This window comes from Craterilacuibacter sp. RT1T (assembly GCF_023502145.1).
In the GTDB taxonomy this organism is placed as follows: Bacteria; Pseudomonadota; Gammaproteobacteria; order Burkholderiales; family Chromobacteriaceae; genus Craterilacuibacter.
In genome coordinates, this window is the sequence record NZ_JAMFLI010000002.1 from 342992 (window position 1) to 399033 (window position 56042).

At 60.0% G+C, this 56042-nt stretch carries 55 protein-coding genes (2 of these 55 running past the window's edge); 26 read left to right on the plus strand and 29 right to left on the minus strand.

Annotation, left to right across the window (positions count from 1 at the left end):
• Nucleotides 1-662: the 5' portion of a 23S rRNA pseudouridine(1911/1915/1917) synthase RluD gene (gene rluD / locus M3P88_RS05440; protein WP_249615026.1), read on the minus strand. 430 nt of this gene lie to the left of the window's left edge; only the first 662 of its 1092 coding nucleotides appear in the window; the start codon lies at nucleotides 660-662; its stop codon lies off the left edge, out of view.
• On the opposite strand from rluD, the gene M3P88_RS05445 reads away from it, so the two are divergent.
• Nucleotides 661-1452, plus strand: a complete 792-nt coding sequence (locus M3P88_RS05445) for an outer membrane protein assembly factor BamD (RefSeq protein ID WP_249615027.1) — start codon at nucleotides 661-663, stop codon at nucleotides 1450-1452. The genes rluD and M3P88_RS05445 overlap by 2 nt on opposite strands.
• Before the next feature lie 85 nt (nucleotides 1453-1537).
• Nucleotides 1538-2530 (plus strand): zinc-dependent alcohol dehydrogenase family protein, encoded by a 993-nt coding sequence (locus M3P88_RS05450; protein WP_249615028.1) that lies wholly within the window; start codon nucleotides 1538-1540, stop codon nucleotides 2528-2530.
• 68 nt (nucleotides 2531-2598) lie between these two features.
• On the opposite strand, the gene M3P88_RS05455 is transcribed toward M3P88_RS05450, so the two are convergent.
• Nucleotides 2599-2937: a P-II family nitrogen regulator gene (locus tag M3P88_RS05455; protein WP_249615029.1), complete on the minus strand. Its 339-nt coding sequence runs from the start codon at nucleotides 2935-2937 to the stop codon at nucleotides 2599-2601.
• Between the two features lie 145 nt (nucleotides 2938-3082).
• On the opposite strand from M3P88_RS05455, the gene purL reads away from it, so the two are divergent.
• The 5 genes from purL (at nucleotide 3083) to aqpZ (ending at nucleotide 14363) form a co-directional block, all read left to right on the plus strand.
• Nucleotides 3083-7039: a phosphoribosylformylglycinamidine synthase gene (purL, locus tag M3P88_RS05460; protein ID WP_249615030.1), complete on the plus strand. Its 3957-nt coding sequence runs from the start codon at nucleotides 3083-3085 to the stop codon at nucleotides 7037-7039.
• 218 nt (nucleotides 7040-7257) lie between these two features.
• The gene (locus tag M3P88_RS05465; protein ID WP_249615208.1) at nucleotides 7258-9525 is read left to right on the plus strand and encodes an EAL domain-containing protein; all 2268 of its coding nucleotides are present in this window, start codon (nucleotides 7258-7260) and stop codon (nucleotides 9523-9525) included.
• A gap of 153 nt (nucleotides 9526-9678) precedes the next feature.
• Nucleotides 9679-11145, plus strand: coding sequence for an SLC13 family permease (locus M3P88_RS05470; protein ID WP_249615031.1), 1467 nt, complete (start codon nucleotides 9679-9681; stop codon nucleotides 11143-11145).
• Between the two features lie 119 nt (nucleotides 11146-11264).
• Nucleotides 11265-13616 carry a phosphoketolase family protein gene (locus M3P88_RS05475; protein WP_249615032.1) on the plus strand — a complete coding sequence of 784 codons (2352 nt, stop codon included), beginning with the start codon at nucleotides 11265-11267 and terminating at the stop codon, nucleotides 13614-13616.
• Between the two features lie 54 nt (nucleotides 13617-13670).
• Entirely contained in the window at nucleotides 13671-14363 is a 693-nt protein-coding gene (aqpZ, locus tag M3P88_RS05480; RefSeq protein WP_249615033.1) for an aquaporin Z, read from the plus strand.
• A gap of 93 nt (nucleotides 14364-14456) precedes the next feature.
• Here the strand turns inward: aqpZ and M3P88_RS05485 are convergent, their stop codons facing one another.
• Complete coding sequence (locus tag M3P88_RS05485; protein WP_249615034.1) at nucleotides 14457-14963, minus strand: YgjV family protein; 507 nt, start codon at nucleotides 14961-14963, stop codon at nucleotides 14457-14459.
• A gap of 316 nt (nucleotides 14964-15279) precedes the next feature.
• Here M3P88_RS05485 and M3P88_RS05490 point away from each other — a divergent pair, with 316 nt between their 5' ends.
• On the plus strand, nucleotides 15280-16059 hold the full coding sequence (locus M3P88_RS05490; protein ID WP_249615035.1) for a basic amino acid ABC transporter substrate-binding protein: 780 nt from the start codon (nucleotides 15280-15282) through the stop codon (nucleotides 16057-16059).
• Nucleotides 16060-16121: 62 nt separating this feature from the next.
• On the opposite strand, the gene M3P88_RS05495 is transcribed toward M3P88_RS05490, so the two are convergent.
• From M3P88_RS05495 to M3P88_RS05515, 5 genes are read right to left on the minus strand one after another with little or no spacing between them, the layout of a single operon-like run.
• Nucleotides 16122-16994: a peptidoglycan-binding protein gene (locus tag M3P88_RS05495; protein ID WP_249615036.1), complete on the minus strand. Its 873-nt coding sequence runs from the start codon at nucleotides 16992-16994 to the stop codon at nucleotides 16122-16124.
• Nucleotides 16995-17035: 41 nt separating this feature from the next.
• Complete coding sequence (locus tag M3P88_RS05500; RefSeq protein WP_249615037.1) at nucleotides 17036-17782, minus strand: lysozyme inhibitor LprI family protein; 747 nt, start codon at nucleotides 17780-17782, stop codon at nucleotides 17036-17038.
• A complete protein-coding gene (locus M3P88_RS05505) occupies nucleotides 17776-18279 on the minus strand; it encodes a TPM domain-containing protein (protein ID WP_249615038.1) in 504 nt (167 codons plus the stop codon). Before M3P88_RS05505 ends, M3P88_RS05500 begins: the two co-directional genes overlap by 7 nt.
• Nucleotides 18279-19136, minus strand: a complete 858-nt coding sequence (locus M3P88_RS05510; RefSeq protein ID WP_249615039.1) for a TPM domain-containing protein — start codon at nucleotides 19134-19136, stop codon at nucleotides 18279-18281. The genes M3P88_RS05505 and M3P88_RS05510 overlap by 1 nt, the downstream gene beginning before the upstream one ends.
• On the minus strand, nucleotides 19133-19756 hold the full coding sequence (locus M3P88_RS05515) for a LemA family protein (protein WP_249615040.1): 624 nt from the start codon (nucleotides 19754-19756) through the stop codon (nucleotides 19133-19135). The genes M3P88_RS05510 and M3P88_RS05515 overlap by 4 nt, the downstream gene beginning before the upstream one ends.
• Nucleotides 19757-19980: 224 nt before the next feature.
• On the opposite strand from M3P88_RS05515, the gene M3P88_RS05520 reads away from it, so the two are divergent.
• From M3P88_RS05520 to M3P88_RS05530, 3 genes are all read left to right on the plus strand, one after another.
• Entirely contained in the window at nucleotides 19981-20229 is a 249-nt protein-coding gene (locus tag M3P88_RS05520; RefSeq protein ID WP_249615041.1) for a hypothetical protein, read from the plus strand.
• 64 nt (nucleotides 20230-20293) lie between these two features.
• Entirely contained in the window at nucleotides 20294-21205 is a 912-nt protein-coding gene (locus tag M3P88_RS05525) for a transglutaminase domain-containing protein (RefSeq protein WP_249615042.1), read from the plus strand.
• The gene (locus M3P88_RS05530; RefSeq protein ID WP_249615043.1) at nucleotides 21198-22328 is read left to right on the plus strand and encodes a M23 family metallopeptidase; all 1131 of its coding nucleotides are present in this window, start codon (nucleotides 21198-21200) and stop codon (nucleotides 22326-22328) included. Before M3P88_RS05525 ends, M3P88_RS05530 begins: the two co-directional genes overlap by 8 nt.
• A 1094-nt stretch (nucleotides 22329-23422) precedes the next feature.
• Here M3P88_RS05530 and M3P88_RS05535 read toward each other — a convergent pair.
• The 6 genes from M3P88_RS05535 to M3P88_RS05560 all read right to left on the minus strand — a co-directional run bounded on the left by M3P88_RS05535 (nucleotide 23423) and on the right by M3P88_RS05560 (nucleotide 28488).
• Complete coding sequence (locus tag M3P88_RS05535) at nucleotides 23423-24229, minus strand: hypothetical protein (RefSeq protein WP_249615044.1); 807 nt, start codon at nucleotides 24227-24229, stop codon at nucleotides 23423-23425.
• Between the two features lie 48 nt (nucleotides 24230-24277).
• Nucleotides 24278-25741, minus strand: a complete 1464-nt coding sequence (trpE, locus tag M3P88_RS05540) for an anthranilate synthase component I (RefSeq protein WP_249615045.1) — start codon at nucleotides 25739-25741, stop codon at nucleotides 24278-24280.
• A gap of 131 nt (nucleotides 25742-25872) precedes the next feature.
• Nucleotides 25873-26541, minus strand: a complete 669-nt coding sequence (locus tag M3P88_RS05545) for a phosphoglycolate phosphatase (RefSeq protein ID WP_249615046.1) — start codon at nucleotides 26539-26541, stop codon at nucleotides 25873-25875.
• Nucleotides 26542-26558: 17 nt separating this feature from the next.
• On the minus strand, nucleotides 26559-27305 hold the full coding sequence (locus M3P88_RS05550; RefSeq protein ID WP_249615047.1) for an SDR family NAD(P)-dependent oxidoreductase: 747 nt from the start codon (nucleotides 27303-27305) through the stop codon (nucleotides 26559-26561).
• On the minus strand, nucleotides 27305-27988 hold the full coding sequence (gene rpe, locus M3P88_RS05555) for a ribulose-phosphate 3-epimerase (RefSeq protein ID WP_249615209.1): 684 nt from the start codon (nucleotides 27986-27988) through the stop codon (nucleotides 27305-27307). The genes M3P88_RS05550 and rpe overlap by 1 nt, the downstream gene beginning before the upstream one ends.
• Nucleotides 27989-28056: 68 nt before the next feature.
• The gene (locus M3P88_RS05560) at nucleotides 28057-28488 is read right to left on the minus strand and encodes a hypothetical protein (RefSeq protein WP_249615048.1); all 432 of its coding nucleotides are present in this window, start codon (nucleotides 28486-28488) and stop codon (nucleotides 28057-28059) included.
• Nucleotides 28489-28610: 122 nt separating this feature from the next.
• On the opposite strand from M3P88_RS05560, the gene apaG reads away from it, so the two are divergent.
• A complete protein-coding gene (gene apaG, locus M3P88_RS05565; protein ID WP_249615049.1) occupies nucleotides 28611-28988 on the plus strand; it encodes a Co2+/Mg2+ efflux facilitator ApaG/CorD in 378 nt (125 codons plus the stop codon).
• 22 nt (nucleotides 28989-29010) lie between these two features.
• On the opposite strand, the gene M3P88_RS15910 is transcribed toward apaG, so the two are convergent.
• Nucleotides 29011-29145, minus strand: coding sequence for a hypothetical protein (locus M3P88_RS15910; RefSeq protein ID WP_283773118.1), 135 nt, complete (start codon nucleotides 29143-29145; stop codon nucleotides 29011-29013).
• A 9-nt stretch (nucleotides 29146-29154) separates the two neighbouring features.
• On the opposite strand from M3P88_RS15910, the gene M3P88_RS05570 reads away from it, so the two are divergent.
• The 5 genes from M3P88_RS05570 (at nucleotide 29155) to M3P88_RS05590 (ending at nucleotide 33385) form a co-directional block, all read left to right on the plus strand.
• Nucleotides 29155-30942, plus strand: a complete 1788-nt coding sequence (locus tag M3P88_RS05570) for an ABCB family ABC transporter ATP-binding protein/permease (protein ID WP_249615050.1) — start codon at nucleotides 29155-29157, stop codon at nucleotides 30940-30942.
• A gap of 141 nt (nucleotides 30943-31083) precedes the next feature.
• The gene (locus M3P88_RS05575) at nucleotides 31084-31359 is read left to right on the plus strand and encodes a LysO family transporter (RefSeq protein ID WP_249615051.1); all 276 of its coding nucleotides are present in this window, start codon (nucleotides 31084-31086) and stop codon (nucleotides 31357-31359) included.
• Nucleotides 31356-31958 (plus strand): LysO family transporter, encoded by a 603-nt coding sequence (locus M3P88_RS05580; protein WP_249615052.1) that lies wholly within the window; start codon nucleotides 31356-31358, stop codon nucleotides 31956-31958. Before M3P88_RS05575 ends, M3P88_RS05580 begins: the two co-directional genes overlap by 4 nt.
• Before the next feature lie 58 nt (nucleotides 31959-32016).
• The gene (def, locus tag M3P88_RS05585) at nucleotides 32017-32556 is read left to right on the plus strand and encodes a peptide deformylase (protein WP_249615053.1); all 540 of its coding nucleotides are present in this window, start codon (nucleotides 32017-32019) and stop codon (nucleotides 32554-32556) included.
• Nucleotides 32498-33385 carry a hypothetical protein gene (locus M3P88_RS05590; RefSeq protein ID WP_249615054.1) on the plus strand — a complete coding sequence of 296 codons (888 nt, stop codon included), beginning with the start codon at nucleotides 32498-32500 and terminating at the stop codon, nucleotides 33383-33385. Before def ends, M3P88_RS05590 begins: the two co-directional genes overlap by 59 nt.
• Here the strand turns inward: M3P88_RS05590 and M3P88_RS05595 are convergent.
• From M3P88_RS05595 to M3P88_RS05645, 11 genes are all read right to left on the minus strand, one after another.
• Entirely contained in the window at nucleotides 33382-34788 is a 1407-nt protein-coding gene (locus M3P88_RS05595; protein WP_249615055.1) for a class II fumarate hydratase, read from the minus strand. The genes M3P88_RS05590 and M3P88_RS05595 overlap by 4 nt on opposite strands.
• A 44-nt stretch (nucleotides 34789-34832) precedes the next feature.
• The gene (locus M3P88_RS05600) at nucleotides 34833-36797 is read right to left on the minus strand and encodes a helicase-related protein (RefSeq protein ID WP_249615056.1); all 1965 of its coding nucleotides are present in this window, start codon (nucleotides 36795-36797) and stop codon (nucleotides 34833-34835) included.
• Between the two features lie 150 nt (nucleotides 36798-36947).
• On the minus strand, nucleotides 36948-38159 hold the full coding sequence (locus M3P88_RS05605; protein ID WP_249615057.1) for an ammonium transporter: 1212 nt from the start codon (nucleotides 38157-38159) through the stop codon (nucleotides 36948-36950).
• Nucleotides 38160-38357: 198 nt separating this feature from the next.
• The gene (locus M3P88_RS05610; protein ID WP_249615058.1) at nucleotides 38358-38771 is read right to left on the minus strand and encodes a DUF3617 domain-containing protein; all 414 of its coding nucleotides are present in this window, start codon (nucleotides 38769-38771) and stop codon (nucleotides 38358-38360) included.
• Between the two features lie 125 nt (nucleotides 38772-38896).
• Nucleotides 38897-39310 carry a DUF3617 domain-containing protein gene (locus tag M3P88_RS05615; protein WP_249615059.1) on the minus strand — a complete coding sequence of 138 codons (414 nt, stop codon included), beginning with the start codon at nucleotides 39308-39310 and terminating at the stop codon, nucleotides 38897-38899.
• 149 nt (nucleotides 39311-39459) lie between these two features.
• Nucleotides 39460-40227: a peptidylprolyl isomerase gene (locus M3P88_RS05620; protein WP_249615060.1), complete on the minus strand. Its 768-nt coding sequence runs from the start codon at nucleotides 40225-40227 to the stop codon at nucleotides 39460-39462.
• 54 nt (nucleotides 40228-40281) lie between these two features.
• A complete protein-coding gene (locus M3P88_RS05625; RefSeq protein ID WP_249615061.1) occupies nucleotides 40282-40548 on the minus strand; it encodes a BolA family protein in 267 nt (88 codons plus the stop codon).
• Entirely contained in the window at nucleotides 40545-40847 is a 303-nt protein-coding gene (locus M3P88_RS05630; RefSeq protein WP_249615062.1) for a YciI family protein, read from the minus strand. The genes M3P88_RS05625 and M3P88_RS05630 overlap by 4 nt, the downstream gene beginning before the upstream one ends.
• Nucleotides 40847-41380 carry a septation protein A gene (locus tag M3P88_RS05635; RefSeq protein WP_249615063.1) on the minus strand — a complete coding sequence of 178 codons (534 nt, stop codon included), beginning with the start codon at nucleotides 41378-41380 and terminating at the stop codon, nucleotides 40847-40849. Before M3P88_RS05635 ends, M3P88_RS05630 begins: the two co-directional genes overlap by 1 nt.
• Nucleotides 41381-41431: 51 nt before the next feature.
• The gene (locus M3P88_RS05640; RefSeq protein WP_249615064.1) at nucleotides 41432-42343 is read right to left on the minus strand and encodes an SPFH domain-containing protein; all 912 of its coding nucleotides are present in this window, start codon (nucleotides 42341-42343) and stop codon (nucleotides 41432-41434) included.
• Nucleotides 42340-42771, minus strand: a complete 432-nt coding sequence (locus tag M3P88_RS05645; RefSeq protein ID WP_249615065.1) for an NfeD family protein — start codon at nucleotides 42769-42771, stop codon at nucleotides 42340-42342. Before M3P88_RS05645 ends, M3P88_RS05640 begins: the two co-directional genes overlap by 4 nt.
• A 110-nt stretch (nucleotides 42772-42881) precedes the next feature.
• On the opposite strand from M3P88_RS05645, the gene M3P88_RS05650 reads away from it, so the two are divergent.
• Nucleotides 42882-43481, plus strand: coding sequence for an IMPACT family protein (locus tag M3P88_RS05650; protein WP_249615066.1), 600 nt, complete (start codon nucleotides 42882-42884; stop codon nucleotides 43479-43481).
• 198 nt (nucleotides 43482-43679) lie between these two features.
• Complete coding sequence (locus M3P88_RS05655; RefSeq protein WP_249615067.1) at nucleotides 43680-44630, plus strand: GMP reductase; 951 nt, start codon at nucleotides 43680-43682, stop codon at nucleotides 44628-44630.
• A 162-nt stretch (nucleotides 44631-44792) separates the two neighbouring features.
• Here M3P88_RS05655 and M3P88_RS05660 read toward each other — a convergent pair whose 3' ends face one another.
• Genes M3P88_RS05660 through lptF form a run of 3 tightly spaced genes read right to left on the minus strand, consistent with a single transcriptional unit; the run spans nucleotide 44793 to nucleotide 49561 of the window.
• On the minus strand, nucleotides 44793-47366 hold the full coding sequence (locus M3P88_RS05660; RefSeq protein ID WP_249615068.1) for a [protein-PII] uridylyltransferase: 2574 nt from the start codon (nucleotides 47364-47366) through the stop codon (nucleotides 44793-44795).
• Nucleotides 47367-47369: 3 nt separating this feature from the next.
• On the minus strand, nucleotides 47370-48443 hold the full coding sequence (lptG, locus tag M3P88_RS05665; RefSeq protein WP_249615069.1) for an LPS export ABC transporter permease LptG: 1074 nt from the start codon (nucleotides 48441-48443) through the stop codon (nucleotides 47370-47372).
• Nucleotides 48440-49561, minus strand: coding sequence for an LPS export ABC transporter permease LptF (gene lptF / locus M3P88_RS05670; protein WP_249615070.1), 1122 nt, complete (start codon nucleotides 49559-49561; stop codon nucleotides 48440-48442). The genes lptG and lptF overlap by 4 nt, the downstream gene beginning before the upstream one ends.
• A 170-nt stretch (nucleotides 49562-49731) precedes the next feature.
• Here lptF and M3P88_RS05675 point away from each other — a divergent pair, with 170 nt between their 5' ends.
• The 7 genes from M3P88_RS05675 to M3P88_RS05705 form a co-directional block, all read left to right on the plus strand.
• Nucleotides 49732-51300: a leucyl aminopeptidase gene (locus M3P88_RS05675; RefSeq protein WP_249615071.1), complete on the plus strand. Its 1569-nt coding sequence runs from the start codon at nucleotides 49732-49734 to the stop codon at nucleotides 51298-51300.
• Complete coding sequence (locus M3P88_RS05680) at nucleotides 51287-51715, plus strand: DNA polymerase III subunit chi (RefSeq protein ID WP_249615072.1); 429 nt, start codon at nucleotides 51287-51289, stop codon at nucleotides 51713-51715. Before M3P88_RS05675 ends, M3P88_RS05680 begins: the two co-directional genes overlap by 14 nt.
• Entirely contained in the window at nucleotides 51712-53130 is a 1419-nt protein-coding gene (locus tag M3P88_RS05685; protein WP_249615073.1) for a hypothetical protein, read from the plus strand. Before M3P88_RS05680 ends, M3P88_RS05685 begins: the two co-directional genes overlap by 4 nt.
• On the plus strand, nucleotides 53123-53680 hold the full coding sequence (locus M3P88_RS05690; RefSeq protein WP_249615074.1) for a cob(I)yrinic acid a,c-diamide adenosyltransferase: 558 nt from the start codon (nucleotides 53123-53125) through the stop codon (nucleotides 53678-53680). The genes M3P88_RS05685 and M3P88_RS05690 overlap by 8 nt, the downstream gene beginning before the upstream one ends.
• Before the next feature lie 14 nt (nucleotides 53681-53694).
• Nucleotides 53695-54285 carry a thermonuclease family protein gene (locus M3P88_RS05695; protein ID WP_249615075.1) on the plus strand — a complete coding sequence of 197 codons (591 nt, stop codon included), beginning with the start codon at nucleotides 53695-53697 and terminating at the stop codon, nucleotides 54283-54285.
• A 159-nt stretch (nucleotides 54286-54444) separates the two neighbouring features.
• Nucleotides 54445-55227, plus strand: a complete 783-nt coding sequence (locus M3P88_RS05700) for an oxygen-binding di-iron domain-containing protein (protein WP_249615076.1) — start codon at nucleotides 54445-54447, stop codon at nucleotides 55225-55227.
• A gap of 1 nt (nucleotide 55228) precedes the next feature.
• Nucleotides 55229-56042, plus strand: partial view of a tetratricopeptide repeat protein gene (locus M3P88_RS05705; RefSeq protein WP_249615077.1) — the 5' portion only. 530 nt of this gene lie beyond the right edge of the window; the window shows 814 of its 1344 coding nt (coding positions 1-814); its start codon is at nucleotides 55229-55231; its stop codon lies off the right edge, out of view.

Consider the following 56042-nt stretch of genomic DNA (forward strand, 5'->3'; position numbering starts at 1 on the left):
AATTTCACGCAGGCCATTTTCAGGCGGTTGTGCGGGTCGCGGCCGATATTGCTGTTGATGGTGCCGTCGAACGGCACCACGCCATCGGCGACAGCGCGATAAAGGCGCTTGACGGTACGCGCCTGCATCTGGCGCACCAGATTGGTTTGCGCTGCCAGCGTCTTGGCCACCACCATCAGTCCGCTGGTGTCCTTGTCCAGACGGTGCACAATGCCGGCGCGCGGTACTTGGGCAATGTCCGGAAAATGGAACAAGAGGGCATTGAGCAAGGTGCCGGACCAGTTGCCCGCAGCCGGGTGCACCACCATGCCGGCCGGTTTATTGACGACCAGAATGTGTTCATCCTGATAAATAATGTCCAGCGGCAGGTCTTCCGGCAGGTAGGCGCGGTTTTCCGCCGTTTCGACCGGCTCGACCGACAGGACTTCGTCGCCCATTACCTTGGTTTTTCCAGCAACGACGGCGCCGTTGAGGGTGACGTGGCCGTCCTTGATCCATTGGGTCAGGCGGCTGCGCGAGTGTTCCGGCATCAGTTTGGCGATGGCGCTGTCCAGCCTTTCGCCTGCCAGTGAAAGCGGAATATGCATGATGCGGGGCGCCGACATCTCGTTTTCTTCCGAGATGTCGTTATAATCGTCGGCATCGAAATAAGGATTGGTCATGAAAAGATATCTTGCTGCGATGTTGGTGGTTGCGGGCCTCGCCGGTTGCGCTTCAACTAGCGAGCCTAACGATGAAACGCGTGGCTGGACGGTCGAAAAGATCTATGGCGAGGCGAAAGACGAGCTTAATAGCGGCAATTATACGCGCGCGATCAAGCTCTATGAAACTTTACAAGCACGTTACCCCTATGGCCGTTATGCGCAGCAGGCGCTGATGGACCAGGCCTACACCCATTACAAGGATGCAGAACCGGAGCTTGCCATTGCCGCGGCCAACCGTTTTATACGTCTGTATCCGGCGCACCCCAACCTTGATTACATGTACTACCTCAAGGGCTTGGTCTACTACAACGACGATAGCACGTCGCTGGCCAAGTGGACGGGGCAGGACATGAGCGAGCGCGACCCCAAGGCGGCCAGCGAAGCCTTTAACGCTTTTCGCGATCTGACAACCCGTTTCCCTGATAGCCCGTACAGCAAGGATGCCGCCGAAAAAATGCAGCGTCTGGTTGATGCGCTGGGCGGACACCAGATGCATGTGGCGCGTTATTATATGAAGCGTGGAGCCTGGCTGGCTGCGGCCAACCGCGCACAGGATGTCGTGCGCGAGTACAGTAACACAGCTTATCGTGAAGAAGCGCTGGCCATCATGGTGGTGGCGTATGATCAGCTGCAAATGAAGCAGTTGTCCGACGATGCCCGCCGCGTGCTGGTGCTGAACTATCCGCAAAGCGCCTATCTGGCCAAACCATGGCAGGTCAAGGAAACCTCATGGTGGAAGTTCTGGTAAGCCTGCGCTTGCCTGACCGTTGACATTCAGACATGAAACCAGAGCCGCATTGCGGCTCTTTTCTTAAGCCGGGAAAGGTCAAGACATGAAAGCCATGGTTATCCATCAGTGTGGCGCCCCCTCCAAGTTCGAACTGGCCGAGTTGCCTTTGCCCGAGCCACAGGCCGGGCAGGTGCGCATCAAGGTGATGGCCAGCGGGGTGAATCCTATTGATTGCAAGATACGTTCGGGTGCGGTGCCATTGGCGCCTGCCTTTCCCGCTGTGTTGCAAGGCGATGTGGCCGGCGTGGTCGATGCGCTAGGCCCCGGGGTGGCCGGGTTTGCCGTGGGTGATGCCGTGTTTGGTTTTATTGGCGGCCTGAAATCCCACTCGGGCGCTTTGGCCGAGTTTGCGCTGGCCGATGTGCGCCTGCTGGCGCATAAGCCTGCGGCGCTGGATTTTGCCAGTGCGGCGGCTTTGCCTGTTGTGGGCATGACCGCATGGGAAGGCTTGATCGAGCGCGCCGCTTTGGTGCCCGGGCAGTCGGTGCTGGTGCAGGGCGGCGCGGGCGGGGTGGGGCATATTGCCGTGCAACTGGCGCATGCGGCGGGTTGCCGCGTGGTGGCGACCGTGTCGGGCAAGGATAAGGGCAAGCTTGCCAGGCAACTTGGGGCGGACGAGGTGGTGTATTACCGCGATGAGGCGGTGGCCGATTATGTAGCACGCCTGACCGGCGGGCGCGGTTTCGATGTGGTATTCGACAGTGTGGGCGGCGTGTCGCTGGATGCATCCTTGCAGGCGGCGGCAGTCGGCGGCCGGGTGATTGCCATTGCCGCGCGTTCCACCCATGATTTGTCGCCCATGCACAGCAAGGGGCTGGACTTGTCGGTGGTGTTCTCCCTGGCACCCTTGCTGTACGGGCAGGGTCTTGAGCGCATAGGTCAGCGTTTGCGCCAGTTGGCGTTGCTGGCTGAGGCGGGCAAGCTGCGCGTGCTCTTGGATGCGCGGGTGTTTACCTTGCAGGCCGTGGGTGCGGCACATGCGCTGGTCGAGTCTGGCGGTGCGCATGGCAAAGTGGTGGTGCGCGTGGCGGGCTGAGTGCGGCGGGCAGAATAATCAATAAGGCGGCGTCAGACCCGGCCGCCTTTTTCCATGCTCAGGCTGGCTTAGATGGCTTCTTCATTGGTTTCGCCGGTACGGATGCGTACGACCTGCTCGACGGCAGTGACGAAAATTTTGCCATCGCCGATTTTGCCGGTGCGGGCAACGGCCACGATGGATTCGATGGCGCGCTCTACCAGATCATCGGGTAGCACCAGTTCGATTTTGACCTTGGGCAGGAAGTCGACCACATATTCCGCGCCGCGGTACAGCTCGGTATGCCCCTTTTGCCGGCCGAAGCCTTTGACCTCGGTGACGGTCAGGCCATTGATGCCGATTTCGGACAAGGCTTCACGTACTTCATCCAGCTTGAATGGCTTGATGATGGCTTCGATTTTTTTCATATGATCTCCGTGCCGGTTATGCTTCCGACAAATATAGTCATTGCAACGACCACGATATTATTACATCGTTGACCGGTTTTGCTTATAAAAAACCCTATTATCCTGTATTATTCGCCGCTTCCCTGGTATTTGTTGCGGGTGTCGAATGTCCTATATTCTCAAGCTGCGGGGTGGTGCTGCCCTGTCTTCTTTCCGTCTGGAAAAACTACTTGATGCAGCCCTTGATGCCGGTTTGCCCAAGTTGGCGATATCCGCCGAATTCTGGCACTTTGCTGACTGCAGCGAAGCGCTCAGCGAACAAGAGCAGTCTGTGCTGGCACAGCTGCTGACCTATGGTGCGCCGCAGCTCTGTGCACCGGCTGCCGGTGAATTGTTTTTGGTGACACCGCGTCTGGGGACGCTGTCGCCATGGGCTTCCAAGGCCAGCGATATTGCCAGTCATTGCGGGCTGGAAAAAATCCGCCGCATCGAGCGTGGCGTGGCTTTTTATATCGATGGTGCCGCGGCACTGGACGCGGCGGCACGCCGCACCCTGCTTGCCTTGTTGCACGACCGCATGACCGAAACGGTGCTGTTTAGTCTGGATGAGGCTGAGCGCCTGTTTACCCATTTCGATCCGCAGCCGATGAGTTCGGTGGATATTCTGGCCGGCGGACGCGAAGCCTTGCTGCTGGCCAATAGCGAACTGGGTCTGGCCTTGTCGGATGATGAAGTCGACTATCTGGTCGAAAACTTCACGCGCATGGGGCGCAATCCTAGCGACGTCGAATTGATGATGTTTGCGCAGGCCAACTCCGAACATTGTCGTCACAAGATTTTTAACGCCGAATTTATCGTCGATGGCGAGCAGAAGGCCAAATCGCTGTTCCGCATGATACGCGACACGCATGACGCGCATCCTGAGGGCACGCTGGTGGCCTATAGCGATAACTCCTCGGTGATCGAAGGTGGCTTTATCGAGCGCTTCTATCCTGCGCCCGATTCGCATCAGTACGCCTTTACCCAAGAGCCGACCGCCATTCTGATGAAGGTGGAAACGCATAACCACCCGACGGCCATTTCGCCATTCGCCGGTGCTGCAACCGGTAATGGTGGTGAAATCCGCGACGAAGGCGCAACCGGTCGCGGTTCGCGCCCGAAAGCGGGTCTGACCGGTTTTTCTGTCTCCAACCTGAATATTCCCGGCTTCAAGCAGCCGTGGGAGGCTTACAGCGAAACGCAGGCCGAATACGGCAAGCCGGGGCGTATTGCATCCGCGCTGGACATCATGCTGGAAGGGCCGATTGGCGGCGCTGCCTTCAATAACGAATTCGGCCGCCCGAACTTGGCCGGCTACTTCCGTACGTTTGAAGAAGAAGTGCAAGGCGAGATGCGCGGCTACCATAAGCCGATCATGATTGCCGGTGGCGCAGGCAATATCCAGAACCAGCAGATCCATAAAAACATCATTCCGGAAGGCGCTTTGCTGATCCAGTTAGGCGGTCCTAGCCTGTTGATCGGTCTGGGCGGCGGCGCGGCTTCCTCCATGGATACCGGTGCCAATAGCGAAAACCTGGATTTCGATTCGGTTCAGCGCGGCAACCCCGAAATCGAACGCCGTTGCCAGGAAGTGATTGACCGCTGCTGGCAGCGCGGCGCGGCCAACCCGATCGAGTCGATACACGATGTCGGCGCGGGCGGCTTGTCCAATGCCTTCCCCGAGCTGGTGAACGATGCCGGCCGTGGCGCGATTTTCGAGCTGCGCAAGGTGCATCTGGAAGAGTCGGGCATGAGCCCGATGCAGATCTGGTCGAACGAATCGCAAGAGCGTTATGTGCTGGCCATCATGCCGGACGCGCTGGATATCTTTACCGCCATTTGCGAACGCGAGCGTTGCCCGTTTGCCGTGCTGGGCGTGGCCACTGACGATGGCCACCTGCAGGTGCGCGACGATGTGTTCGGCAATAATCCGGTCGATATGCCGCTCAATGTGCTCCTGGGCAAACCGCCGCGCATGACGCGCGATGTATCCAGTGTCTTGCAGCCGGATCAGGTGTTTGATGCTTCGCGCTTCCCGCTGAAGGAAACCGCCTATCGCGTGCTGCGCCTGCCAAGTGTGGCCGACAAGAGCTTTTTGATCACCATCGGCGACCGCACCGTGGGCGGCATGACCGCGCGTGACCAGATGGTTGGGCGCTGGCAGGTGCCGGTTGCGGACGTAGCCGTCACCACCATGGGTTTCAATAGCACGCGTGGTGAAGCCATGGCCATGGGCGAGCGTACGCCGACCGCGCTCTTTAGCGCGCCGGCTTCCGGGCGCTTGGCGGTGGGCGAGGCGCTGACCAATATTGCCGCCAGCTTTGTCGGCAATATCGGCAACGTCAAGCTGTCGGCCAACTGGATGGCGGCGGCGGGTCATCCGGGTGAAGACGCTAATCTGTACCGCACGGTCGAAGCGGTTTCTACGATGTGCCAGCAGGTCGGCGTCAGCATTCCGGTGGGCAAGGATTCGCTGTCGATGAAGACGGTATGGTCGGATGCAGAGGGCAAGAAATCGGTGACGGCGCCGCTGTCGCTGGTGGTGTCGGCCTTCTCGCCGGTTGAAGACGTCAGAAAAACGGTGACGCCGGAGATCAAGGCCGATAAGGATACCGACATCATCCTGATCGATCTGGGCTATGGCCGCTGCCGTCTGGGTGGCTCGGCTTATGCTCAGGTATGGAAGGCGATGGAAGGGCGCGCGCCGGATGTGGAAAGTCCGATGCAACTGGCCAGCTTCTTCAATACCATCCAGTCGCTGCTGCGCGACGACATGTTGCTGGCCTATCACGACCGCTCCGATGGCGGTTTGTTTGCCACCTTGTCCGAAATGATGTTTGCCAGCCGCACCGGCTTATCCATCGATTTGCAGGAACTGGTGATCGAGCGGCGCAATACCCAGCGCTATATTGCCGATTTCGTACAGCCGACAGCGGAGGCCGCAACCCATGGCCGCATCATGCGTGTCCTGTTCAATGAAGAGCTGGGGGCGGTACTGCAGGTCAAGAAGGGTCACACCTCCGAAGTGATCTCGCGCTTTATGAAGGCGGGTATCGGGCGCGAGCTGTTCGTGCTGGGCAAGATCAACAGCAAAGACCGCCTGATCATCAAGCACCGTGGCGAAGAGTTGCTGAACGAAAGCCGTACGGATCTGCAGCGTGCATGGAGCGAGACCAGCTACCGCATGCAGCGCCTGCGCGACAACCCGGCCTGCGCCGACAGCGAACATCTGCTGTTGTCGGATAATAAGGCGCGTGGCCTGTTTGCCGAACTGTCGTTCAATCCGTCCGACAATCCGGCGGCGCCGTTCATTGCCACCGGCAAGCGCCCGCGTATGGCGGTCTTGCGCGAGCAGGGTGTCAACGGTCAGATCGAGATGGCAGCGGCGTTTGACCGCGCCGGTTTCGAAGCGGTCGATGTGCATATGAGCGACATTATTGCCGGACGCGTATCGCTGGCCGACTTCAAGGGCCTGGCCGCTTGCGGTGGCTTTAGTTACGGCGATGTATTGGGTGCGGGTGAAGGCTGGGCCAAGAGCATTCTGTTTAATGCGCGGGCGCGTGACGAATTCAGTGCCTTCTTTGCGCGTCATGACAGCTTTGCGCTGGGTGTGTGCAATGGTTGCCAGATGATGTCCAATTTGTCGGCCATTATTCCGGGCGCTGAAGCCTGGCCCAAGTTCCAGCGTAATGCCTCCGAGCAGTTCGAGGCGCGCTTTGCCATGGTGGAAGTGCCGGCTTCGCCGTCCATCTTCCTTGGCGATATGGTGGGCAGCCAGTTGCCGGTTGTGGTCAGTCACGGCGAAGGCCGCGCGGTATTCGCACCGGGCAAGGAAAACGAAGCCGCGATTGCCTTGCGTTACATCGATTTCGCCGGGCGTCCGACCGAGACCTATCCGATGAACCCGAATGGCTCGCCAGGCGGGATCACCGGTGTGACCACGGCCGATGGCCGCTTCACCATCATGATGCCGCATCCTGAACGTGTATTCCGCACCGTGCAGAACAGCTGGCATCCGGAATCGTGGGGCGAGAACGGCGGCTGGTTCCGCATGTTTGCCTCGGCGCGGCGTTGGGTGGCATAAAACAAGCGCAGTATGTGCTGACAAACTGGAACGGGTGCCCTGCGGCACCCGTTTTTTTGCGGCTATCGCCATTTGATCAAAATTACATTTAGCATCTTTACAGCAAACTGTGTAAACACATAACATGTTAACTATTATCCGCTGCAACCATGTATTGCAGCGGGCTAGCGTAGGGCCGCCTCTGGCGGTTATTGCCGGGGGCATGACAATTGGACCGAGTGATTCGCGAGGCGGTTTTGCCTGCCTGTTTCGGGCAGGTTGAGGGCTTGGAGGAAGTATGCCGCTTGGTCGGCTATGATCCTGCGCAACAAGCGTTGCTGGCCAAGTATGCGGGCGCCTTGACCGGCTTGATCCAGGGTTTTGGCCAGCGTTATTTCGGACAGCTGCTTGAGTCCCATCAGGCCGCTCAGGCCTTGCTGCCGCATCTGGGATCCCGTCTGTGCCTGTTGAGCGATCAGCAGCAAAAACATCATCACGATCTTGCGTGCTTGCCACTGGATGAGGCCCAGGCGCTGCGTGCACGGCAGCTGGGAGAGATGCATGCCCGTATCGGGCTGGATCCAGCCTATCTGGCGGGGCTGGGGGAGTTGCATGTCCAGGCTTTTTCTGCGGCCATCGCTTGTCTGTCGCTGGATGCGGCAGAGCAGGCACGCTTGCTGCAGAGTGTGCGCAAGCGGGTGGGTGCGGACATGGTGTTGCAATTGTCTGGTGCGCTGGCTCTGCAGTCACCTGCGCGTGTTCAGTCCGCGGACCTGTTTCAGCTTGAGCAATTTTCCCGCCTGCTCTTGGGGCTAAGTCATCGGGAAGCCTCTTCATTGGCGGCGAGCGCCTTGCCGCAATACCTGATCGAACTTTGCGGGCAGCATGGTTTTACTGATGCCAGCCTCTATGGTTTGCCCAACGGGCAGTTGCTGGCGGGGAAACGCAGCACGGCAGTCGATTCCGCTTTATCACACATCATTCTGGAAACGCTATCCGGCAGTCATCAGCCCTGCGCCTGTCGTGCCTGCTACCCGGCATTGATCACCGTGCCGCTTATCGGCTCCGGCAAGCCGCTTGCCTTGCTGGTTTTGGCGACGAAAGAAACGGGCAATCTGCCGCCGTCGGTCTGCGACATGCTCGCTGCGATCGGGCGCGAGGCCGCACGCTTGCTGCTCGCCGCCGCTGGACAAGCCAAGCTGACGCCTGCAGAGCAGGAGTTGGCCTACTTATCCCGTCACGACAGTCTGACCGGTTTATCCAACCGCACCCACTTGCTGACATTGCTGGATAGCATGCCCGCTGGCGAGCGCTGGGTCGCGGTACTGGCGATTGATGGTTTTCATGAAATCAATGCACGGCTTGGACATGATTTTGGCGACCGGGTATTACTCAGCTGTGCCAGCCGGATCACGCCTATGCTGCCATCCGGTAGCGGTGTGGGACGGGTGGGGGCGGCGCGCTTCCTCTTATATGGCCATGGTGCCGAGGCGCAGCTGGATAGTCTGATTGCGGCCATTGTCCATGTGCTGGAGCAGCCTATCGATCTGGGTAGCGAGCATGTGCAGATCAAGCTCAGTGGCGGGGTGGTGATGGATGAAAGCGGGCACTGCCAGGGGGCAACCTTGCTGCGTCGTGCCGATCTGGCACTGATCCGTGCCCGGCATAAGGGTAATAGTCACTGGCATTATTACGATGCGGCGATGGACGAGGAAATCCGCCAGTTGCACCGCTTGCGCACCGAGTTTGCCCAGGCGCTGGCTCAGGACGAGTTGGCCCTGTTTTTCCAGCCCAAGATTAATCTGCATACGCATGCCGTGATTGGCGTCGAGGTTTTGGTACGCTGGCGCAAAGACGGGCGTTATATTGCACCCGGCCAGTTTTTCCCCGCGATAGAAGCCACAGATCTGATGCGCCAGCTCGATAGCTGGGTATTAAAAGAGACGCTGCGCCATCTGGTGAACTGGCAGCGCCAGTTGCGGGCGCTGCCGGTCAGCGTCAATCTCTCGGCCATGAGCCTTAAGCATGAGGATTTTCTGCCCATGGTTGAGCGCCTGCTGGCACAGTACCCGCAAGTGGCCTGCCTTCTCGAGATTGAGGTGCTGGAAACCCTGTCGCAGCAGGAAGCCTTGCAAATCGCGCACAAGCTTGAGCATTGCCGTACCCTGGGTATTCGTATTGCGCTGGATGATTTTGGCACGGGCGCGTCATCGCTGGTTCATTTGCAGCAGCTGCCGTTTGATACCATCAAGATCGACCAGCGTTTCGTCCGCAAAATGATAGAGTTTCCCGATAACGAGGCCATTATCCGCAGCATGGTTTCTTATGCCAGTCATAGTGGACGCCGTCTGGTGGCCGAGGGCATCGAGAGTCAGCCCATCTGGCAGCGCCTGCTTGAACTGGGCTGCGAAGAGGGGCAGGGCTACGAGATTTCGCCGCCCATGTCGGAAGAAACACTCTCTTTATGGTTGATGGAGTGGCATGCCGGCATGGCTATATCGGCATAAATACAGCCGTTTCATGGTCGATGGTACCGGCGTTTGGCATTTTTGTGCTTAAATTTTATCCATAAAGAATAAAATTTACTTGAGATAGATTGTGCTTTTACTTTATCCTCATAGAAAGATTGCAATAAAAATCATTCTACTTTGGAGAAAAGTATGAACAAAGTCTCGCAACATCGGCAGGATGTAGCGCAGGAAATGGGCTGGACAGCATGGGCGGGTTTTGTGCTGGGCCTGCTGCTGCTTGCTGCAACCCTGATCACCTCGCCACCGGATGGCATGTCGGTTGAGGCTTGGCGCTGCGTCGGCCTGGCGCTACTGATGGCGGCCTGGTGGTCGACTGAAGCGATTCCGATTCCGGCGACCGCCTTATTACCTATCCTGATGATCCCGCTCTTGGGTTTGGGCACCATCAGGACCGCATCGGCGCCTTACGCCAATCCGACCATATTCCTTTTCCTGGGCGGCTTTATCCTCGGTCTGGCGCTGGAGCGCTGGAATTTGCATAAACGCATCGCGCTGTTGACGCTGCGCGCCGTGGGTTACCAGCCGCGCCGCCAGATTGCCGGCTTTATGCTGGCGACGGCGTTTCTCAGCATGTGGGTCAGCAATACCGCCACCACCATTATGATGATGCCGATCGGCCTGTCGGTGATTGCTTTGCTGACACAGGATGACGAGACCTCGGAGCAACAGGCTTTTGCTACTGCCTTACTGCTGGGTATTGCCTACGCTGCCAGCGTAGGCGGTATCGCCACCTTGATCGGCACGCCGCCAAATGCCTTGCTGGCTGCCTTTCTTAAAGACAGCTATGGCGTGCACATCGGCTTTGGCCAATGGATGCTGATCGGCCTGCCGGTTGCTTGCGGCATGTTGCTGTTTACCTGGTGGTGGCTGACGCGCAAAAACTTCAAGCTGGATACGGCCGAAGCCGAAGGGCTGATTGCCAGACAAATTGCCGAACTGGGCCCGCTAAGCAAGGCCGAGAAAATGGTGGCGGTGGTGTTTGTGCTGACCAGTCTGGCCTGGATATTTCAGCCCATGCTGGCCAAAGTCATTCCCGAAGCCAACGATACCAGTATCGCCATGGCCGCTGCGCTGGCCCTGTTTTGTATTCCGGTTGATGCCAAAAAGCGCGTATTCCTGATGAATTGGGAGCATGCCGGCAAAGTGCCTTGGGGTATTTTGCTGCTGTTCGGTGGCGGCCTGTCGCTGGCCGGCATTATCAGTAGCACCGGGCTGGCGGCGTGGATTGCGACGGCGCTGGGCAGCTTGTCGGCGTTCGAGGGCGTGGCTCTGGTGTTGCTGATCGTGGCGGTGATTACCTTCCTGACTGAAGTGACCTCCAATACGGCTACGGCCGCCGCCTTTTTGCCGCTGTTGGGTGCCTTGGCCGTGTCGCAGGGGCTGCCGCCGGAGATGCTGGCCATTCCCGCCGCGATTGCCGCCAGTTGCGCCTTTATGATGCCGGTGGCGACGCCGCCTAACGCCATTGTCTTTGGTACCGGTCATATGGAAATCAAGTCGATGATGAAAGCCGGCTTTGCGCTGAATATATTTGGTATCTGCTTTGTGTCCGGTGTCAGCTATGCCCTGGTCGGCTTGATCTGGCGCAGCATCTGAGCCCTGCGCATTTGATTCTGACCACCCGGCTATAGGCCGGGTTTTTCATGTCCAGTCTTCCCTTGGCTATGCTCATAGCTATGGCTACGCAGCGTAGCCGGCCAGATCGGGAGGGGCGCATGGTGATGGACAAGGAGGCCCGGCAGTTTCAGGGCGAGCGCGAGGCGGCGCAGTATCGTGCGGCGGATGCGGATTTTGCGGCATGGGCAAGAGGGGTCGGGCCTGTTGTGCATGGCAGTGCAAGCCAGCTGGCAGTCTATCAACTGGCCGGGCGTCTGCTGGCAGCGGGCAAAGTAAACAGCCGCGCGGCGGTGTATGCCCAGCTGCACGCTGCCGATGTGCTGGCTTGTGCCGGCATGTGGCTGGTCGCGCATATGACCTACGCCAGGCGGGTGTATCTGGATGGGCGGGCGCTGGATATTGCCGACTTCAAGCTGCAGCCGGAGGGACACACCGGCGGTTCACTCAATATGGTGCTCGCCTATCTGGGCTATATGGCGGCCAATGCGCTGACGGGTCATACCCGCGCCTGGCTGATGGGGCAGGGGCATTGTGTGGCCGCCATCGATGCTTGCAATGTGTTGCTGGACAATATGAGCCCGGCGCATGCGGCGCGTTACGCCGTGTCCGAGGCGGGGCTTAGCCGGCTGGCCAGTGATTTCTACTCTTATCAGCCAGACTGTCCGCTGGGGAGTCATGTCAATGCCCATACTGCGGGCGGCCTGATCGAGGGCGGCTATCTGGGCTTTGCCGAGTTGCAGTATGTACACATGCCCTTGCCGGGCGAGCGTCTGGTGGCTTTTCTGAGCGATGGCGCATTCGAAGAGCAACGCGGTAGTGACTGGATGAGCCGCTGGTGGCGGGGAGGCGATAGCGGGCTGGTGGTGCCGGTGATGATAGCCAACGGCCGGCGTATCGATCAGAAAACCAGTATGGGCCGCCCCGACGGCGTGGACTGGTTTTGCCGCCATCTGGCGCTGAACGGCTTTGCCCCCATGCTGATAGACGGGCGCGATCCGGCCGCTTTTGCCTGCGCCATTCTCGAAGCCGAAGACAGGCTGGAAGCCACGGCAGAAGCAGTCGCCGCCGGGCGCGCTGTCCTGCCTTTGCCTTTGCCGTATATCGTGGCCGAGACGGTCAAGGGTTGGGGCTTTCCCGGCGCCGGCACGAATGCCGCGCACAATCTGCCTTTATGTGGCAATCCTTCTCTTGATGCGGCGGCGCGTGCCGAGTTTCACGCGGGGGCCGCCATGCTCTATCAGCGCCTGCCCGCCATACAGGACGCGCGTGCCGCACTATCGGGCCATGCCCGGCAAGGCCGGGTGCGCGAGCGCGATAATGCGCTGGCTTGCCGGGATGTTCCCATTCCTCAATGCCCGTTACCGGCGCTGGAGTCTGGCGGCGCATCGTCCCCCATGGATGCGCTGGATGGCGCATTTTGCGCGCTGATCGAGGCCAACCCCGGCCTGCGGGTGCGGGTGGGCAACCCGGACGAGATGCGCAGCAACCATTTGTGCCGCACCTTGGACAAACTCAAACACCGGGTATTGGCGCCGGAAGCCGGCATTGCCGAGGCGCAGGATGGCTGTGTGATTACCGCGCTGAACGAGGAGGCTGTGGTGTGTGCGGCGCTGGCCAATAAGGGCGGGCTGTCGCTGGTGGCAAGCTATGAAGCGTTTGCCGTCAAGATGCTGGGCGCCATCCGCCAGGAGGTGATTTTTACCCGCCATCTGCGTGCGGCCGGCCGCGCGCCGCGCTGGTTGTCGGTGCCGGTGATCTCGACCTCACATACCTGGGAAAACGGCAAGAACGAACAGTCGCATCAGGACACCACCCTGGCCGAGGCCTTGCTGGGCGAGATGGCCGATAGTTGCCGGGTGTTGTTTCCGTTTGATGCGGCCACGGCGGTGGCTGCCTTGCTGTCCTGTTACCGCAGCCATGGACGGGTATGCAACCTTGTTGTGCCCAAGCGGGTGCAGCCACAGCATCTGGATATGGCGGGTGCAGAGCAGGCGCTGGCGCAGGGCTGGGTACGCATTCCCCATGGCGGCGAGCAGTCGCAGGATGTGCAATTGCTGGCCATCGGTGCGGCGCAACTGAACGAGATGCTGGCCGTCTCTGCGGTGCTGGTACGGCACGGCGTGGCGCACGAGGTGATTGCGCTGATTGAACCCGCCCGTTTGCGTGCAGCGCGGGATGCGCCAGAGGCGGCGTATTGCCTGAAGGCGGAGGCCTGCGAGCAAGCCTTTCCTGCCGGTAGTGTGCGCCTGTTGCTGAGCCACACCCGGCCCGAAGTCATGAGCGGTATTTTGTGGCCGCTGGCCAGGCGGGCGCGCGTTTGGCACGCTTTGGGCTATATCAATCAGGGGGGCACGCTGGATGAAGAAGGGATGCTGCATGCCAACCGTGCAAGTCGGCATCATGTGCTGGCATGTTTGTCCGGTGCATTGGGGCGGCAACTGGATGCATGAAATAGCAAGTGATATAATCAAATGCTAATATATTAAATTGAAACGGAGATGAATATGAAAGCCTATCTCGCTGAGGGTATTGGTACTTTCTGGCTGGTTTTGGGTGGGTGCGGCAGCGCAGTGCTGGCGGCCGCCTTTCCTGAACTGGGTATTGGTTTTGCCGGCGTGGCGCTCGCGTTTGGCCTGACGGTAGTCACGGCCTGCTACGCTATCGGCCCGATTTCGGGTGGCCATCTGAATCCGGCGATTTCGCTCGGCCTGTGGGCTGGCGGGCGTTTCCCGGCCAATAAGGTATTGCCTTATATCATTGCCCAAGTGATAGGCGGCCTGATTGCTGCCAGCGTGCTCTATCTGATTGCCAGCGGCAAGGCCGGTTTCGATCTGGCCAGTGGTTTTGCCAGCAACGGCTACGGTGAACACTCGCCAGGCGGTTACGATCTGCGTGCGGTGATGATCTGCGAGATCGTGATGACCATGATGTTTGTGTTTGTGGTGATGGGTTCGACCAGCAAGAAAGCGCCGGCCGGCTTTGCGCCCTTGGCCATCGGCCTGTGCCTGACGCTCATCCACCTGATCTCGATTCCGGTCGACAATACCTCGGTGAATCCGGCGCGCAGTACCGCCGTGGCCTTGTTTGTCGGCGACTGGGCGGTTGCCCAGTTGTGGGTGTTCTGGCTGGCTCCGCTGGTCGGGGGCGTGCTGGGTGGCTGGCTGTACCGTCTGGTAGACGACAACCAGAGCGCCTGATAAATGCGGCGGCCGTGCCGCCTGATTGTAAAAAGCCCGGGAGAGCATGCCCGGGCTTTTTCATGGATGACATGATGGCTATTGCTGCCGCACTCAGGCGAGCCGGTGCTTGCTATGCAGATAGAAGCGGTAATAGCCGACCAGATTGCCGGCCAGAAAGAGCACCTCCATCAAAATAGCCATGGGCGAGCCCGCCAGACTGTTATGCAAGATCCAGATGCAGGTACTCACCATCAGCAAAATCCGCATTCTTTTATCCGAGCCGCTGAACATGGCGATATTCGGCAACAAGGCCGCGGCGCCGGCCAGCAAACTCAAGGCGTTTTGGTAGGTCATGGCCGTTGCAATCAGGGTGAGGCCGATAAAGCCGAACATGATGCGCCGCGAGTTGAAATAGAGGCTGACCGTATTGCGTAAAGCGGCAATCGCCATTAATAGCACCGCCGTCCATTGCTCCAGCAGGAAAAAGTGCAGGCCGATCAAGACGTTGGCTGAAACCAGGCAATACACCACATGCTTGCGCTGCTTGAACTGGAATGTCATGACATCGAAGCACATTGCGATGGCAATGCAGATCTGTGACAGCAAAAACGGGGTCATGGCAACCGCAACTAAAATAAGTGAGAATTTACAATCTTATCTTATCGTTATGCCATCCGTCTTGTGTTGGACGACTGAATTTTAGCGTGGAGCCTGGATTTGCCTGCCCAGCAAGCGGGCCGTACTCGAACTCGCATCGCGATCTTCCCCGCCAAAATGCCTGTTTTTTGATAGTGATTTTTTGCGAATGTGATTGGCTAACGTCATTCCTATACAATATCATCTAGCTAAATTGGATAATTTATCCATTGGAGCGACGCGCTCCGGGGATAGACCATCCACTGCTGACCTTGCTGATGACCTGTAGGAGATAAAAATGAAGCGTTATATCAAGAGCCTTGCCGTCGTATTGACGCTGGTGCTGGCCGCGTGTGGCGGCAAGACGGATACCGTGGCCGAAGGCGGGGCGGGGGCCGATAAGGTGTATCGCATGGGCGTGAATGCGGCATTTGCACCGTTTGAATCGGTGGCTGCCGATGGCAAGTTGCAGGGTTTCGAGATCGAGCTGGCGCAGGCGGTTGCCGATGCAGCAGGGATGAAGGTCGAGATGGGCAATACCCCTTGGGAAGGGATTTTTAACGGCCTGGCCAATGGTGACAGCGATTTTCTGATGTCGGCGATCACCATTACCGAGCAGCGCAAGGCCTCCATGGATTTTAGCGAACCTTACTTTGAAGCGACCCAACTGGTCGTGCTGCCTTCTGGCAAGAACATTGCCAAGGCTGAAGAGCTGAAGGGGATGAAGGTTTCGGTATTGGCCGGCTCCACCGGCGACACCATTGCCCAGAAACTGATGGGCGCGACCAGTACCGATATCAAGCGTTTCGAGTCACTCGATCTGGCACTCAAGGAGCTGGAGAACGGCGGCGTGCAAGCCACCATCGGCGACAACGGTGTCGTGGCGAACTTCATCACCCATAACGGTGGCGACAAACTGGCCGTGATCGAGGGCATAGACTTTGACAAGGAGTACTACGGTATCGCCGTGCGCAAGGGCGACACCGAGCTGCTGGAGAAAATCAATGGCGGCATTCGCAAGGTGAAGGAAGAGGGCACTTACCAGAAAATTTACGAGAAATACTTCGGTAAGGTCTGATTTAAGGCCCTGCAGCCATGCAGCGCCTGCTGACGCCGCATGGCTTGCTGTTAAGCGGCGGCTTACCTGAGTGTGGCCAGCCGCAATTTGATGGCTGCGCGCGTCACGGGCCCGGCAATGCCGTCGGCCTTGATGTGCGCGGCTTGCTGGAAGGCGCGCACCGCGCGTGTTGTCGCCGGGCCATAGCGCCCATCCACCTTCAGCTTGGGGTTCGCCCCCAGATCATTTAACGCCTGCTGCAAGCAGCGGCTGTCATCGTCCGTATCGGCGCGTTGCCACGCGGCTTGATCACTGCTTTGCAATAAGGGCCACAGCCTGGCGAACCAGGCCTTGCGCTCGGCTAAACCGTTGTAGCCGCCATTGATGGCGCGGGTGATGGCACGCATATCGTTTTTGTCGGACAGCGCATTCAGTTTGCCTTCGCGCCACTCGGCGAGTGCCGGCTTGAGTGCATGCGCAGGCGCAGTCACCCATTCGGGGTGGGTTTCGAAGTCGACGCCGCAGGCGTCTCCCATACGGCGGTGGTTGCCGCGGCCGGTGGTTTGCAGCAGGCCGTTGCCGCGAAAACGAAAACCATCCCCCGCTTCGGTATTCCCCAGCTCCCGGGCTTTATGCGCATTGCCCAGCCCATAAACGCGCTCGGCAATCGCCTCGGGGTGGCCGGCGAGTGCGGCCGCCTGCGCCGGGGTGATGGCGGCGCTATGTTGGCCTACGCCAAAAATCTGGCTTAAACGCGGTGCGCTGTAATTCATGTTTTCGCGCAGCACGCTCAAGCCGCCGGTTTCGTGCAGCATCTGCGCCAGAAAGTGGGCAAGCCGTAGCGGTGTATTCAGTTCGTACGCATTCAGCAGCGCGTCGCCTTCGCGCAAGGCTTGCAGGTATTCGGGTTTGGCCTTGGGAAGTAAAGGGGTCAGGATGTCGACTAGCGTTTTCATGGCAATGCCCCGCAGGGTAGAAGCCCCCAGTCTAGGACAACTCAGGGCAGGAACCTGAGCTGGCTAATGCTGTAGCGGCTGGCATCATCATTGCCGCCGAGGCCCTGGCTATCGAATACCACGGCGCGCCGGCCATTACCCACGACCGCCCACAAGCATTCTCCCGCTGCGCCATGAAAGCCCTGGCTGTCACTGATGCCGCAGTCCACCACCGCCAGCAACCCTTGCCAGCCTTTGCCATGCAGGGCATGCGCCGGATAGCTGCCGTTACGCCCGTGCGCGACCCAGCCTTGCGCCGTGCGCTCGAATACCGCCTGCTGCGTCGCGATGTTTTCCCAAGCGCCGCTAAACACTTCGGCACTCAAGCTGGGTGCAGGGTCGCCCCCGAGTGCGATACAGTTTTTGCTGTCACGACAGCCGCGGCTGGGCGGGCGGCTGAGCGGGTAAGGAAAGGCGATGCCCAGCGTGGTGTCGCTCAAATTGCGCCACGCCGAATTCAGTGCCTGCAGTCGTGTGCGGTAAGCCGCGCTCAGGCAGGACACCTCGCGGCAGCGATCACGCGTGCCGGCGAGCCAGGCGCGTTGCTGCGTCTTGAGTAAAGCGGGCTTGGGCGAGGCGGCCAGCGTGGCACGATAGAGGGTGGCGAGCGCCTTGTCCTGTGCGATCAGGGCGGGCTCGGCGCAGATCAGCCGCTCGCTTAGGCTGGCCGCACGCTGGCAGTCAAAGGCCTGCGCGCCTGCAGGCAAGAGCAGGGCCGCAGGCAGCAGCCAGTTTGCCGCGCTCACCATACGACAGGCCGATCGGCAAGTTCATTGGGCTTTGCCGTGCCGTTTGCCGGGTAGTGCTGCTGTAACAGCTGCGTCAGCGCTGCAATGCCGGCAAGAGATCCCTGCTCGAACTGCCCCTGGCGAAAGGCGGCTTCCATGGTGTGGCAAATTGCTTCCCATTGTGCCGGCGCCACGCGTGCGCTGATGCCGCGATCGGCAACGATTTCGACATCACGCTCTGCCAGCAGCAGATAGATCAGTACGCCGTTATTGTGCTCGGTGTCCCATACGCGCAAGCGTGAAAACACCTCGATCGCGCGTTCACGCGCCGGCGTGCCGGCGAGCAGGGCGCGCCCGGACAGTGCGCCTTCTACCGCGAAACACAGCTGGGCACCATGGCTTTGCTCGCCTGCGCGAATGGCGTGTTCGATGGTGTCCAGTAGCGCAGGGCCAAAGCAGCGCCTGAGCTGCCAGCTGCTTAAGCTGAGGTGGCGCACGATGCGTGTCAGTTTCGTCATTACCATCTCCCCGAGGCGCCGCCGCCGCCAAAACCCCCGCCGCCTCCGCCGAAGCCGCCGCCAAACCCTCCGCCATGTCCGCGACTGCGTCCCGAGCCGCTGCGGCTATAAGCGGCCATGTTGCCCATGAGGGTCAGGACAAAAGCCATCAGGCCGGCCAGCAGGGCGAGGATGCCCACGCCCAAAATCAGCCACACTGCGATGGCGATGCCGCCGCCGGTGAGCAGCGCCGCCGGCAAGCGCCCGATCAGGCTGCGCAATACGGCACCGCCGATAAACACCGCCATCAGCAGCAGCGGCGCCAGTTCGGACAGCTGCGTTTGCAGGGATGGCTGCGCCGGCTTGGGGGCGGGCAAGGCTTCGCCCTGAATCACCGCCATCATGCGGCTGAGGCCGGCTTCCAGCCCGGCGTAAAACTGGCCCTGTTTGAAAGCCGGCACGATCACTTCGCTGATAATGCGTTTGCTGGTGGCATCGTTCAGCGCCCCTTCCAGGCCGTAGCCGACCTCGATGCGCAAGGCGCGATCGTCCTTGGCGACCACTAGCAGCGCCCCGTCATCCACTCCCTTGCGCCCCAGCTTCCATTGCTCGGCCGCGCGTAGCCCGTATTGCTCTATGGTTTCATCGCCGGTTGTGGGCACCAGCAAGAGTGCAATCTGGCTGCCTGTTTGCGCGTCAAACGCGGCGAGCCGGGCCTCCAGCGTCGCGCTTTGCTCGGGGCTTAAAGTGCCGGTCAGGTCGGTGACATGGGCGTTCAAGGGCGGTATGGCCACCTGCTGCGCATGCGCCAGCCCACCCCATAGCGGCAGCAACAGGGCAAGCGCCGCGAGCAGATGCCGCACGCGCAGGCTGATCATTGCGCCGGCACCGGTGCAGGAGTGGCGGGATTGTTACCGAAATCGACGGTCGGCGCGGTAGAGATGGCCTGCTCGTTCTCCACGCTGAAATTGGGTTTGACCTGATAACCCATGGCCATCGCCGTCAGGTTGGAGGGAAAGCTGCGCACGCTCAGATTGTATGCTTGCACCGCCTTGATGTAGCGGTTGCGCGCCACGGTAATGCGGTTTTCCGTGCCTTCCAGCTGGGCCTGCAAGTCACGAAAGCCGGTGTCCGACTTCAGTTGCGGATAGCTTTCCGCCACGGCCAGCAGGCGCGACAGCGCGCCGCCCAGTTGCGCCTGATTCTGCTGAAAACGCGCAAGCGCCGCCGGATCATTCGCCAGCTCAGGCGTCATTTGCATGCTGCCCACCCGCGAGCGCGCCTCGGTGACCTGGAGCAGGACGTCTTTTTCATGGCTGGCATAGCCTTGCACGGTGCGCACCAGATTGGGCACCAGATCGGCGCGGCGCTGGTACTGGTTCAACACCTCGGACCAGTTCGCTTTCACCTGCTCGTCGGTCGATTGCAGGGTGTTGTAGCCGCAGCCACTCAGTGTGGCGAGGCCAAGCGCCCATAAAAACATCCACAGTTGTCGCATGCTCTGCTCCTTAACTGAAACGGGGTGGAAATGAGAGAAAAGGCTGGCCTCACCAGCGTAGGACAGGACAAGGGCCGCAGTGGGGCGCGATGGTCTGGCGCGTCACGGCGCGGGCCCGCTTGCGCGAACTGGGGCTGGCTAAAGCACAACAGGCCGATATCAAACGGCAGATGTCGGAGGTGCATGCTGTTAAGATAACATTTATTTATGACTGGGGGTGGTGCATGGCGTATCGGTTGATCTATGTGGCATTTGGCTTGGCCATTCTCTATTTCGAAGCGGCCTTGCTGGACGGCTATGCCGGGCTGTCCGGCTTGCAGCTATTGCTGGCACCACTGGAAGCCTGTCAGGCGCTGGGTTTTTCCCTGGCTTTTGGTCTGGGGTTGCCGGCATGGCTGGCATTGGGCCTGTCCGCACTTTTAATGTTGCTGCCGGTCTGGCTGCTGCCGCGCAGACTGTTGCGGCGCAGATAGTTCGCAGCCGGGCGCAGTTTATCGTCCGCTTGGATAGTGGCTGCGTGAGTCATGGGGCAAATGAATGGCGGAAGATTTTTCTTATTGCAAGTGTCCACAGTGCGGGCGTGCCAACCGCATTGATCGGCAGCGTGCGGCGTCGCACCGGCCGGTGTGCGGGCAGTGTGCTGCGCCGTTATCCGGCGCGCGGCGCCAGCCTCCCGCCGTACTGATCTTGCTGGGCGTACTGGTATTGGCCTTGCCGGCCAGCCAGTGGGCGATGCCCTACCTTGGCCGAACTGCCGCGCTATGGAGTGCGGTGCTGTGTGTCTGGCTGGTGCTGCGTTACTACCGCGCAACATTCGATGCTGTCTGGAAAGTGATGCTGACCATGTTTGGCCTCAGCGTATGCCTGCTGCTATACGACCGCAGCCCGGAAGCGGGGGCGCTGAAGCTTGCCGGTATTGCGGCCATCTGGCAGGCGCCTGCCGGCACTTTGCGCAGCGAGCCGCACCGGGATTACCTCGCCGCCGTAGATGCGCGCGATGCGCAAATCAATGTGCTGGCCTCACAACTGGTCAGGGGCTGCGCCACGCGCGATCAGGCTTGCGAGGCGGACAGCATCGCGCGCTTTGTCGCCGACCGTATCGATTACCGCAACGATCCGGATGGCGGGCGCGACTATATCAAGCCGCCACGGCAGACGCTGGCGGCGCAGGCAGGCGATTGCGAGGATAAAACCATCCTCGCCGTCAGTCTGCTGGAAACGCTGGGCATCCGTAGTGTGATGGCGTTCGAGCCGGGGCATGTCTATCCGATGGCGTGCTTCGATCAAATCCCCGAAGCACTGCAAGGCAAAGCGGGCCGTCAAATTGCCGGCGCCGGCAACTGCTTTGCGCTGGAGCCCACCGCGAAAAATTCCGGTCTGGGGGTAGAGAAAGACGCCAGCCGAATCGAAGCGGCTTATCTGGTAAAAGGAGGGCAGCGCCTTGACTAAGCATGGCTGGCGTGGCGCACGTTTGGCATTGGGGCTGTTGCTGGCCATGTTGGGGGGCGGCGCATGGGCGTCGGCGTTGTTTATCGAACACTTGCCCGATGGCCGTACCCAGCTTGCGCTGTCGGGCAACGGGCGCTGGGCGGAGACGGTGCAGATTGAAGTCACGCCGGCCTGGGCCTTGCAAGCCTCGACACAAGCGTGGCCGATGCAAGTGGAAATCAGGCCGGAAGAAGTGCGCCGGGTGATTGCCGAGATCAGGCTGGCACCGGGTGCGCAGGTCAGCTTCAATCGTCAAAGCCAGCCCGGACTGGCTTCGGCGCAGCATCAGGATAGCTACCCGTATTTGCGGCCTATTCCTGCGATGGGGGCGCTTGCTGCGGGCAGCGCACAAGGGCGGGCGGTGCTGGGCGAGGCGGTACTGGTCGCGCGCGACGGCATCGTGGTGCGGGCCGAGGCGCATGACGACGCCGGCTATGTGCTTGTCGCCCATGCGGACGGTACGCTGGGGCGTTATAGCGGGGTCAGGCCGGCCATGGATTTGCAGCCGGGGCGCTATGTCAATCGTGGCGGGGTGCTGGGGCAGGGGGTGGGCCATTACACCATTGAGTTCAGTGTGCTGCGCCCGGTCAGGGGGCGTGCCGATGGGCTGGGTCAGCAGGCGGTGGCCTCCGCCGTGTGGGAGGCAGCCGAGCGTGATGTGCGTTCTGTCTCGCGCCTGCCCGCGCTGCCGGACGGCCCGCCTGCCGCCGAGATGGTGCCACCCGTGGCGCAGGCTGCGCCCGCCCGGCTGTCAGGCCCGGTTCGGGAGGATGTAAAGTTTGTCGCACAGGTGCTCGCGGTGACGGCCGGGCTGCTGTTTGTCTTTCCTTTACGCAGGCGGCCTGCAGCGGCTAAGCGGTCGGCACGCCCGCAGCCGGCGTCATCTAAATCCTTTGCGCCGACTCAAGCGCCTGATGCGCAGGTTAATCTTGATGCCTACGCCAGTTTGCTGCGGGCCGTGGGCGGGGATGTGGCGCTGGCTCAGCGGCTGTTGGCTTATGAAGTCAAGCGTGGCAGCCATTCGGCTGATGCCGCGCAAGCGGCGCTGGAGCGTTTGCAGCGGGATAGGGGGCGAAGTGGTTAGCGTAGTGGCTTTGGGGTGGGGGCTTCCCATTGGCGCGGCGGGTTCGTGGGGTTTTTGTAGATGGGTTAGCCGCTGGTGGCGGCGTAACCCATCACACAGCCAGTGGTCAGGGTGGAGTCCGCTGCGCGGACGTATTGGATTGCCGCTTCCGCGCGGCGGACGGGGGTATTTCTTTTGTCTCGCCAAAAGAAATACCCGAAAGAAAAGGCGACCCGAAGCCGCTGCGAAACCCCGCGCCCAAGCCGTCCGCCAAGGCGCCGCCTAACTCGCGGCTCGCTACCGCGATCCGCTCAAACAGGAGGCGGCTTAAAACCTTGGCGGGCGGCTTGGGTGCGGCTTGCGGCTACGGGGCTTGGGTGGCTCTCCATTGGCGTGGTGGATTTGTAGGGTGGGTTAGCCGCCAACGGCGGCGTAACCCACAGAAAATTGCGCCTTGCAAATAGTCGGTGGGTTACGGCCTGCGGCCTAACCCACCCTACGTGCTTTGGGGTGGGGGCTTCTCATTGGCGCGGCGGGTTCGTGGGGTTTTTGTAGGATGGGTTAGCCGCTGCCAGCGGCGTAACCCATCACACAGCCAGAGGTCAGGGTGGAGTCCGCTGCGCGGACGTATTGGATTGCCGCTTCCGCGCGGCGGACGGGGGTATTTCTTTTGTCTCGCCAAAAGAAATACCCGAAAGAAAAGGCGACCCGAAGCCGCTGCGAAACCCCGCGCCCAAGCCGCCCGCCAAGGCGCCGCCTAACTCGCGGCTCGCTACCGCGATCCGCTCAAACAGGAGGCGGCTTAAAACCTTGGCGGCCAGCTTCGCCGCGGCTTGCGGCTACGGGGGTGAGGTGGCTCCCCATTGGCGTGGTTGATTTTGTAGGGTGGGTTAGCCGCCAACGGCGGCGTAATCCACAGAAAATTGCGCCTTGCAAATAGTCGGTGGGTTACGGCCTGCGGCCTAACCCACCCTACGTGCTATGTGCTTTTATTTTTCAAGGTCGGTTCTGAAAGATGTGGATCCGTCTATTTGTATTATTTTTCCGGATTTTATATTGTTATTTTGTGAGTATAGTCCGCACGCCCGTTCGGAGCAGCCAATCATAAATCCGGATTAGCTTATGGTTTTTCCACTGTTTGTGCGCTCTATGGTGATGTATGGGGGTTTTATTTTTTCTGTTCTTTGGTGTGAGATTTTATATATTTCTTCTTGAGCCTCTTTTTTGCCTAACTTTGCTGCTTCAATAATGAAAGCGTACGATACTATTTCAGTTAGTAATATTGCTCCCGCAAATAACGTTATGAAATATATTGTATCTAATATTGTGATTAATTTTTTTGGGGGTGATAGTGTGTTTGTTTTGTCTTGTTCTTTTATGAATGCCCGTCCCAATTTTTCTATCCGACCTGGTATTTTTCCAGTTGACCAGGTTAGAGCTCCGATAGTGATGGCAATAAACCCCGTTGCGTAAATTGCTAGAATTGGCGTTGTTATAAGTATGGATGATTGCTTGATGAGTCCGAGGTAGATGATGTCGTGGAATGGGAGTGGAATCGCTGTGTCAGGGATTCCAAAGCTTGCAAAATAGCTTTCTCGATATGCTTTCCCTGCGCCAAAATATACGGCTGTTAAAATTGTGAGACTAAGCGCCAAAAAGGAAGCCCAGTTTAAGTCAAAATTAGGTTTTTTTTCGCCGGCAGTATTTTTTTGCTTTATACGGTCATTTTGATATGTCAACAAATTTTCAGACTGCCTTCGGTAAAAAATTGGCCTGCCTCGCAGGGGGTGGCGGGAAGTAGAGGTTTTTTTAGCAGGTCTTATTCTGTGCATCGGATTGTGATGAGTTTGTAGTGCTGTTGGTTTGCGGCGGCCTGCTGCAAATTGTTTAATCTTCGAGGGAGATATTCTGTTGCCTTTCACTACAAAAATAAGCAGGCAGCCTAAATTCTCTCTCCCTCAGTTTTATGATCATCCATCCAGCCCCGCCTGCACCAACTCCGCCGCGCGAATCACCGCGCGCGCTTTGTTTTGCGTTTCCTGCCATTCCGATTCGGGTACCGAGTCGGCGACGATGCCGGCGCCGGATTGTACGTACAGGGTGTCGTTCTTGATCACGGCGGTGCGGATGGCGATGGCCAGGTCCATGTCGCCGTTAAAGCCCAGATAACCGACGGCGCCGCCGTAGACGCCGCGGCCCGAGGGTTCGAATTCGTCGATGATTTCCATGGCGCGCACCTTGGGGGCGCCGGACAGGGTGCCGGCGGGGAAGGTGGCTTTGAGCACCGCGATATTGCTGGTTTCGGGCGCGACCTTGCCTTCGACGCTGGAGACGATGTGCATCACATGCGAGTAGCGCTCGATCAGCATATTGTCGGTGATGCTGACGCTGCCAGTATGGGCGACGCGGCCTACGTCATTGCGCCCCAGATCCATCAGCATGACGTGTTCGGCGATTTCCTTGGGGTCGGCCAACAGTTCGGCTGCCAGTGCTTCGTCTTCGTCGCGCGTTTTGCCGCGCACGCGGGTGCCGGCAATCGGGCGCACGGTGACGGTGTCCTGTTCGCGCCGTACCAGAATTTCGGGCGAAGCGCCGACCACATGAAAGTCGTCGAAGTGGTAGAGGAACATATAAGGCGAGGGGTTGAGGCTCCTGAGCGCGCGGTAGAGCGCCAGGGGCGAGTCGCTAAACGGCATGGCCATGCGCTGCGACAGCACCACCTGCATGATGTCGCCCTCGAGGATGTAGTGCTTGCTCTGTTCTACCGCCGCCTTGAATGCGTCGCGGCCATATTCGGAGTGGGCCTGGGTGGGCGCAGACGGGAGCGACAGCGGCATGGCCAGCGGTTCGCGCAGGCGGGCGCGCAGTTGTGCCAGCCGGGCATGGGCCTTGGCCAGCGCATTGGGCATGGCCGGGTCGGCGTACACCACCAGCGTGAGCTTGCCGCTGAGGTTGTCGACCACGGCCAGCTCTTCGGACAGCATCAGGAGGATGTCGGGCGTGCCGGCCGGGTCGGGCTTTTTCGCCGCCGCCAGCCGCCTTTCGATATAACGCACGGTGTCGTAGCCGAAATAGCCGACCAGGCCGCCGCTAAAGCGCGGTAACTCGTCGCTGGGCGGGGTGCGAAAGCGCGACTGGAAGGTTTCGATAAAGGCGAGCGGGTCGCCTTCGTGGTGTTCGATCACCTTGTCGCCATACTCCACCTGCACCTTGAGCCCGTTGACGCGCAGGCGGGTGGTGGCAGGCAGGCCGATAAAAGAGTAGCGGCCGAAACGCTCGCCGCCGACTACCGATTCCAGCAGGTAGGAATAGGGCGCGTTGGCGAGTTTCAGATAGACCGACAGGGGGGTGTCGAGGTCGGCAAACAGCTCGAGTACGACAGGGATGCGGTTATAACCTTGGGCCGCGAGGCGGCTGAATTCTTCGTGTTGCATGTCAAGCTCCCGGTTGGAAAACGGCGGTGGAATAAGGCGTGGGTCAGGGCTGTGAGCTACGCCATCGACCGCGCCGGAAAACCGGGAGTGAGCACATGATTTAACTTCTTTTCATTAAAGAATTTCTATTGTCACCCATTTTTCATTAAATCGTATAGTTCGGCAAGGCTGTCGAGCACAATATCGGCCCCCAGATTGGCCGCATCGGCATAGCCGTAGCTCACCGCAATGGCCGGGCTGCCGGCGGCGCGTGCCGACAGAATGTCGTTGATCGAGTCGCCGACCATGGCGATTTCTTCGGTCTTGAGATTCAGCACCATGGCGGTGTGTTGCAGCGGCATGGCCGACGGTTTTTTCTCCGGCAGGGTGTCGCCGCCGATCACCAGCGAGAACAAGTCGCCCAGCTCCAGTATCTCCAGCAGCGGCACGGCGAGGCGTTCGGACTTGTTGGTGATCACCACCAGCGGCAGGCGCAGCACCTTCAGCAAGGCCAGGCCGTCTTTTACGCCGGGGTAGAGCAGGGTGTGGTCAGCCAGATGGTCGCGGTAATAGCGGATGAAGTAGCTGTAGCCCGCCTCCCATAGTGCCGGCTCGGCCTTTGCGTCGCGCTCATCGGTCAGCGCGCGGTGTACCAGGCTGGCGATGCCGTCGCCGACATGCTCCTGAATGCGCATTTCGGCCAGTGGTGCCAGATTCAGATGCTCGCGCATCTTGTTGGCGGCGATGGCCAGATCGGGGATGGAATCGCAAAGCGTGCCATCCAGATCAAAGGCAACGGCCTTGATGTGTTTTAAATCCATGGTGTGTTCCAGCCAGTTTAAAGTTTACGGATGTCGGCCACCGGTTCGCTGCCGAAGGCCGGGCTGTATAGAAAAGCCGCGATGCGCTGTGCCACCGCTTCGGGCGTGCTGAGCGCGCCATCGGCCTTGAGCGCGTCAAAGCGGGCGCGCGACGGAAAGTGGCCGATGTCGGCTGCGCGGATTTCGCCCTGCATGGCGGTGTCAATCACGCCGGGGTAGAGCGAAACCACGCGCGCACCATCACGCAAGCACGCCTGCTCGGCCGCCACGCAGCGGCTGAAGTGGTCCAGCGCGGCCTTGCTTGCGCCATACACGCTCCAGCCGGCGATGGCCGAGGCGGCCGCGCCGGACGAGATATTGAGGATGCGCACCTCGGCGCCGCGCCCGGCCGCCCAGGCTAAAAACGCATTACATAACAGCATGGGCGCCAGCGTGTTCAGCGCCAGCGCGTGCTCGGCGGCGCCTTGCGGGTAGTGCCCGCACGGGGCGATGGGTGCGACGGTGCCGGCGTTGTTGATCAGCGTGAGCGTGGCGAACGGGCCTTGACCCAGTGCCGCCAGTGCGCGCTCGGCCAGCAAGGGCAGCATGGCGGTGTCGGCCAGATCCGCCTGCACCCAGGCTAAGCGTGCCCCCTCGGGCAGCGTGAGGGTTTCATCGCTTTGGCGCGCGATACAGACAAGATCGCTGTCTTTTGTTGCGAGCGTGCGCGCCAGTGCGGCACCCAGGCCGCGCGAGGCACCGCTAAGCAGGATGCCGTGACGCATTAGCGGCCTGCCTGAGCCAGTTCGGCGCGCATGGCGTCGATGACGGCTTTGTAATCGGGCTGGCCATAGATGGCCGAGCCGGCAACAAAGGTGTCGGCGCCGGCCTGGGCGATTTCGCGGATATTGTCGACCTTGACCCCGCCGTCCACTTCCAGCCAGATTTCGCGTCCGGTTTTTGCCGTGTAGGCGTCGATGCGCTCGCGTGCGGCGCGGATCTTGTTCAGCGCTTCGGGAATAAAGCTCTGCCCGCCAAAGCCGGGGTTAACCGACATGATCAGGATCATGTCGATCTTGTCCATCACATGGTCAAGGTAGCTGAGGCTGGTGGCCGGGTTGAATACCAGGCCGGCCTTGCATCCGGCGTCGCGGATCAGTCCCAGCGTGCGGTCGATATGTTCCGAGCCTTCCGGATGGAAGGTGATGATATCGGCACCGGCCTTGGCAAACATCGCGGCCAGCGCATCGACCGGCTTGACCATCAGGTGCACATCGATCGGCGCCGTGGTGTGCGGGCGGATGGCTTCGCAGACCAGCGGGCCTATGGTCAGGTTGGGGACGTAGTGGTTGTCCATTACGTCGAAGTGGATGATGTCGGCGCCGGCGGCGATCACATCTTTGACTTCATCGCCCAGACGGGCAAAGTCGGCGGAAAGCAGGCTGGGTGCGATACGGAAATTCATGATGTCGGCAGGGTAGGATGGGGCTGCTATTGTAACGCCCCTGTTCCTGAGCGGCCATGGCGGATTGCCGCTTAGTGCGCAGGCTCGGCGGCGGGGGCGTCGGCCGGCGCGGTCTCTGGCGGGCTTGCCTCTTCCACGATGGTGACTTCTTCGTCTGGCAGAACGGCGAGCGCATCGCTGGCGGACAGGTCAGGCTGGCTGGCGCGCACACTGGCGGATCGAGGCAGGATGGTCACGGTATTGGAGTGGGGCTTGGGCGTATAAGCGCTGACGCTGTCTTCATTGGAAGAAGGCGTATAGGGTGCGAGCAGCTCCGGAGTGTTTTGCGCGCCGGGCAGGGTCTGCCCGCCTGAGAACAGCAAGGCGGCAACGGCGATGGCCAGTAGTACGCAGCCGGCGCCAATGGCGGCATGTTTGCGTGAGGGCAGTTTAAGGCGGGAGGTGTGCGCGGTCATGGGCAAAGGCAGGAAAACCGCTACAGGGCGGCGGCTGATTCTCGCCATTCGCCATCGTGATGTCAATTGCCTAAGGCGGGGTGTCAGGGGCGGGATGATGCTTGTTGCAGGCAAGCCCGCCGGGACAGGTTATGATGCAACCATTGTCGGGACAGGCCGGGGGACGGGATATGAGCGAGCAGTACCGAGTTGAGGTTGAAGTCAGTGCTTTTTTTATCGAGGAGCAGTCCGATATTGCCCATGACCAGTACGCTTTTGGCTATCAGGTGCGTATCCGCAATCTGGGCACGATCGGTGCGACGCTGATCAGTCGCCACTGGCTGATCAGCGATGCGCATGGTGCGCAGCAAGAGGTGCGCGGTCAGGGCGTGATTGGCGAGCAGCCGCATCTGGCGCCCGGCCAGGTGTTCGAGTACAGCAGCTGGGCGCAGCTGACCACACCGTGGGGCCAGATGCGCGGCAGTTACCAGATGCAGGCGGACGATGGCCAGCGTTTTGATGCCGACATTCCCGAGTTCCATCTGGTCTTGCCGCGCATGCTGCATTGAGCGCGCGGGCGCGGGGCTGGCCTTAACCCCGTGGCCAGGTCCACCAGACGATAAAGCCGCCCAGCAACAGGGCGAATAGTGCTTCCAGCAATAAAATCCACATCAGTTTGGCCTTGGGTGTTTTATTCACCTTGGTCAAACTGTCACGAATAGGCAAGTTTTTGTCATGAGATTTAGCCATACCGGCCCGGCGCCAAGCAACCGTAACGACGTCAAGACCTTAAAAACGCTGCTGCCTTATCTGCTGCAGTTCAAATTCCGCCTGCTGCTGGCGCTGTCCTGCCTGATTCTGGCCAAGGTGGCGACCGTGACCGTGCCGCTTTACCTCAAGGATATTGTCGATGCCTTGTCGGTACCGGCGAGCGCGCTGGCGGTGCCGGTGATGGCGCTGGCCGGCTTCGGTATTGCCCGCTTGCTGTCCAGCGTGCTGGGCGAGATGCGCGACGCGGTGTTTGCGCGGGTGATACAGGGCGCGATCCGTCAGGTGGCGCGGCAGATCTTCAACCATCTGTTCCGCCTGTCCTTGCGCTTTCACCTGAATCGCCAGACGGGCGGCATGAGCCGCGATATCGAGCGCGGCACCAAGGGCATCGGCTTTTTGCTCAATTTCACCGTGTTCAATATCCTGCCGACGCTGATCGAGATTGCGCTGGTAATCGGCATTTTGCTGGTGCGCTACGATGTGTGGTTTGCCATCGTCAGCTTTGCCACCATTGCCGTCTATATCACCTTTACCCTGCTGGTTACCGAGTGGCGCACGGTGTTTCGCCGCTCGATGAACGAGCTGGACTCCAAGGCCAATAGCAAGGCGATTGATGCGCTGATCAATTACGAGACGGTGAAATACTTCGGCAACGAGGGGGTAGAAGCCGCGCGTTACGATGCGGGGCTGGCAGCATGGGAAAAATCGGCAGTGAAAAACCAGGTGTCGCTGTCCATGCTGAATGCCGGCCAAGGCGTGATTATCGCTTTTGGCGTGACCGCGGTGATGGTGATGGCGGCGCAAGGGGTGGTGGGCGGCAGCATGAGCGTGGGCGATGTAGTGCTGGTGTCGGCCTTCCTGACCCAGTTATGGTCGCCGCTGCATTTTCTCGGTTTTGTCTATCGCGAAATCCGCCACTCGCTGGCCGATATGGAACGCATGTTTTCCCTGCTGGATGAGGGCGCCGAGGTGGATGATGCCGCCAATGCCGAGGTGCTGGCGACGCGTAGCGCCAGCGTGCGCTTTGACGGGGTCGATTTCGGCTACGACAGCAAACGCCAGATTCTGCATGGCGTCAGCCTGACGATTCCCGAAGGCAAGACGCTGGCGGTGGTCGGCTCGTCCGGTGCCGGCAAATCGACGCTGTCGCGTCTCCTGTTCCGCTTTTACGATGTCAACCAGGGCTGCATCAGCATTAATGGCCGCGATATCCGCGCATTGACGCAAGACAGCCTGCGCGCCCATATCGGCATCGTGCCGCAGGATACGGTGCTGTTTAACGACACCATAGGCTACAACATCGCCTATGGCCGCCCCGGCGCCAGCCAGGACGAGGTGGTGGAGGCAGCCAAAAGCGCGCATATCCACGATTTTGTCGTCAGTCTGCCCGATGGCTACGACACCATGGTCGGCGAGCGCGGCCTCAAGCTTTCCGGCGGCGAAAAACAGCGCGTGGCTATTGCCCGCACCATTCTCAAAAATCCGCCCATCCTGATTTTCGACGAGGCGACCAGCGCGCTGGATTCGCGTACCGAAAAATCCATTCAGCAGGAACTGGCGGCCATCTCGGCCAACCGCACCACGCTGGTGATTGCGCACCGCCTGTCTACCGTGGTCGACGCCGACGAGATTGTGGTGCTGGATCACGGGCGCGTGCTGGAGCAGGGCACGCACCGCGCACTGGTGGAAAAAGGCGGGCGCTATGCCGAAATGTGGGCTTTGCAGCAGCAGGGCGAGGTGGCCGAGGCGTAGTGCCGGGTAATAGCTCTGTCATCAATACGAGGAATACTGTATACGAAACGGGTTGAGCCTGTCGGCGGCGCATGGTAAACAAGGGTGTCCTTGTTGCAGCGCCGCTTTTGCGGCGGCCTGCTTTTGTTTGCGGAGTTCTTCATGTTGAGTGTGATTGCCTGTCTGTTTGCCGGTGTGATAGCCGGCCATTTTTTGCGCGATTGGCGTCCGGTACGCCATATCGGCCGGCTGATTTCGCTGGCCATTTTCCTGCTGCTGTTTCTGCTTGGCCTGTCGGTGGGCGGCAATGAGGCGATTCTGTCCAATCTGTCGACCATAGGCGTGACCGGTGTGGTGATTTCGCTGGCATCGACCATGGGCAGCGTGCTGGCGTCGTGGTGGGTCTATGTGCGCTTTTTCCGAAAGGATGAAGCATGAAGGGCGCGCTGACGATTATTGCTTTTTTCGTGCTCGGGGTCATGCTGGGCTGGTCGGGTGCTTTGCCGCTATGGCTGAGCGAGAGCGACTTGACCCTGTATGCGCTGTTTTTCCTGCTGTTTTGCGTGGGGGTATCGGTCGGCGCCGACGATACTTTGCGCCGAACCCTCGCGCGCATGCAGCCCAAAATCCTGCTGATTCCGCTGGCCACCATTGTCGGCACCTTGCTTGGCAGCTTTGCCATCAGTTTTGCGCTGGATCATGTATCGGCCACCGAGTCGATGGCGATCGGCTCGGGCTTCGGTTACTACTCGCTGTCGTCCATCTTCATCACCCAATACAAGGGCGCCGAGCTGGGCACCATTGCGCTGGTGTCTAATGTGTTCCGCGAAATCTTCGCCCTGCTGATGGCGCCCTTGCTGTATGCCGCTTTTGGCAAGCTGGCGCCCATTGCCGCCGGGGGGGCCACCACCATGGACACGACCTTGCCGGTGATCAGCCGCGTGTGCGGACGCGACTGGATCTTTGTTGCCATGCTGCACGGCTTTGTCGTGGATTTGTCGGTGCCGTTTTTGGTGACCTTTCTCTGTCGTTTCTAAAGGGCGGCGCGGTGCTCTGCTATGATCCGGAGCTGCCATCCGTTTCTGGAGTTCTGCCGTGCCTGCCGACACCCCCATTATTCAGCTGGGCCACCCTGTATTGCGCCAGGTGGCGCAGCCGGTGGCCGATATTCATGCCCCCGCCGTGCAAGCCCTGATTGATACGCTGATTGCCAGCGTTAAGGAGGCGAACGGGGTCGGTATTGCCGCCCCGCAAATCGCCTGTTCGCAACGGCTGTTTGTGGTGGCTTCCCGCCCCAGCGTGCGCTACCCGTATGCGCCGGATATGGCGCCCACCGCCATGATCAATCCGCGCGTGCTGGGCCATGGCAGCGAAAAGGTCAAGGACTGGGAAGGCTGCCTGAGTGTGGGCGGCTTGCGTGCTTTGGTGCCGCGCCACCACCGCATCGAGGTTGAATACACCGACCGCCACGGCCAGTGTTGCCGGCAGGTGCTGGAGGGTTTTGTGGCGCGCATTTTCCAGCACGAGCTGGATCATCTGGACGGGCTGGTGTTTCTTGATAGGGTGGAACATCAGGATGATGTCTTCAGCGAAGACGCGTACCAGCAGCATGTCGCCGCGCGCACGACGGCCTGATGGCGCCTTGCGCCTGCTGTTTGCGCTGCTGCTGGTGTTCTTGAGCGGCTGTGCCGGGCGCGCGCCGCCGTTATGGATACCGCCTGCCACCATCGCTATCGAGCCGGGCAGCAAGCTTACCCGCTTGGCGCTGGGGGAGCATGCCGTGCTGTTGGCCGAGCGCCGTAGCGGTGCGTCCTGCGTGCTGCTGCTGAATGTGCACGAGAATGAAAGCACGGCCCTGGCTGCCGGCAGCGCTTTGCTGGCGCGCTATGGCGGACGTCTGTTGAGTTTGCAGCATGGCGGCGGGCGCTTGCTGCACTTTGGGGTGAATGGCGAGGACGCGCGTGCCGACCCTAACCGTATCTTTAGCCGGGCAGGCATCGCGGCCACACTCGCACACTACGGCTCGGATAGTGCGGCTGCACGTCTGGCGCTGGCCGGCTTTAGCGAAGCTTTGCTTTGGCAACTGGCACCGGATAGGGCCAGTGCCATCATCACCCTGCACAATAACCATCCCGGCGGCTATTCGGCCGCCAGCTATCTGCCAGGCGGGGCGCTAGCCAGCAGCGCCGCCGAAGTGGCACTGGCGCCGGGGGTTTCGCCCGACCAGTTTTTACTGGTAAGCGAGCGGCGGCTGTTTTTGCCGCTGGCCGCGCAGGGTTTCAATGTCGTGCTGCAAGACAGGGGCGCGCCGGACGACGGCTCCTTGTCGGTTTACGCGGCGGCGCACGCTATCCCCTATATCAATGTCGAGGCGACTGCCGGGGCCCTGGCGACCCAGACGGTGATGCTGGAGGCGGCCTTGCAGCTGTTGGCGAGCAGCCAGCTTGCGCGCTGCAGGGCCTAATCCGGGTCCGCCTTGTGGCCTGCGCCGGCCATAGCGCCGGCATCGCATAGTTTATCGAACAGCGCTTCTTCCACCCCCAGCTGCAAGGCCGCGACCCGTAGCGGCCAATCTTGCGCCAGTGCAAGCTGTGCGATGCTGGCCGCCTGCTCATAGCCTATGACCGGCGCCAGCGCGGTGACGCGCATCAGCGTGTTCTCGACATCGCGCGCGAGGCGGGCACTGTCGGGCTGGCAGTTGGCGACGAGATGCCGGTTAAAGCTGTCCATGGCATCGCCCGCCAGGCGTAAAGACTCCAGCAGGTTGCGCAGGATCAGCGGCTTGTACACATTCATCTGCAGCATGCCCCCGGCGTTGCCCAGCGCGACCGCCTGATCGTTGGCCATGATCTGCAACGCCACCATGGCCAGCATCTCGCACTGGGTCGGGTTGACCTTGCCCGGCATGATGGACGAGCCCGGCTCGTTGTCCGGCAGCTTCAGTTCGGCCAGCGCGCAGCGCGGGCCACTGGCCAGCAGGCGTACATCGTTGGCGATTTTGAACAGGATGGTGGCGAGGGTTTTCAGCGCTGCAGACAGGCGGGCGAGGGCGTCGTGCGCGCCCTGGGCGGCAAAATGATCATCCGCCTCGCGAAAGGGCAGGCCGGTGAAGTTGGCCAGATGCAGGATGGCGGCACGGGCAAAGCCCGGCGGCGCCCCCAGACCGCTGCCCACTGCCGTGCCGCCCAGCGCCAGCGGCATCACACCGGCCAGGGCATGGCTGATGTCGGCATGCGCGGCTTTCAGCTGGCTGGCAAAAGCGTGCCATTCCTGACCCATATACATCGGCACCGCATCCATCAAATGGGTGCGTCCGACCTTGAGCAGCCCGTCCCATGCCTGGCCCTTGCTTTCACAGCCGTGTTGCAGACGGCTAAGCGCCGGCAGCAGCTGCTGCTGGGTGGCCAGTGCCACCGCGATATGCATGGCGCTGGGAAAGGTATCGTTGCTGGAGGTGGAGCGGTTGACGTGGTCGTTGGGGTGTAGCGGCCGGTGGCTACCCAGCGCTTCGCCTGTCAGGGCGCTGGCGCGATTGGCGACGACTTCATTGACGTTCATATTGAACTGGGTGCCACTGCCGCTGATCCACGGCGGCAGCGGAAATTGCGCATCGTGCTTGCCGGCTAGTATTTCGTCGCACACCCGACAGATCAATGCGCTTTGCGCCGGCGTTAATTGTCCAAGCTCGCCATTGGCCAGCGCGCAGGCTTTTTTCAGGCGCGCATAAGCGCTTAGCAGCGCAGGCGGCATGGGCGTTTCGCCAATGGCAAAGTGGGCGAGGGCGCGCTGGGTCTGTGCGCCCCATAACCTGCCCGCTGCGATCTGGACCGGCCCCATGGAATCGTATTCGGTACGCTGGCTTTTCATGTGCTGCCCCTGTTGTTTGACAAGGACAGCATAGCCAGCCTGACTCAGCCGCGACGGGAGCGATTGCCCGCAGGCGGTCCGCGGCGGCTGTTTTGCGGCTTTTTCGGGTGGCGCAACTGGCTGTTCTGGCGCTGCAGCAAGGTGTCGATTTCTTCCGAAGTCGATTGCATCAGGCTTTGTGCCATCTCGCCGTGCGGGAAGGTGTCCGGCATGCGGTAACCCAGCCAGGCATAGGCGGCATACAGCTTGCAGGTATCTTCCAGATATTGCAGGCGCTGGCGTCCGCCGGTGCCCTCCATGCGCAATAGCGAGGCGCTGCGCTTTTTGGCGCGGCATTCGGCCCAGTCGTGCAGGGCGTTTTCCAGCATGGGAATCTTGGTCGAGACCGGGCACAGGCTGAAGGTGACGCGGTCGGGCAGGCTTAGCGGCAGCGCATCCAGCCAGCGTGCCTTGGCCATTTGCTCGGACAGGTTGGCCGGCAGGAAGAATTCGTCATGCACATTGATGTGCTTGGTAAACAGCTCCAGCAAAGGCTCCAGCTTGTCCTGCCCGGTGGCCGCGGCGATCTGCTCCAGATAGTCGAGGTTGGGCGCAACGTAAAAGCCGCTGGTGGGTAGCGGATCGGATTTTTCCAGCAGCAAGGCGGCAATGGCCTTGTGCGTACGCCCGTCCAGACCCGCGACAAAGCCGGCTTCATGCTGGCCGAAGCGCCCGGCGCGCCCGGCAATCTGTTTGGCCAGCGACGCGCTGATCATCCCTTCGGCGTAGCCGTCCCATTTATTGGCGGTGGTGAAAATCACGCGCCGCGCCGGCGTATTCAGGCCCATACCGATGGCGTCGGTGCCAACCACGATGCTGGTTTCGCCGCTGATAAAGCGTTCGGCCTGCGCCTGGCGCACTTCGGGCGACAAATTGCCATAGATGGCGGATACGGCAAAACCCTGCTCGATCGCCTGGTCGCGCCAGTTGAGCACTTCGCGGCGCGAGAATGCGATCAGTACATCGCCCGGCTTGAGGTTTTTCAGCGAGCCCAAGGGCGCTTTTTCCATTTCCAGCGGCGACATGCGCTGCAGTTCGCGCACTTCCAGTGTGCCGCCTACGCGCTTGACCAGCGACTCAATCGCGCCACGCGCTTCCAGCGCGCCCAGGAGATAGACCGTTTTGGCCGGCACGCCGCATACGGCCGCGGTCCAGGCTGCACCACGATCCGGATCGTCCAGTAACTGAATTTCGTCGATGACCGCGACTTCGATCATTTTGTTGGGGTTGAGCATCTCGACCGTGCTGGCGACGTGGGTCGCGCCCGGATGCAGCTTGCGCTGCTCGCCGGTAATCAGGCTGACCGCAACCCCGGCATCCAGCAGGCGCTGGTAGTTTTCGATCGCCAGCAAGCGCAAAGGCGCCAGATAGGCACCACTTTTCGCGCTGGCCAGATGCTCCATCGCACCATGGGTCTTACCCGAGTTGGTCGGCCCCAGTACGGCGATAAAGTGGCGCGCCATGCCTTGCGCCATGGTAAAGGACTCGGGGTAGAGCGACAGGTTGACGGCATCGCGGGTCTTTTTCGCCTGACGCTCGGCGTCCAGTGTGCTGGCCAGCTCCTTGATGCGGTCCAGCGCCAGCGTGACGCGGGTGCTGGCACGCTCGTACTTGGCTTTGAAGGCACCCAGTGCCCGGGTCGGGTCCAGTTCGAACTCGGCGGCCAGTGCGATGACTTGCTGCGCGCAGGCGCTCAGTTTGGCTTCCAGCTGGGCACGGGTGTTTTCGTTCCAGCGCTCGCGCAGCAGGGCGAGTTTGGCCGTGTTGTCCATGCGCCGCCACTTGGCACTCTTGCCCAGAAAGCCTTCATCCGGCACCAGATGGTAGGCAATGACGCGCTTGCCCAGACAGATCTCGCCTTGCACCGAAACGGCATAACTGCCGTCCGAGGTAATCAGGCTGGCTTTGTGTGCCTGCAGGTAGTCGGTCAGGGCCGAGGTTTCAAACGGGTCGGAGGTGGTTGCTGTCATAGGGGGCAAGTCGGGGCTTTCAGGCATCGGGGCTGCGATAATAGGGCAATCGGCGTTTTCATATAAGCCCTATGTCGCTGTTGCGCGATATACAAACGGCACAAACCGGCTATTTCTGCCGGTTTGTGCCGTCTTTGACATCACTACTGCTCAGCTTTCCTTGTCGAAATGGTAGGCGTGTTCGCCATGCAGGGCCTCGTCCAGCCCTTCTTCCTCTTCAGCGTGGCTGACGCGTGGCTTGTGGATCAGCTTCATAATCATCCAGGTCACGCCAAAGGAGTACACAGCCACAATCACTACGGCCAGAAGCTGGATGGCGAACTGGTGCAGGCCGCCGCTGACGTCGTCAATGGCGCGGTTGGCCAGCAAACCCACCAGCAAGGAGCCGGTCACGCCACCTACACCGTGGGCGCGGAATACTTCCAGCGCATCATCGTACTTGAAGCGCGCCTGCAGCACCTTGGCGAAGTAGCACACGGTGGCGCCGATGGCACCGATCAAGACCGCCGCCCAGGGTTCGACATAACCGGCCGTCGGGGTGATGGTGGCCAGACCCGCTACGCCGCCGACCAGCACGCCGGAGAAACTGGGTTTGGCTTCAAAGCGCCAGGCCAGCAAGAGCCATACGACCATGGCCACGGCACCGGCCACGGCGGTATTCACAAAGGCATAGGCTGCCAGTGCGTTCGCTGCATAAGCACCGCCGGCATTAAAGCCGAACCAGCCGAACCACAGCAGGCCGGCACCGATAGCCACCAGTGGCAAATTGCTAGGCTCGGGCTTGTCGCCGGGCTCAATATCGCGCTTACCCAGGAACATCACGGTTGCCAGCGCGGCAAAGCCTGCGGTGGTATGCACGACGATACCGCCGGCGAAGTCGATGGCGCCCAGTTTGGCCAGGAAGCCGCCCCCCCAGATCCAGTGGGCAACCGGTACATAGATCAGCAGCATCCACAATACGATGAATTTCAGGTAGGCCTTGAAATCAAAACGCTCGGCAAACGCACCGGTAATCAGCGCCGGTGTGATGATGGCAAACATCATCTGGTAGGCGAAGAACATGATGAAGGGGATGGATGGCGCATAGTGCGGATGCGGCATGGCACCGATGCCGCTGAAGCCGAAGTAGCTTAAATCGCCGATCACGCCGCCGACATCGGGGCCAAACGCCAGACTGAAACCGCCAAAAATCCACACCACGGTAATCACGCCCATGGAAATGAAGTTTTGCATCATGATGGATAGCATGCTGCGGCTGCGTACCAGACCGCCGTAAAACAGGGCGAGCCCCGGCGTCATCAGGCAGACGAGTGCCGTACATAAAATGATAAAGGCGGTGTCGCCGGTATTGATGAGGTACATGCACATCTCCTGTTTTGCTATCCGCCCGCAGCATGCCGCAGTGTCAGGTTTGGCGCATTACGGCATGGCGGGCTGCGTGCTTATGAAAAACAAACTGCCGGCAAAGGCAGCTTCACCGTTTTGTTATGGCGCATGTATCCGGTATTTGCCTGAAAAATTTGAATTGGGATACTGGTATCCGGCCAGAATCGGGACAGTTCAGGGGCATGTACCCAGGCGCTTAGCGCTATAGCGGTGTACGACGGTTTCTGTTTTCTTGCCGCTACTGTCGCTAAAGCGCGCGCTGCCCTGATAGGACTGGGCGCTGTAATGGATCTCGCCGCTGGCATTCATGACGCTGTTTTCCATCTTGCACTGCATTTGCCAGCGGGTAATTTCGCCGCTGTGCTTGCTGTCCGTGATGGTGCACCCCGGGCTGGCGGGCAACGGGTGTTCGGTTTCTTTGAGTTGGGCGGCGGTAAAGCACTGGCGGGCCACCACGGGCGGAATGTCTATTTTGACGCCGGGAATCTGGATGGTGGTGGTGGTTTCCCAGAGCCCGGGCTGCATGGGCGCGGCGGCAAATGCCGGGCTGGCAAGGGCAAAGAGTAGGGCGGGGACAAGACGGCGCATAGGTTTCTCCTTTAAAACGTTGCCCTGAATGTATGGCTTACGCCTTGTTGTTATGGCGCATGTATCCGGTATTTGCCTGAAAAATTTGAATTGGGATACGGGTATCTGACCGGCAGCAGGAATGCTCAGCGGCATGTGCCTAGGCGTTTGCCGCTATAGCGGTGTACGACGGTTTCGGCGTGCTTGCCGCTGCTGTCGCTAAAGCGCGCGCTGCCCTGATAGGACTGGGCGCTGTAATGGATTTCGCCGCTGGCATTTATGCGGTTATTTCCCTGTTTGCACTGCATCTGCCAGCGGGTGATTTCGCTGCTGTGTGTACTGTCCGTGATGGTGCACCCCGGACTGGTTGGCAACGGGTGTTCGGTTGCTTTGAGTTGGGCGGCGGTAAAGCACTGGCGGGCCACCACAGGCGGAATGTCTAGCTTGACGCCGGGAATCTGGAGGGTAGTGGTGATTTCCCATAGCCCCGGCTGCATATGGGTGGCGGCAAATACCGGGCTGGCAAGGGCAAAGAGTAGGGCGGGGGCAAGGCGGCGCATAGGTTTTTCCTTGAAAACATAGCCCTGAAGGTATGGTTTACGCACTATGCTTTGTCAATTTGCCGGGCTTTAGTGTCCGGTATAAATGTTGTTGCCAGAAAAAAGCCCCGCACATTGGCGGGGCTGCTTAAGTTCGTATTCATCAGGCCTTAAGGCTGGATTTGTGCCTTGCTTTTGAGCGACTTGATATAGTCTTCGACCATCATGCCCTGTACGCGCTGGGTCAGTTGCGGGCGAATGCTGTCCAGTGGCGGCAGGCTTTCGCTCTTGCTGTCTTCCAGCTGGATAATGTGCCAGCCGAAATCGGTCTTCACCGGCACGGCGGTGACCTGGCCCTTGGACAGTTTGCCCAGTGCTTCGGCAAACGGGGCCACATAGGCGCCCGGCTCGCTCCAGCCCAGATCGCCGCCTTGTGCGGCGCTGCCCGGGTCTTGTGACTTTTCACGCGCCAGTTGGGCAAACGGCTTGCCTTTTTTCAGCGAGGCCAGCACGGCCTGCGCTTCGGCTTCGGTTTTCACCAGAATATGGCGTGCGTGGTAGCTCTTCTTGGCCGGCATTTGCGCTTTAAGCGCATTGTATTCGGCCAGCAGCTTGGCATCGGTTACCGGGTTGCGGCGTACATGGTCGCGCAATAATTCGTCGGCCAGCGTCATGGCTTCCAGATTCTGCAGCTGGGCGCGTACGGCCGGCGACTTGTCCAGGCCGCGCTTAACCGCCTCCTGACGCAGGATTTCGGCGGTAATGACCTGCTCGCTCGCCATGGCCGGCGACACTTGCTGCTGGCCTTGTGCCTGCATCATTTTGACGACGGCATCGATGCGCTGCTGGGAAATGGCCTGGCCGTTGACCGAGGCGGCCTGGGCGGCAAAGGAAAAGGCCGACAGCACGGCGGCGGTAACTAGGGTCAGTTTCTTCATCTGGTTTTCTGCTTTCTTGGTCGAAATAGCGTGCTTGCTCAGGCAAGTTCGGGTTCAGGATTCTTGTGCGGTTTTGGCGCTGATGCTCAGCGCGTGTATGCGCACCTGCATCAGTTCGCCCAGTGTGTCGTAGACCAGACGGTGGCGTGCCAGCGTGCTCAGGCCGGCAAAGGCATCGCTGACAATGTAAAGCTGGTAATGGCCGCCACCGGCGCGCGCACCGGCGTGACCCGCATGCTTGGCGCTATCGTCACGGATGTCGATATGTTGCGGCGCCAGCGTGGCCAGCTTGTCCTGCATCAGACTGAGGGTCTCGTTCATGCCGGTAGTACCTTGCGAAACGGTTTGACCGTGACTTGGGCATAAACGCCGGCATCGACATAAGGATCGGCACCGGCCCATGCTTGTGCATCGGCGAGCGAGGCGAACTCGGCCACGATCAGGCTACCGGAAAAGCCGGCCGGGCCCGGGTCTATGGCGTCAATGGCCGGAAAAGGGCCGGCCAGCAGCAGGCGGCCTGCGTCCTGCAAGGCTTGCAAGCGCGCAAGATGGGCGGGGCGGGCAGCCAGACGCTGTGGCAGCGAACCGGCTACGTCTTCGCCCTGAATAACATACAGCATTATGGTTTTTCCTCGATAAAGCGTGACAGATACAGGCTTTGTGCCACCACGAAGGCCAGCATCAGTCCCATGCCGCCGAATAGTTTGAAGTTGACCCAGATTTCTTCGCTAAAGCGCATGGCGACATACAGATTGAGTGCACCCATAAAGGCAAAGAAAGCGACCCAGGCAAAATTAAGCTTGCGCCAGACAGGATCGGGCAGGGCGACCTGCTCTTTCATCATGGCCTTGATGCCGTTTTTGCCCGCCATCTCGCCGATCAGCAGGCCAGCGCCCATGGCCCAGTACAACAAGGTGGGTTTCCACATAATGAACTGCTTGTCGTGAAACAGCAGGGTGGCGCCGCCTAGCACCACGATCAGCGCCAGGCTGACCCATTGCATGGTGTCGACCTTGCGGTGGCGTACCCAAGCCACGGCGACCATGGCGGCGGTGGCGACGATGGCGACGGCGGTGGCCGAGAAAATGTCGCGGGTAAACCAGTAAGTGGCAAAAAACAGCAGGACGGGGAGGAGGTCGGTCAGTATTTTCATGCGGGGAATTATGTGGGCTTGGCCGCGCCAAGACAAGCGCGGCCATGCAGTTTAGCTTTTCGGTGTCTGTTTGACCACGGACAAGGCGGTGGCGACCAGGCCGGCCACGTCGCCTGCATTGGCTGGCAGAATCAGGGTGTTGCCGGTCTTGGCCAGTTTGGCGAAGGCTTCGACATACTGCTCGGCTACCTTGAGGTTGACCGCCTCGATGCCGGAAGGTTCGGCAATGGCTTGCGCCACGGCACGCAGCGCGTGGGCATTGGCGTCAGCAACCAGACGCAAGGCTTCGGCTTCACCTTGCGCGGTATTGATCGCCGCCTGCATTTCGCCTTCTGACTTCTGGATGGAGGCTTCGCGCTGGCCGGCCGCAATATTGATCTGTTCCTGCTTGCGCCCCTCGGAGGCCGCGATCAGCGCGCGCTTCTCGCGCTCGGCGGTAATCTGCGATTGCATGGCGTGCAGGATTTCTTGCGGCGGCACCAAGTCCTTGATTTCGTAGCGCAAAACCTTCACGCCCCAGCTGGAGGCCGCTTCGTCCAGCGCGGCGACGACCGAGGTGTTGATTTCATCGCGCTCTTCGAATGTCTTGTCCAGCTCCATCTTGCCGATGACCGAGCGCAAGGTGGTTTGCGCCAGTTGGGTAATCGCCATGATGTAGTCGCTGGAGCCGTAGCTTGCGCGCTGCGGATCGGTGACCTGAAAGTACAGGATGCCGTCGACCTTGAGCTGGGTATTGTCGCGCGTGATGCAGATCTGGCTGGGCACATCCAGCGGAATCTCTTTCAGGCTGTGGCGGTAGGCGACGCGGTCGACAAAGGGAATGATGATGTTGAGACCGGGCTTGAGCACAGCATGAAAGCGGCCGAGGCGTTCGACTATCAGTGCGCTTTGCTGCGGCACGACGCGGACAGCCTGCAGCACGAATACCAGTGCGGCGGCGAATAAAACGAGTGTGGAAATCATGCGTTTTCCTCCGGTGGGGTGGCGTCGACGATCAGGCGGTTGCCGTCACGACCGACAATATAGGCGTGCTGGCCTTCGATAAGCCGGGGCGACCTGATTTCGGCATCCCAGTTGGTGCCACGGTATTGCACACGGGCCTGGCCTGTTTCGTCGATATGCAATATTTCGACGCGCTGCCCCAGATCCGGGTCATCCACGCGGGCACGGGTCTGGGTGTTGAGGCTTTTGCGATGGCGGCGCAAACAAGCCACACCGGCAAGGGCGCTGATGCTGGCCAGAACCAGTTGCACGGCGGGCGGCGCGCCAAAGAAGCTGGCAAGCGATGCGATGGCAAAGGACACGCTAAAAACCAGCAGATAAAACGTGCCGCTTAAAAATTCACCTATCAGCGCAGCCAGTGCCAGACTGAGCCAGATGCCTGCTGTCATGGCAAGCTCCAGATATTGATGACGATATTGCATTGTCGGTGTTTAGGCGGGCAAGGGCAATGCGGCATTTGCCCTTACCTTCGGCCCCATCCGGCGCTAGACTCGCCCCCATGTATCAGATCAAGCAAGCGGCACAAGCCGAAACAGAGATTCGCAAGAGCCGTTTTATCGCCATGGCGCTGCCGGTCAGTGAGCGGGCACAGGCCTTACGCGAGTTGGCGCGTATCCGTAGCGAGCATCCGTCGGCACGCCATGTGTGCTGGGTTTTACTGTGCGTGGGCGACTCGGGCATGGACGACGATGGCGAGCCTTCCGGTACGGCAGCACGGCCCATTTACAATGTGTTGATGCATCGCCAGCTGCAGAATGTCTTGCTGGTGGTGGTGCGCTATTTTGGCGGGATCAAGCTGGGTGCCGGCGGCTTGATGCGTGCCTATAGTCAGGCGGCAGTGGCGGCGCTGGATGCCGCCGAAAAAACACCGGTTGTGGCGCTGGCGTCCTGGTGGCTGGCATGCGGCTTTGCCCATGAAAACAGCCTGCGCCACTGGTGTCTGCAGCACGATCTTGCCATTGCAGAGGCCCGCTACGATGAACAGGTGCGCCTGCAGGTCAGTCTGCCGCTGGTGCAGGCCGATACGCTGCGCCAGAGCCTGCTCGACAATCTGGGCGGGGTCGTTGTGATGCACGACGGCGCTGTCGGTGACGGTTAGTCATGCTGTCTGCGTAAGTAGTTTTATATCGAGATAAAAGGGTTGACGCCAGCAAGCGTCGCACGCTAATGTGTTGACGAACTGACGTGCAGCGCGCCAAACGCCGCTGCGGGGAAAGTGCAAACGGGAGCCGGCAACGGTTCCCTTTTTTTATGGGGCCCCCTGTTTTTAATCCCGTAAATTCCCGTGAGGCACAGCATGATCAGTACCGAAATCAACTATGGCGATGTTTATCTCGTTCCCAAGAAAACCGTGGTCGATAGCCGCAAGGAATGCGATACCTCGGTCGCCTTCGGTCCGCGTCGCTTTAGCATGCCGGTTTACCCTTCGAACATGAAAAGCGTGGTGAATGCCGCATCCTGCGAGTACTTCGCGCGTCTGGGCTGGTTTTACACCATGCACCGCTTCAATGTGAATGTGGTCGAGTTTGTTGCCGACATGCAGCAAAAAGGCCTGTTTGCTTCCATCAGCATGGGGGTAAACGAAGACTCCTACCAGCAGGTGAGCGATCTTCTGGCGGCCGGTCTGACCCCCGAATACATCACGCTGGATGTGGCCAACGCCTGGTGCGTCAAGGCCGAGCGCATGATCAAGCATCTGAAGGCCAGCTTTCCGGGCAGCTTTATCATCGGCGGCAATATCGCCACGGCCGAGGCCGCGCGCGAACTGGAAGCCTGGGGCTGTGACGCGATCAAGGCCGGCATTGCCGGTGGCCGCGTCTGCATTACCAAGAATAAAACCGGTTTTCATCGCCCGATGATTTCCACGGTGCAGGATTGCGCCGCGGCGGTCAGCGTGCCGGTGATTGCCGATGGCGGCATCGTTGAGCATGGCGATATTGCCAAGGCGCTGGTGTGTGGCGCGACCATGGTGATGGCGGGCTCGCTGTTTGCCGGTTTTGACGAGTCCGCTGGCGAGATCGTCGAGATCAGCGGCAAGCTGTATAAGGAATATTTCGGCAGCGCCTCGCAGTTCAACAAGGGCGCTTACGTCAACGTCGAGGGCAAGAAGATTCTGGTCGAGTACAAGGGCCGCATTGACAAGCTGCTGCTTGAATTGCAGGAAGACCTGCAATCCTCGGTCAGCTATGCCGGCGGGCGCGACCTGGCTGCCCTGCGCGGCGTCGAAATGATACGCGTACCGCGCTGAGGCGATGGGCGCAGCAGCTCAGAACCTGTTCACGATCTGCTGCGCATCGGCGATACGGCGTTGAAAACAGCATTCGAAATGCTCAAGTACCACCTGTACATTCCGCTTTCTCTGCCGTTTTCGTCTTGCCTCGCCCTCGCTCGCGAGATCGTGAACACGCTCTCAGAGCTGCAGCGCCTTGGTGAGTGCTGACTCCAGTGCCAGTAGCGCCTTGTCGTCACTGCCGCCATCGGCTGACAACAAGAAAGAGTCTTCCACCCGGCTGCCTAGCGTCATGATCTTGGCCGAGTGCACACCGAAGCGGTGCTCGGTCAGCACCTGGCTAATGCGTGCCAGCAGGCCGGGGCGGTCTCCCGCCACGATAGACAGGACATAGTAAAGCGCCTTGTCGTCCGGATGCAGCGATACCTGCGGCTGGATGGGGAAGTGCTTGAGGTGGCGGTCGATGCGCCCGGACTTCATGACGGCAGCGGTCTCGCCCGATTGCAGGCACTGGGCCAGTTCAAACTCGATAAAGTTGATCATGGCACGGTAGTCGTCGGCATGATGCTCGGGAATGAATACATGGAATGTGTCGAGGGCGTAGCCATGGCGGGTGGTGTGTACGCGGGCATCGGCAATGCTGTAGTGGGTGCGCCCGAAAAATGCACAGATGCGCGAAAACAGCGTGCTCTGGTCGGGGGTGTAGACCAGAACTTCGATGCCTTCGCGCGACTCGCTCATGCGTGCCTTGACAATGGGCGTGGCGCTGTCGACCAGTCGATTCAGTACGCGGGCATGCCAGGCAATGGTGCGCGCATCGTGGCGCAGGAAATAGACCGTATCCAGTTGCTGCCATAAGCGCATCTCTACGCCCTCGGGCAGGGCATTCAGGCGCAATTCGGCGCGTGCCTGCGCCTGGCGTTCGCTGATCACCGACTGGCAGTCAACTTCCCCCCCGCTTTCCAGTACCCGCAAGGTTGCGTGGTACAGGTCTTCCAGTAGCTTGGCTTTCCAGCCATTCCAGATCTTGGGGCTGGTGCCGCGAATGTCGGCGACGGTCAACAGATAAAGTGCCGTCAGCCTGCGCGGGTTGCCGACGGTTTCGGCAAAACGCAGTACGGTTTCCGGGTCGTAAATATCCTGCTTTTGCGCCACGGTCGACATGCTCAGGTGTTCGCGCACCAGCCAGACAATCAGCTCTCTATCCTCAAACGACAAGCCGTGGGTCTGGCAGAATTCGGCCGCATCCACCGTGCCCAGTTGGGAATGATCGCCTCCGCGCCCCTTGGCAATATCGTGAAACAGGCCGGCGATATACAGCACTTCCGGTCGCTCGAAGCCGGTAATCAGGCGGCTGAGCAAGGGGTATTCATGATTGAAGGCGGGGACGGCAAAGCGGCGCAGATTGCGCACCACCATCAAAATATGCTCTTCCACGGTATAAACATGGAACAGGTCGTGCTGCATGCGCCCGATAATGCGGCCAAATGCCGGCAGATATTTGCCCAGCACACCGTACAAATTCATCCGGCGCAGGGTATGAGTCAGCCCGTTTTCACGGAACATCTGCAAAAACAGGGCGCGGTTATGGCGGTTGCGGCGAAAGCGCTCGTTGATATGGCGGCGCGCGCGCCACAGTGCACGCAAGGTGCGCGGTGCCATGCCGGTCAGCTCCGGATGGCGCTGCATGTGTAAAAAGGCTTCCAGTATCGCGCCGGGGTCATCTTCGAAGACATCGTTGCCGTGTATGCCCAGCATATCGTTGACGCGGTAGAAGCGGCTGTCGATATCGACGGTGACGCGGGGCAGCGGGCAAAACAGCAGGGCGCGGATATTGGGCAGCAGAATGCCGGAGAGCTGGCTGATCATGCGCGAGGCCTTATAGTAGGCCTGCATCATCTCTTCGCTGGCGCGGCGCTGTGGTGCATCGGCATAGCCCATGGCCAGTGCGGTTTGCTGTTGCAGATCAAAGATCAGCCTGTCTTCACGCCGCTTGGCCTGCAGATGCAGTTCGATGCGCAGTTTTTCCAGCTGGCGTTCGCTGATGCGCAACATGCGCGCTTCGGTTGGCGTCAGAATGTCTTTTTGCACCAGCATGTCCCAGCTGCTGCCAAGATCGATGGCGCGTGCCAGCCAGATGATAGTGTGCAGGTCGCGCAGACCGCCCGGGCTGTCTTTGAGATTGGGTTCCAGATTGCTGGTGCCGGAAAACAGCCGGTTATGGCGCTGCGTTTGCTCGATCAGCTTGCCTTCGAGAAAGCGCAGCGGGTCGCGTACCCGGGCGGTGGCCTGATTCAGTTCGGTAAAGAGTGCCGGGCGGCCGCATAGCAAGCGGTTTTCCAGTAGCGTGGTTTCTACCGTCAGATCGGCCTGGCTTTCGCTCAGGCACTCGGCTACCGTGCGTACGCTGTGGCCGACTTCCAGTCCGATATCCCATAGCAGCCCGACAAAGCGGGTGAGTGTCTCGGTGAGCGCGGCATCCGGCGCGGCGGGCAAGAGTATCAGCAGGTCGATATCGGAACAGGGGAAAAGCTGGCCGCGGCCATAGCCGCCGACAGCCAGCAAGCAGGCTTGCTGCTCAAGCGCCAGCGCATCCCAAATGGTGCGGATATAGCCGTCTATGAGTTGGCTGTGGCGGTTCAGGTAGTCGCGTGTGCGGCCATCGTGGCGATAGCGTTGTGCCAAGCTTTGGCGTTCTGCCTGCAGCTCGCGACGCCATGTTTGACACGCTGAAAAGTCGTCGCAAGCCTGCATGATTTAACGCCTTTCCTGATGGGCAATGGCCCAGAGACCTGCCAGCAAAAACAGCAAAGTGGGCGCGGTAGCCGAAAAAATCGGATTCCACTCGTAAAGCAGCCCCAGATGACCGAACAGGCGGTTGGTGAAGTGAAAGGCGATACCCAGGCAAATGCCGGTAAATAGCTTGACGCCCATTTCACCCTGGCGGCGCGAAACCGGGGTAAAGGCCAGTGCCACCAGTGCCATCGAGATACAGGCCAGCGGATAGAACAGCTTGCTCCACAGGGCGATCTCATAGCGCTGGGTTTTCTGGTGGTTGGCGCGCAGATGATCGATATAGGCCTTGAGGTTGTAGGCCGACATCTGCTCCGGCACCACCAGCAGCACCGACAGAATGTCTGGTTGCAACACGGATTTCCATTGCAAGGAGGGGAAGGTTTCCACGCGGATACGGTCCGGCTCGATATTGGAGTCGCGTACCCCTTCCAGCTTCCAGTAGCCGTTACCTTCGTAGCTGCCGCGCTGGGCGAAACGCGAGCGCGTGAGCTTGAAGTCTTTGTCGTAGGTGTAAACGCGGATATTCAGCAAGGTCGTGTCCGGCAACATTTCACCGATATTGATGAAGTTGTTGTCATCTTTGGCCCATAGTCCCGAGCGGAATTCCTGGGCGACAACCGAGCGGGTATTGTCCAGCTTGAATTTCTCTGCCGTTTGCTCCGACCAGGGGGAAATAAACTCGCCCAGTAACAGCGCCATCAGCGCGCAGCCGCTGCCAAAAAGCAGCATGGTGCGGGCGATTTGCGCCAGCGATACGCCCGAAGTACGGATGGCGGTGTACTCGGAGCTGGCCGAGAGCTGGGTCATGGCGACCATGCAGCCTATCAATACCGCCAGCGGCATCAATTCGTAGGCATGACCCGGCATCAGCAGGGCGACATAGCCCAGCATGGCGACAATGTCGTAGCTGCCCCGGCCTATGCGCGGCAACTCCTTGATGACGTCAAAAAATGCGTACAAGCCGATCAGGGCGATCAGGGTAAACAGGCTGGCCGAGAGAAAGCTGGCCAGCAGGTAGTTGCGTATCTGTTTCATGCGCGGGTCTTTGTGCGATTTTGTTGTCTACGTGCATTCCATGCTGCCGTAACAAAGCCGGTTGGCCGGTTGCGGTACCAGATCAGGCCCAGCGCGATACCCAGCATCAAAAGATGGATGGGGAGAATGCCCAGTGACGAAGAAATTTTGTCATGGGCAATCCAGTCGCGCAGCAGCCACAAGCCATTCTGGTAGAGCAGATAAGCCCCTAGCGCCATCACGAGGTTATAAGCATGGCCGCTACGCGGGTTGTAATAGGCCAAGGGAATGGCGAGCAGGGCGAGAATGAGCGAACTTAGCGGCATGGACAGGCGCCAGGCCAGCTCGGCGCGATCTGCCGCAGTGTGGCCGGCGAATAACTCCAGCGTGGAGCGCGTTTCCGAGTCGCTGCTTGGCTCTATCAGACGCGGGCTTTCTCCCATTCTGACGCTATAGCGCTGGAACTGGCCGATCTCGAATTCGCCCGAACCCGCTTCGCCTATGTAGCGGTGACCGTTTTCCAATACCAGTTCGCGCACGCCCTTGTCATTGACGCTTAGCTTGCCTTGCTCGGCGAAGATGGTGGAAACCTCGTCTTTTTCGATGGACTGCACAAACAGATTGCGCGATGCCCCGTCGTCGGGGCTGTAACTTTCGATAAAGTAGATGCGCTTGCCGCCTTGGGCTTCCTTGAATACACCAGGCGCCAGCGCCGATATCTCTTCGCGCTGTTTAAGGTTTTGCGCGTATTCCTTGCTGCGGTACTGCGCCCACGGGCCGATAAACGAAGTGCCGATAATGATCAGCAGGGTAAAGGGCAGGGTGAAGCGCAGCACAGGTGCAATCCAGCGGGTCAGCGACATGCCGGAAGAAAACCACACTGCCATTTCATGATCGCGCCAGGCACGGCCCAGCACCACCATCACGGTGATGAAAATAGTGAGGATCAGCAAAACCGGGAAAAACCCCAGTGCCCAGAAACCGATCAGGGCCGCGACGGCTTCGTTGGCGACGCGGCCTTGAGCCGCCCGCCCGAGCATATTGATGGTCTGGGTAGTCAGCAAGATGGCGAACAGAACAAGGAATACGCCGATACTGGTGACTGTCAGTTCTCGCGTCAGACTTTTTCGAAAAACCATGGGAAGATGCGCCTGTTTTTGACAATTTGTCAAAAGCGTATAGATAATGAGAAAAAGCCCGTTAAGGGCCAGTCTTATGGATTTTTCGCCCCGCGCCGGGGCGTCGCCCGCCGCAGCCAATTGGCTTTGGCGGCTCTCTTAATGATACGTAATGCATCGGGAGCAGGCTCATGGAGTTTAACATTAAAAGTGGAAGTCCGGAGAAGCAGCGCGTAGCCTGCGTAGTCGTCGGTGTTTACGAGTCGCGCAAGCTGACGCTGGCGGCTGATTTGCTGGATCGCATCTCCAACGGCTTTATCGGGGATGTGCTGCGCCGTGGTGATATGGAAGGCAAGCTGGGCAGCACCTTGCTGCTGCACTCGGTGCCGCATACGCTGTGCGATCGTGTCCTTTTGGTAGGCTTAGGCAAGGAGCGCGAGTTCCGCGCCAAGGAATACCGCGAAGCGATACGCGCTTCTGCCCGTGCGCTGACGCAAACCTCGTCCAGCGAAGTGGTCAGCTATCTGTCCGAACTGAGCGTGAAAAAACACGACGTAGAATGGATGGTTGAGCAAGCTTGCGTGGTCACGCTGGATACGCTGTACCGCTGCGATACGTATAAGTCGCGCCAGGACGAAAGCGTGCGCGAGCCGCGTAAATTTACCCTGGCGGTGCCGCGGCGCAGTGATCTGGCCGATGGTGAACGCGGCCTGGCGCGAGGCCTGGCAATTGCTGCCGGCATGAAGCTGACCAAGGATCTGGGCAATGCGCCGGGTAATGTCTGCACCCCGGACTATCTGGCACATCAGGCGCGTGCGATTGCCGAGTCCTTTGGTGCCGAGGCCGAGATTCTGGACAAGGCCGCGATTGAAGAGGCCGGCATGGGGTCTTTCCTCGCGGTCGCCAAGGGCAGTGAGCTTGCGCCGCGCTTTATCGTGCTGCGCTACTTCGGTGCCAAAGACAAGGCCGACAAGCCGTTTGTGCTGGTTGGCAAGGGCATTACCTTTGATTCCGGCGGTATCTCGCTTAAGCCGGGCGAGGCCATGGACGAGATGAAATACGATATGGGCGGTGCCGCTGCCGTATTGGGGACCTTCCGTGCCGCCGTCGAAATGAAGCTGCCCCTGAATATCGTGGTGCTGATTCCGACCTGTGAAAACATGCCGTCCGGGCGAGCGCTTAAACCGGGTGATATTGTCACTTCCATGTCGGGCCAGACTATCGAGGTGCTGAATACCGACGCCGAAGGCCGCCTGATCCTGTGTGATGCGCTGACCTATGCCGAGCGTTTCGAGCCGGCTGCCGTGATCGATGTGGCGACCTTGACCGGCGCGTGCGTGATTGCGCTGGGCCATGTGGCAACCGGGCTTTACAGCTCGCAAGACTCGCTGGCACGCGACTTGGTTGCTGCCGGAGAAGAGGTTGGCGACCGTGCCTGGCATATGCCGTTGTGGGAGGAGTATCAGGAGCTGCTGAAGAGCCCGTTTGCCGATATGGCCAATATTGGTGGTCGTGCCGGAGGCAGCATCAGTGCCGCCTGCTTCCTGTCGCGCTTTACCAAGGCTTATGACTGGGCACACCTGGATATTGCCGGCACCGCCTGGAAGAGCGGCAAGGACAAGGGGTCGACCGGTCGCCCCGTGCCGCTGCTGGTGCAATACCTGCAAGACCGCGCCGATATCGCGCTGGGTAATGTCGTACGCCGTGGCCGTCCGCGACGCGAGGTGACGGAAGCGCCGGACCAGCATGACGCAGATTGATTTTTATACCGGTGTGGCCGATGCACCGGCCTTTGCCTGCAAACTGGCCGCGACTGCCTACCGTAAAGGGGCCAAGTTGTTTGTATTGCTGCCGGATGCGGCTGCACTTGAGCGCTTTAGTGCGCGCTTGTGGAGCCTGTCCGAAACAGCATTTATCCCGCATTGCAAGGCCGACGATGCCATTGCCAGCCAGACACCGGTCTGGCTGGGGCTGTCGCTGGCGGATTGCGGCGAGAATAGGGTGTTGTTGAATCTGGGCGGAGCGCCGCCAGCCGATCCGGCGGCCTTTTCCCGTATTCTGGAAATCATCGGTGTAGACGAGGACGCGCTCGCCATGGCGCGGACCCGTTTTCGCTTTTATCGTTCCTTGGGGCTTGCCATCGAGCACCATGATATGCGCCATCGCCAAACATGACCGTTACTGCACCGCATGGACACGCTTTACCCGACAATCTGCCCGTTCTGACCGAGGTGGTCGAAACCGAATTGCCGGTTTCTGCTCCTTTTGCTGGGGCGGATTCTTTTACCCGCCAACACTTTGGTACACCGCTGGATTTGCCGCCGGAGTTATCGCCGGTGCGGCCCCCTGTGCTGGACGTTAAGCCGGGCGATGCCTTATTCGAAACGCTGCCTGCCATTGATCTTGAATTGGGTGCAGAAGCAGGACATCCAGCGGAAAAAGACGAGGCGCTTTTTTCCGAACTGGCGCCTGCCGATATCTGGCTTGATCACAGCACGCCACCGGCCTCGGTCGATAGCCTGTTGGAAGACTTCGATTTTGCCTTTGACGCGCCAGATTCGGCCTTGCCTCTGTCTGCAAGCGCGCCATCCGCTTCTTGGCAATCCGATGTGCCCGATCTGGATCTGGCGAGTCTGATGCCTGATGCGGTCCCCGAGGCCATGCAGCCTTTGCCGGGCGCTGATGCACATCCCGATTTTAATTTGCCATCGAGGCTGTCCGCTTTTGAAACGGAAGCCGGTGAGACGGAAACCGGGCATGACTTGCCGCTTCAGTCCGGGATGGAGGCGGCGGTGCCGGTGTTGGAGGATATGTTCGAGCCTGCGCCTGCCTTGACGCCGGCGCTGATGGAAGAACCTGCGCCTGCCGTGATGCCGGTGCTAATGGAAGAGCCCGAGCCTGTCTTGACGCCGGTGCCGATGGAAGAGCCTGAGCCTGTCTTGACGCCGGTGCCGATGGAAGAGCCCGAGCCTGCCGTGACGCCGGTGCTGATGGAAGAACCTGCGCCTGCCTTGACGCCGGTGCCGATGGAAGAGCCCGAGCCTGTCTTGACGCCGGTGCCGATGGAAGAGCCTGAGCCTGTCTTGACGCCGGTGCCGATGGAAGAGCCCGAGTCTGTCTTGACGCCGGTGCTGATGGAAGAACCTGCGCCTGCCGTGACGCCGGCGCTGATGGAAGAGCCTGCGCCTGTCTTGACGCCGGTGCTGATGGAAGAGCCCGAGCCTGCCTTGACGCCGGTGCTGATGGAAGAGCCCGAGCCTGTCTTGACGCCGGCGCAGATGGCAGAGCCTTCGCCTGTCATCTGCGCACCGGTCGAGTCTCAGGTAAAAAAGCACAGTATGGCCGTGGTGGACGAGGCGGCGTTGCTGGATGCGGTTTACCAGCGCATTGTTCCGCGCATGAAGGTCGAGCTGACCTTGTGGTTGCAGGATGCGATCGAGGTGCAGAGCAAGCATATGCTCGCCGGCGTGATGCAGCAGATGAAGGAAGATTACGACATGCTGTTTGGTGAGACGCTGCGGGAAAGCGTACGTCAGGCCATCGCCGATATTGGCCGGAATGAACAATACAAGGATGACCATCATGGGTAACCGCCTGTCCAGGATCATGACCCGTACCGGTGACGATGGCACGACCGGCTTGGGTGACGGCAGTCGCCTGGGCAAGGAGTCGCCGCGTATTACCGCGCTGGGTGATGTGGATGAGCTTAACTGCTGCATGGGCTTGTTGCTGGCGGAGGCCTTGCCTGAACAGGTGGCGGTTTTTTTAGCGGCAGTGCAGCACGATTTGTTTGATCTGGGTTCCGAGTTGGCAGTGCCAGGCTATAGCGCGCTAAAAGAGGGGCATGTGGTCAGGCTTGAGCAGTTTTTGACTGAATGCAATGCAACGCTGCCCATGCTCAAAGAGTTCATCCTGCCCGGTGGTTCGCGTCAGGCTGCGCTGGCACATCAGGTGCGAGCCGTTTGCCGGCGTGCCGAGCGTGCGCTGGTCTTGCTGGCCCGCGAAGAAGATGTATCCCAAGCTGCGCGCCAGTATCTGAACCGTCTGTCCGATCTGATGTTCGTGCTGGCACGGGTCCTGAACCGCGATGCGGGCGTAGCCGATGTCTTATGGCAGCCGCACCGTTATGGCGATGCCTGAGCGAGATTAGGGGAATGCGCGCGCGCCGCCAACCCCGCCAGTTGCTAAGTGCATTGGCGACCTTGTTTTTCACCGCACCCTTGCACCGCAAAATTGCCGCTGCCTTGTTTATCCTGGTAGCGGTTTTTGTTTTATGGCAGGAGCCGGCGCAAAACGGTGAAGTGCATGGCAGGGTGACTCAGGTGGCCGACGGCGATACGCTGACGGTAATGGATGGCACAGGTCAGGCGCACAAGATCCGACTGGCCTTTATTGATGCTCCCGAGCGCGCGCAGGCCGGTGGCAGTGCGGCGCGGGACGCTTTGAAATCCTGGGTAAGTGGTCGCGAAGTGCGGGTGCGGGTGCTAGAGCAGGATCAGTATGGGCGCAGTGTAGGGCAACTCTGGCTGGACGGGCGCGATATCAATCTGGCGCTGCTTGATAGCGGTCAGGCCTGGCATTACCCGCAATACGCCAAGGGCAAGCAATCCGCCGCCGACTATGCGCGCTATCAGATGGCTGAGGCGCAGGCGCGACATGCGCATATCGGTTTGTGGCGCCATCAGGCCGAGCCGCCATGGCGCTGGCGTGCCCGTCAGCGCGCAGCGAATCAGGCTGGCAGTTAGTGCTCGATGTCATGCCGGACATTTCGGGATGTGTTTGATGCTAATTAATTTAAAAATGAAAATTGAATAGCCAAATTGGCTGAGTGTTGACGAGCATCAAGTCGCTAATATCCCGTACGGGTCATGATTGGGTGTCTCCAACGTCCGCACAGGCTTAGTATGGCAGTCACCTTATACGATGATGGCATCCATAAATGCATCGGTTTTACCGAGCTTGTTCAGGGTGAAGGCATTCAGGCGAACCAGTTCGCCATCGTCAATAACGGAGAGGGAATGTTGCTCGATCCGGGCGGCAACCTGACCTATAAGCACCTGATCGCCGAGATGGCAAGTTTCTTCCTGCCTTCGCATACCCGTTATATTTTCGCATCGCATCAGGATCCTGACATTATCGCGTCGGCTAACGGCTGGTTGCTGATTACCGATGCCCAGATCCTGATCGCCGAAGAGTGGACCCGTTTTCTGCCACACTTCTGTGTCAAGGGGGTGACGGAAGGCCGTCTCATTGCCATTCCGCCGCGCGGCATGCGGGTCAATCTGGGCGGTGCAAGCCTGGATATCATTCCTGCCCACTATCTGCATACGGTCGGCTTTTTCCAGGTGTATGACCCGATCAGCAAGATCCTGTTTTCCGGTGACATCGGTGCATCGCTGGTCAGTGGTGCCGATGCGGCATGCCCGGTTGAAGACTTCGACCGCCATTTGCAGGATGCGCATATGCAGGCTTTTCATCGCCGCTATATGACCAATAACAAGGCCTGCCGGCTGTGGGCGCAAATGGTGCGCCAGATGGACGTCGAGTGGATTGTTCCCCAGCATGGCAGCTCGTTTCGCGGCAAGGAAATGGTCGGCCGCTTCCTTGACTGGTTCGAGACCTTGGAGTGTGGCACCGATTTACTGACGCCATCCGACTTCCCGCCACCGTCGGCGCCGGTGTACTGATATGTCTGATCTGGCTTTGTTGTTGTCGGCACTGGGGCTGGTGTTGCTGCTGTGGGTGATCCAGTGGCGGCAGCGCCGCGTGGCATCCGATATGGCGGTGCCGTCGCCGGCAGGTGCACCGGTCGAGCCGGATGCCTTGCCGGTGCAGAGTGATGGCGAGCAGCCTAGCGATCAGATTGATGTCCATACCGTTGAGCCATTGACCGAAGCACAGGTCTATCTTTCCTTTGGTTATACCCAGCGCGCCGCCGATACCTTGCGTGCATGCGTAGAGAAGGATGAGGCGGTTAGCCAAGAAGTGATGGAAATACTGTGCCGGCTTTATCTGGAATTGGGTGAGCTGGACGGTTATTGCGACATCCTGTCTCTACGCCAGTTAAAGCCTGAGGAACTGGAAACGGCGGTTCGTGCCGGATTGGCGCTGGATCGCAATCATTTGGGGTTGAGAGTGCTGGCCGATGAGGCGCTGCAGATGGGGCCGGAAGCTTTTACGCCTGTCGATGTCGCGGTTGAGGACAACGCCGGGCCGCTGCCATCTCCTGTGCCTGTCGCGGCAGTCGCTACCCGCGCGGTGCAGGCAGATGGCGTACCGGCGCAGGTGAGCCTGATTGACGGGGCGGGCGCGGTGTTGCGTTCACTGGAGCCGGATGAGACGCGGGTGATCTGCTTGTTTGTTCCGGCACAGCGTCGTGTACGCCTGCTGTTGGCGGCGAATGATAGTGACCATGCTTTACCGGCGCTGCGCGAGGCCTTGCGTGAAACCCCCGGCAAGCCCTCACTCTTGATCGACCTGCTGCAAGTGCATTACCAGCACC

Bases quoted from the DNA above. Each gene is read 5' to 3' on its own strand.
- M3P88_RS05610 (WP_249615058.1), bottom strand. From the start codon at position 38,771: ATGCGCCGTCTTGTCCCCGCCCTACTCTTTGCCCTTGCCAGCCCGGCA.
- M3P88_RS05645 (WP_249615065.1), bottom strand. From the start codon at position 42,771: ATGACAGCAGGCATCTGGCTCAGTCTGGCACTGGCTGCGCTGATAGGT.
- M3P88_RS05505 (WP_249615038.1), bottom strand. From the start codon at position 18,279: ATGACGAAACTGACACGCATCGTGCGCCACCTCAGCTTAAGCAGCTGG.
- M3P88_RS05630 (WP_249615062.1), bottom strand. From the start codon at position 40,847: ATGCTGTATGTTATTCAGGGCGAAGACGTAGCCGGTTCGCTGCCACAG.
- M3P88_RS05590 (WP_249615054.1), top strand. From the start codon at position 32,498: ATGATGTCTTCAGCGAAGACGCGTACCAGCAGCATGTCGCCGCGCGCA.
- M3P88_RS05580 (WP_249615052.1), top strand. From the start codon at position 31,356: ATGAAGGGCGCGCTGACGATTATTGCTTTTTTCGTGCTCGGGGTCATG.
- M3P88_RS05475 (WP_249615032.1), top strand. From the start codon at position 11,265: ATGGTGATGGACAAGGAGGCCCGGCAGTTTCAGGGCGAGCGCGAGGCG.
- M3P88_RS05485 (WP_249615034.1), bottom strand. From the start codon at position 14,963: ATGACCCCGTTTTTGCTGTCACAGATCTGCATTGCCATCGCAATGTGC.
- M3P88_RS05635 (WP_249615063.1), bottom strand. From the start codon at position 41,380: ATGAAAATACTGACCGACCTCCTCCCCGTCCTGCTGTTTTTTGCCACT.
- M3P88_RS05685 (WP_249615073.1), top strand. From the start codon at position 51,712: ATGACCGTTACTGCACCGCATGGACACGCTTTACCCGACAATCTGCCC.
- M3P88_RS05500 (WP_249615037.1), bottom strand. From the start codon at position 17,782: ATGGTGAGCGCGGCAAACTGGCTGCTGCCTGCGGCCCTGCTCTTGCCT.
- M3P88_RS05450 (WP_249615028.1), top strand. From the start codon at position 1,538: ATGAAAGCCATGGTTATCCATCAGTGTGGCGCCCCCTCCAAGTTCGAA.
- M3P88_RS05625 (WP_249615061.1), bottom strand. From the start codon at position 40,548: ATGAACGAGACCCTCAGTCTGATGCAGGACAAGCTGGCCACGCTGGCG.
- M3P88_RS05575 (WP_249615051.1), top strand. From the start codon at position 31,084: ATGTTGAGTGTGATTGCCTGTCTGTTTGCCGGTGTGATAGCCGGCCAT.
- M3P88_RS05510 (WP_249615039.1), bottom strand. From the start codon at position 19,136: ATGATCAGCCTGCGCGTGCGGCATCTGCTCGCGGCGCTTGCCCTGTTG.
- M3P88_RS05615 (WP_249615059.1), bottom strand. From the start codon at position 39,310: ATGCGCCGCCTTGCCCCCGCCCTACTCTTTGCCCTTGCCAGCCCGGTA.
- M3P88_RS05660 (WP_249615068.1), bottom strand. From the start codon at position 47,366: ATGCAGGCTTGCGACGACTTTTCAGCGTGTCAAACATGGCGTCGCGAG.
- M3P88_RS05605 (WP_249615057.1), bottom strand. From the start codon at position 38,159: ATGTACCTCATCAATACCGGCGACACCGCCTTTATCATTTTATGTACG.
- M3P88_RS05470 (WP_249615031.1), top strand. From the start codon at position 9,679: ATGAACAAAGTCTCGCAACATCGGCAGGATGTAGCGCAGGAAATGGGC.
- M3P88_RS05515 (WP_249615040.1), bottom strand. From the start codon at position 19,756: ATGCGACAACTGTGGATGTTTTTATGGGCGCTTGGCCTCGCCACACTG.
- apaG (WP_249615049.1), top strand. From the start codon at position 28,611: ATGAGCGAGCAGTACCGAGTTGAGGTTGAAGTCAGTGCTTTTTTTATC.
- M3P88_RS05690 (WP_249615074.1), top strand. From the start codon at position 53,123: ATGGGTAACCGCCTGTCCAGGATCATGACCCGTACCGGTGACGATGGC.
- M3P88_RS05455 (WP_249615029.1), bottom strand. From the start codon at position 2,937: ATGAAAAAAATCGAAGCCATCATCAAGCCATTCAAGCTGGATGAAGTA.
- M3P88_RS05595 (WP_249615055.1), bottom strand. From the start codon at position 34,788: ATGAAAAGCCAGCGTACCGAATACGATTCCATGGGGCCGGTCCAGATC.
- trpE (WP_249615045.1), bottom strand. From the start codon at position 25,741: ATGCAACACGAAGAATTCAGCCGCCTCGCGGCCCAAGGTTATAACCGC.
- M3P88_RS05695 (WP_249615075.1), top strand. From the start codon at position 53,695: ATGCGCGCGCGCCGCCAACCCCGCCAGTTGCTAAGTGCATTGGCGACC.
- M3P88_RS05520 (WP_249615041.1), top strand. From the start codon at position 19,981: ATGGCGTATCGGTTGATCTATGTGGCATTTGGCTTGGCCATTCTCTAT.
- M3P88_RS05525 (WP_249615042.1), top strand. From the start codon at position 20,294: ATGGCGGAAGATTTTTCTTATTGCAAGTGTCCACAGTGCGGGCGTGCC.
- M3P88_RS05700 (WP_249615076.1), top strand. From the start codon at position 54,445: ATGGCAGTCACCTTATACGATGATGGCATCCATAAATGCATCGGTTTT.
- M3P88_RS05570 (WP_249615050.1), top strand. From the start codon at position 29,155: ATGAGATTTAGCCATACCGGCCCGGCGCCAAGCAACCGTAACGACGTC.
- M3P88_RS05560 (WP_249615048.1), bottom strand. From the start codon at position 28,488: ATGGCGAGAATCAGCCGCCGCCCTGTAGCGGTTTTCCTGCCTTTGCCC.
- M3P88_RS05490 (WP_249615035.1), top strand. From the start codon at position 15,280: ATGAAGCGTTATATCAAGAGCCTTGCCGTCGTATTGACGCTGGTGCTG.
- M3P88_RS05545 (WP_249615046.1), bottom strand. From the start codon at position 26,541: ATGGATTTAAAACACATCAAGGCCGTTGCCTTTGATCTGGATGGCACG.
- M3P88_RS05680 (WP_249615072.1), top strand. From the start codon at position 51,287: ATGACGCAGATTGATTTTTATACCGGTGTGGCCGATGCACCGGCCTTT.
- M3P88_RS05600 (WP_249615056.1), bottom strand. From the start codon at position 36,797: ATGACAGCAACCACCTCCGACCCGTTTGAAACCTCGGCCCTGACCGAC.
- M3P88_RS05620 (WP_249615060.1), bottom strand. From the start codon at position 40,227: ATGAAGAAACTGACCCTAGTTACCGCCGCCGTGCTGTCGGCCTTTTCC.
- lptG (WP_249615069.1), bottom strand. From the start codon at position 48,443: ATGAAACAGATACGCAACTACCTGCTGGCCAGCTTTCTCTCGGCCAGC.
- M3P88_RS05640 (WP_249615064.1), bottom strand. From the start codon at position 42,343: ATGATTTCCACACTCGTTTTATTCGCCGCCGCACTGGTATTCGTGCTG.
- M3P88_RS05655 (WP_249615067.1), top strand. From the start codon at position 43,680: ATGATCAGTACCGAAATCAACTATGGCGATGTTTATCTCGTTCCCAAG.
- aqpZ (WP_249615033.1), top strand. From the start codon at position 13,671: ATGAAAGCCTATCTCGCTGAGGGTATTGGTACTTTCTGGCTGGTTTTG.
- M3P88_RS05550 (WP_249615047.1), bottom strand. From the start codon at position 27,305: ATGCGTCACGGCATCCTGCTTAGCGGTGCCTCGCGCGGCCTGGGTGCC.
- M3P88_RS05445 (WP_249615027.1), top strand. From the start codon at position 661: ATGAAAAGATATCTTGCTGCGATGTTGGTGGTTGCGGGCCTCGCCGGT.
- lptF (WP_249615070.1), bottom strand. From the start codon at position 49,561: ATGGTTTTTCGAAAAAGTCTGACGCGAGAACTGACAGTCACCAGTATC.
- M3P88_RS05495 (WP_249615036.1), bottom strand. From the start codon at position 16,994: ATGAAAACGCTAGTCGACATCCTGACCCCTTTACTTCCCAAGGCCAAA.
- purL (WP_249615030.1), top strand. From the start codon at position 3,083: ATGTCCTATATTCTCAAGCTGCGGGGTGGTGCTGCCCTGTCTTCTTTC.
- M3P88_RS05650 (WP_249615066.1), top strand. From the start codon at position 42,882: ATGTATCAGATCAAGCAAGCGGCACAAGCCGAAACAGAGATTCGCAAG.
- M3P88_RS05675 (WP_249615071.1), top strand. From the start codon at position 49,732: ATGGAGTTTAACATTAAAAGTGGAAGTCCGGAGAAGCAGCGCGTAGCC.